This window comes from Alteromonas halophila (assembly GCF_014651815.1).
Classification (GTDB): domain Bacteria; phylum Pseudomonadota; class Gammaproteobacteria; order Enterobacterales; family Alteromonadaceae; genus Alteromonas; species Alteromonas halophila.
The window spans coordinates 1-57,671 of record NZ_BMXP01000008.1 but is presented as its reverse complement, the minus strand read 5'-3'; the positions used below and the strand labels follow the sequence as shown (position 1 = coordinate 57,671).

General features: G+C 49.1%; 52 protein-coding genes and 1 rRNA gene (1 of these 53 running past the window's edge). 33 read left to right on the top strand and 20 right to left on the bottom strand.

Features of this window, described 5'->3' with window-relative positions:
- Nucleotides 1-796 carry the 3' portion of an MBL fold metallo-hydrolase gene (locus tag IE054_RS14040; RefSeq protein ID WP_189407482.1) on the top strand. Its footprint begins 56 nt before the window's first position, so 796 of the gene's 852 nt are visible here — the last part of the coding sequence; its start codon lies beyond the left edge, outside the window; its stop codon occupies nt 794-796.
- A 15-nt stretch (nt 797-811) separates the two neighbouring features.
- Here the strand turns inward: IE054_RS14040 and IE054_RS14035 are convergent, their stop codons facing one another.
- The 4 genes from IE054_RS14035 to IE054_RS14020 all read right to left on the bottom strand — a co-directional run bounded on the left by IE054_RS14035 (nt 812) and on the right by IE054_RS14020 (nt 6,030).
- Nucleotides 812-994, bottom strand: coding sequence for a hypothetical protein (locus tag IE054_RS14035; RefSeq protein ID WP_189407480.1), 183 nt, complete (start codon nt 992-994; stop codon nt 812-814).
- Between the two features lie 3 nt (nt 995-997).
- A complete protein-coding gene (locus tag IE054_RS14030; RefSeq protein ID WP_373293903.1) occupies nt 998-2,665 on the bottom strand; it encodes an amidohydrolase in 1,668 nt (555 codons plus the stop codon).
- On the bottom strand, nt 2,662-3,675 hold the full coding sequence (locus tag IE054_RS14025; protein ID WP_189407478.1) for a serine/threonine dehydratase: 1,014 nt from the start codon (nt 3,673-3,675) through the stop codon (nt 2,662-2,664). Before IE054_RS14025 ends, IE054_RS14030 begins: the two co-directional genes overlap by 4 nt.
- Before the next feature lie 153 nt (nt 3,676-3,828).
- Entirely contained in the window at nt 3,829-6,030 is a 2,202-nt protein-coding gene (locus tag IE054_RS14020) for a S9 family peptidase (RefSeq protein WP_189407476.1), read from the bottom strand.
- A gap of 61 nt (nt 6,031-6,091) precedes the next feature.
- Between IE054_RS14020 and IE054_RS14015 the strand changes: the two genes are divergently transcribed.
- From IE054_RS14015 to IE054_RS14005, 3 genes are all read left to right on the top strand, one after another.
- On the top strand, nt 6,092-6,721 hold the full coding sequence (locus tag IE054_RS14015; RefSeq protein WP_189407474.1) for an NAD(P)H-binding protein: 630 nt from the start codon (nt 6,092-6,094) through the stop codon (nt 6,719-6,721).
- A gap of 59 nt (nt 6,722-6,780) precedes the next feature.
- On the top strand, nt 6,781-7,452 hold the full coding sequence (locus IE054_RS14010; protein ID WP_189407472.1) for a tRNA1(Val) (adenine(37)-N6)-methyltransferase: 672 nt from the start codon (nt 6,781-6,783) through the stop codon (nt 7,450-7,452).
- A 283-nt stretch (nt 7,453-7,735) separates the two neighbouring features.
- Nucleotides 7,736-8,236 (top strand): YgjV family protein, encoded by a 501-nt coding sequence (locus tag IE054_RS14005; protein WP_189407470.1) that lies wholly within the window; start codon nt 7,736-7,738, stop codon nt 8,234-8,236.
- Between the two features lie 380 nt (nt 8,237-8,616).
- Here the strand turns inward: IE054_RS14005 and IE054_RS14000 are convergent, their stop codons facing one another.
- The 3 genes from IE054_RS14000 to fldB (IE054_RS13990) form a co-directional block, all read right to left on the bottom strand.
- Nucleotides 8,617-9,027, bottom strand: coding sequence for an ExbD/TolR family protein (locus tag IE054_RS14000; protein ID WP_189407469.1), 411 nt, complete (start codon nt 9,025-9,027; stop codon nt 8,617-8,619).
- 138 nt (nt 9,028-9,165) lie between these two features.
- The gene (locus tag IE054_RS13995; RefSeq protein WP_189407467.1) at nt 9,166-9,948 is read right to left on the bottom strand and encodes a CLCA_X family protein; all 783 of its coding nucleotides are present in this window, start codon (nt 9,946-9,948) and stop codon (nt 9,166-9,168) included.
- Nucleotides 9,941-10,480 carry a flavodoxin FldB gene (gene fldB, locus IE054_RS13990; protein WP_189407465.1) on the bottom strand — a complete coding sequence of 180 codons (540 nt, stop codon included), beginning with the start codon at nt 10,478-10,480 and terminating at the stop codon, nt 9,941-9,943. The genes IE054_RS13995 and fldB (IE054_RS13990) overlap by 8 nt, the downstream gene beginning before the upstream one ends.
- Before the next feature lie 249 nt (nt 10,481-10,729).
- Between fldB (IE054_RS13990) and IE054_RS13985 the strand changes: the two genes are divergently transcribed.
- From IE054_RS13985 to wecB, 6 genes are all read left to right on the top strand, one after another.
- Entirely contained in the window at nt 10,730-12,616 is a 1,887-nt protein-coding gene (locus tag IE054_RS13985; RefSeq protein ID WP_189407463.1) for an HDOD domain-containing protein, read from the top strand.
- 159 nt (nt 12,617-12,775) lie between these two features.
- On the top strand, nt 12,776-13,585 hold the full coding sequence (locus IE054_RS13980; RefSeq protein WP_189407461.1) for a hypothetical protein: 810 nt from the start codon (nt 12,776-12,778) through the stop codon (nt 13,583-13,585).
- 86 nt (nt 13,586-13,671) lie between these two features.
- Nucleotides 13,672-15,882 (top strand): glycosyl transferase family protein, encoded by a 2,211-nt coding sequence (locus IE054_RS13975; protein ID WP_189407459.1) that lies wholly within the window; start codon nt 13,672-13,674, stop codon nt 15,880-15,882.
- Nucleotides 15,879-18,965, top strand: a complete 3,087-nt coding sequence (locus IE054_RS13970; RefSeq protein ID WP_189407458.1) for an NfrA family protein — start codon at nt 15,879-15,881, stop codon at nt 18,963-18,965. Before IE054_RS13975 ends, IE054_RS13970 begins: the two co-directional genes overlap by 4 nt.
- A complete protein-coding gene (locus IE054_RS13965; protein ID WP_189407456.1) occupies nt 18,919-19,806 on the top strand; it encodes a DUF4434 domain-containing protein in 888 nt (295 codons plus the stop codon). Before IE054_RS13970 ends, IE054_RS13965 begins: the two co-directional genes overlap by 47 nt.
- 3 nt (nt 19,807-19,809) lie before the next feature.
- Nucleotides 19,810-20,958, top strand: a complete 1,149-nt coding sequence (gene wecB / locus IE054_RS13960) for a non-hydrolyzing UDP-N-acetylglucosamine 2-epimerase (protein ID WP_189407454.1) — start codon at nt 19,810-19,812, stop codon at nt 20,956-20,958.
- 65 nt (nt 20,959-21,023) lie between these two features.
- Here the strand turns inward: wecB and fldB (IE054_RS13955) are convergent, their stop codons facing one another.
- Nucleotides 21,024-21,563: a flavodoxin FldB gene (fldB, locus tag IE054_RS13955; RefSeq protein ID WP_189407452.1), complete on the bottom strand. Its 540-nt coding sequence runs from the start codon at nt 21,561-21,563 to the stop codon at nt 21,024-21,026.
- A gap of 3 nt (nt 21,564-21,566) precedes the next feature.
- Nucleotides 21,567-23,444, bottom strand: a complete 1,878-nt coding sequence (locus IE054_RS13950) for a metallophosphoesterase family protein (protein WP_189407451.1) — start codon at nt 23,442-23,444, stop codon at nt 21,567-21,569.
- 212 nt (nt 23,445-23,656) lie between these two features.
- Between IE054_RS13950 and IE054_RS13945 the strand changes: the two genes are divergently transcribed.
- Nucleotides 23,657-24,820 (top strand): hypothetical protein, encoded by a 1,164-nt coding sequence (locus tag IE054_RS13945; RefSeq protein WP_189407449.1) that lies wholly within the window; start codon nt 23,657-23,659, stop codon nt 24,818-24,820.
- Here the strand turns inward: IE054_RS13945 and msrA are convergent, their stop codons facing one another.
- Nucleotides 24,821-25,360, bottom strand: a complete 540-nt coding sequence (gene msrA / locus IE054_RS13940; protein WP_189407447.1) for a peptide-methionine (S)-S-oxide reductase MsrA — start codon at nt 25,358-25,360, stop codon at nt 24,821-24,823. It lies immediately after the preceding gene.
- 119 nt (nt 25,361-25,479) lie between these two features.
- Here msrA and IE054_RS13935 point away from each other — a divergent pair, with 119 nt between their 5' ends.
- The 3 genes from IE054_RS13935 (at nt 25,480) to IE054_RS13925 (ending at nt 28,306) form a co-directional block, all read left to right on the top strand.
- Nucleotides 25,480-25,920 (top strand): thiol-disulfide oxidoreductase DCC family protein, encoded by a 441-nt coding sequence (locus IE054_RS13935; RefSeq protein ID WP_189407657.1) that lies wholly within the window; start codon nt 25,480-25,482, stop codon nt 25,918-25,920.
- Complete coding sequence (locus tag IE054_RS13930; protein WP_189407445.1) at nt 25,917-26,648, top strand: SDR family NAD(P)-dependent oxidoreductase; 732 nt, start codon at nt 25,917-25,919, stop codon at nt 26,646-26,648. The genes IE054_RS13935 and IE054_RS13930 overlap by 4 nt, the downstream gene beginning before the upstream one ends.
- 236 nt (nt 26,649-26,884) lie before the next feature.
- On the top strand, nt 26,885-28,306 hold the full coding sequence (locus tag IE054_RS13925) for a sodium-dependent transporter (protein ID WP_189407443.1): 1,422 nt from the start codon (nt 26,885-26,887) through the stop codon (nt 28,304-28,306).
- A 122-nt stretch (nt 28,307-28,428) separates the two neighbouring features.
- Here IE054_RS13925 and IE054_RS13920 read toward each other — a convergent pair whose 3' ends face one another.
- Nucleotides 28,429-29,247: an NAD-dependent epimerase/dehydratase family protein gene (locus IE054_RS13920; RefSeq protein WP_189407441.1), complete on the bottom strand. Its 819-nt coding sequence runs from the start codon at nt 29,245-29,247 to the stop codon at nt 28,429-28,431.
- Nucleotides 29,248-29,332: 85 nt separating this feature from the next.
- Nucleotides 29,333-30,133, bottom strand: coding sequence for a DUF2884 family protein (locus tag IE054_RS13915; protein WP_189407440.1), 801 nt, complete (start codon nt 30,131-30,133; stop codon nt 29,333-29,335).
- Between the two features lie 270 nt (nt 30,134-30,403).
- Here IE054_RS13915 and IE054_RS13910 point away from each other — a divergent pair, with 270 nt between their 5' ends.
- A complete protein-coding gene (locus IE054_RS13910) occupies nt 30,404-30,595 on the top strand; it encodes a hypothetical protein (RefSeq protein WP_189407438.1) in 192 nt (63 codons plus the stop codon).
- A gap of 60 nt (nt 30,596-30,655) precedes the next feature.
- Here the strand turns inward: IE054_RS13910 and IE054_RS13905 are convergent, their stop codons facing one another.
- From IE054_RS13905 to yihG (IE054_RS13895), 3 genes are read right to left on the bottom strand one after another with little or no spacing between them, the layout of a single operon-like run.
- Nucleotides 30,656-31,987 carry a mechanosensitive ion channel family protein gene (locus tag IE054_RS13905; RefSeq protein ID WP_229805171.1) on the bottom strand — a complete coding sequence of 444 codons (1,332 nt, stop codon included), beginning with the start codon at nt 31,985-31,987 and terminating at the stop codon, nt 30,656-30,658.
- A gap of 1 nt (nt 31,988) precedes the next feature.
- Nucleotides 31,989-32,879, bottom strand: a complete 891-nt coding sequence (gene yihG, locus IE054_RS13900) for a 1-acylglycerol-3-phosphate O-acyltransferase, YihG family (protein ID WP_189407436.1) — start codon at nt 32,877-32,879, stop codon at nt 31,989-31,991.
- On the bottom strand, nt 32,876-33,790 hold the full coding sequence (gene yihG / locus IE054_RS13895) for a 1-acylglycerol-3-phosphate O-acyltransferase, YihG family (protein WP_189407434.1): 915 nt from the start codon (nt 33,788-33,790) through the stop codon (nt 32,876-32,878). Before yihG (IE054_RS13895) ends, yihG (IE054_RS13900) begins: the two co-directional genes overlap by 4 nt.
- Before the next feature lie 105 nt (nt 33,791-33,895).
- On the opposite strand from yihG (IE054_RS13895), the gene IE054_RS13890 reads away from it, so the two are divergent.
- The 13 genes from IE054_RS13890 to IE054_RS13830 all read left to right on the top strand — a co-directional run bounded on the left by IE054_RS13890 (nt 33,896) and on the right by IE054_RS13830 (nt 46,443).
- Nucleotides 33,896-35,035, top strand: coding sequence for an S-(hydroxymethyl)glutathione dehydrogenase/class III alcohol dehydrogenase (locus tag IE054_RS13890; RefSeq protein WP_308428285.1), 1,140 nt, complete (start codon nt 33,896-33,898; stop codon nt 35,033-35,035).
- Nucleotides 35,035-35,877 carry an S-formylglutathione hydrolase gene (gene fghA, locus IE054_RS13885; RefSeq protein ID WP_189407432.1) on the top strand — a complete coding sequence of 281 codons (843 nt, stop codon included), beginning with the start codon at nt 35,035-35,037 and terminating at the stop codon, nt 35,875-35,877. The genes IE054_RS13890 and fghA overlap by 1 nt, the downstream gene beginning before the upstream one ends.
- A gap of 182 nt (nt 35,878-36,059) precedes the next feature.
- A complete protein-coding gene (locus tag IE054_RS13880) occupies nt 36,060-36,683 on the top strand; it encodes a trimeric intracellular cation channel family protein (protein ID WP_189407430.1) in 624 nt (207 codons plus the stop codon).
- Nucleotides 36,684-36,909: 226 nt separating this feature from the next.
- On the top strand, nt 36,910-37,956 hold the full coding sequence (gene dusA, locus IE054_RS13875; RefSeq protein WP_268245070.1) for a tRNA dihydrouridine(20/20a) synthase DusA: 1,047 nt from the start codon (nt 36,910-36,912) through the stop codon (nt 37,954-37,956).
- Between the two features lie 198 nt (nt 37,957-38,154).
- Nucleotides 38,155-38,433 carry a hypothetical protein gene (locus tag IE054_RS13870; protein ID WP_189407429.1) on the top strand — a complete coding sequence of 93 codons (279 nt, stop codon included), beginning with the start codon at nt 38,155-38,157 and terminating at the stop codon, nt 38,431-38,433.
- 496 nt (nt 38,434-38,929) lie between these two features.
- Entirely contained in the window at nt 38,930-39,604 is a 675-nt protein-coding gene (pspA, locus tag IE054_RS13865; RefSeq protein ID WP_189407427.1) for a phage shock protein PspA, read from the top strand.
- Between the two features lie 55 nt (nt 39,605-39,659).
- The gene (locus tag IE054_RS13860) at nt 39,660-39,863 is read left to right on the top strand and encodes a PspC domain-containing protein (RefSeq protein ID WP_189407425.1); all 204 of its coding nucleotides are present in this window, start codon (nt 39,660-39,662) and stop codon (nt 39,861-39,863) included.
- Nucleotides 39,860-40,189 carry a hypothetical protein gene (locus tag IE054_RS13855; RefSeq protein WP_189407423.1) on the top strand — a complete coding sequence of 110 codons (330 nt, stop codon included), beginning with the start codon at nt 39,860-39,862 and terminating at the stop codon, nt 40,187-40,189. The genes IE054_RS13860 and IE054_RS13855 overlap by 4 nt, the downstream gene beginning before the upstream one ends.
- Before the next feature lie 129 nt (nt 40,190-40,318).
- Nucleotides 40,319-41,293, top strand: coding sequence for a DUF2333 family protein (locus IE054_RS13850; RefSeq protein ID WP_373293901.1), 975 nt, complete (start codon nt 40,319-40,321; stop codon nt 41,291-41,293).
- Between the two features lie 3 nt (nt 41,294-41,296).
- Nucleotides 41,297-42,052 carry a TIGR04219 family outer membrane beta-barrel protein gene (locus IE054_RS13845; protein WP_189407420.1) on the top strand — a complete coding sequence of 252 codons (756 nt, stop codon included), beginning with the start codon at nt 41,297-41,299 and terminating at the stop codon, nt 42,050-42,052.
- Nucleotides 42,053-42,165: 113 nt separating this feature from the next.
- A complete protein-coding gene (locus IE054_RS13840) occupies nt 42,166-43,986 on the top strand; it encodes an assimilatory sulfite reductase (NADPH) flavoprotein subunit (RefSeq protein ID WP_189407418.1) in 1,821 nt (606 codons plus the stop codon).
- Nucleotides 43,986-45,704: an assimilatory sulfite reductase (NADPH) hemoprotein subunit gene (cysI, locus tag IE054_RS13835; protein WP_189407416.1), complete on the top strand. Its 1,719-nt coding sequence runs from the start codon at nt 43,986-43,988 to the stop codon at nt 45,702-45,704. The genes IE054_RS13840 and cysI overlap by 1 nt, the downstream gene beginning before the upstream one ends.
- Nucleotides 45,697-46,443, top strand: a complete 747-nt coding sequence (locus IE054_RS13830; protein WP_189407415.1) for a phosphoadenylyl-sulfate reductase — start codon at nt 45,697-45,699, stop codon at nt 46,441-46,443. Before cysI ends, IE054_RS13830 begins: the two co-directional genes overlap by 8 nt.
- 69 nt (nt 46,444-46,512) lie before the next feature.
- Here the strand turns inward: IE054_RS13830 and IE054_RS13825 are convergent, their stop codons facing one another.
- Nucleotides 46,513-47,412 (bottom strand): TIGR03899 family protein, encoded by a 900-nt coding sequence (locus IE054_RS13825; protein ID WP_189407413.1) that lies wholly within the window; start codon nt 47,410-47,412, stop codon nt 46,513-46,515.
- A gap of 190 nt (nt 47,413-47,602) precedes the next feature.
- On the opposite strand from IE054_RS13825, the gene IE054_RS13820 reads away from it, so the two are divergent.
- Together IE054_RS13820 and IE054_RS13815 are read left to right on the top strand one after the other, a co-directional pair.
- A complete protein-coding gene (locus tag IE054_RS13820) occupies nt 47,603-49,828 on the top strand; it encodes a bifunctional diguanylate cyclase/phosphodiesterase (RefSeq protein ID WP_189407411.1) in 2,226 nt (741 codons plus the stop codon).
- Between the two features lie 185 nt (nt 49,829-50,013).
- Entirely contained in the window at nt 50,014-50,331 is a 318-nt protein-coding gene (locus tag IE054_RS13815; protein ID WP_189407409.1) for a pyridine nucleotide transhydrogenase, read from the top strand.
- Between the two features lie 33 nt (nt 50,332-50,364).
- Here IE054_RS13815 and sthA read toward each other — a convergent pair whose 3' ends face one another.
- The gene (gene sthA / locus IE054_RS13810; RefSeq protein ID WP_189407407.1) at nt 50,365-51,792 is read right to left on the bottom strand and encodes a Si-specific NAD(P)(+) transhydrogenase; all 1,428 of its coding nucleotides are present in this window, start codon (nt 51,790-51,792) and stop codon (nt 50,365-50,367) included.
- 148 nt (nt 51,793-51,940) lie between these two features.
- Nucleotides 51,941-53,062 carry an acyl-CoA desaturase gene (locus IE054_RS13805; RefSeq protein ID WP_189407405.1) on the bottom strand — a complete coding sequence of 374 codons (1,122 nt, stop codon included), beginning with the start codon at nt 53,060-53,062 and terminating at the stop codon, nt 51,941-51,943.
- A 311-nt stretch (nt 53,063-53,373) separates the two neighbouring features.
- Between IE054_RS13805 and fabR the strand changes: the two genes are divergently transcribed.
- The gene (gene fabR / locus IE054_RS13800) at nt 53,374-53,985 is read left to right on the top strand and encodes an HTH-type transcriptional repressor FabR (protein ID WP_189407403.1); all 612 of its coding nucleotides are present in this window, start codon (nt 53,374-53,376) and stop codon (nt 53,983-53,985) included.
- A gap of 9 nt (nt 53,986-53,994) precedes the next feature.
- Here the strand turns inward: fabR and trmA are convergent, their stop codons facing one another.
- Nucleotides 53,995-55,086 (bottom strand): tRNA (uridine(54)-C5)-methyltransferase TrmA, encoded by a 1,092-nt coding sequence (trmA, locus tag IE054_RS13795; protein ID WP_189407401.1) that lies wholly within the window; start codon nt 55,084-55,086, stop codon nt 53,995-53,997.
- A gap of 179 nt (nt 55,087-55,265) precedes the next feature.
- Between trmA and IE054_RS13790 the strand changes: the two genes are divergently transcribed.
- Nucleotides 55,266-56,591 (top strand): DUF5610 domain-containing protein, encoded by a 1,326-nt coding sequence (locus IE054_RS13790; RefSeq protein ID WP_189407399.1) that lies wholly within the window; start codon nt 55,266-55,268, stop codon nt 56,589-56,591.
- On the opposite strand, the gene IE054_RS13785 is transcribed toward IE054_RS13790, so the two are convergent.
- The gene (locus IE054_RS13785) at nt 56,588-57,055 is read right to left on the bottom strand and encodes an RNA recognition motif domain-containing protein (protein WP_189407397.1); all 468 of its coding nucleotides are present in this window, start codon (nt 57,053-57,055) and stop codon (nt 56,588-56,590) included. The genes IE054_RS13790 and IE054_RS13785 overlap by 4 nt on opposite strands.
- 505 nt (nt 57,056-57,560) lie before the next feature.
- Between IE054_RS13785 and IE054_RS13780 the strand changes: the two genes are divergently transcribed.
- A 16S ribosomal RNA gene (locus IE054_RS13780) occupies nt 57,561-57,671 on the top strand; the annotation flags it as partial.

Sequence of the window (57,671 nt, the reverse complement as noted above, 5' to 3'; positions counted from 1 at the left end):
GGACCGATTTGCAGATGTCACCATCACAGATACGCCACTGAAAGGGTCGGTGCATATGTTGCAGGGTTCGGGCGGCAATATTGGCGTGTCTGCCGGTGACGACGGGATTTTGATCATCGATGACCAGTATGAACCGCTGGCGGAGCGCATTGCCGAAGCGCTTGGCGAACTGGGCAGTGATAAGCCTAAGTATATAATCAACACCCATTATCACGGCGATCACACAGGCTCGAATGCGTTTTTTCATGAACACAAAGGCGCCACAATTTTTGCCCACGAAAATGTTCGGATCCGTCTTGCCGGCGATGAAAAAGTCAGTGAATCAGCATTACCGGTCGTAACCTACAAAGATGGCATTAAGCTGCACTTTAATAATGAAACAATTCACGTTATGCACTTACCGGAAGGTCACACTGATGGCGACAGCGCCGTATGGTTCGAGGAGCCGGATGTGCTGCATACCGGCGATTTGTTTTTCAATGAGCGATTCCCTTACATTGATACTAAAGCGGGCGGCAGCGTGACTGGCTATATACAGTCGGTAGAAACGCTACTGGGCAAAGCAGACAATGATACGGTCATCATTCCGGGTCACGGACCTCTGGCCGACAAAGCCGCTTATGAAACGTTCCTGAGCATGATCAAAGCCACCTTTGATATTGTTAAGAAACACAAAGCGGATGGCATGTCGGAGGCGGAGATTATTGAGGCAGGTCTGGGCGAAGAGTGGGCGTCCTGGGGGTGGCAGTTCATCAGCGAAGAGCGCTGGATTAAAACGCTCTACCCTGAAGCGTGACAGAAAACGGCAGCCTCAGGCTGCCGTTTTACGGTGCATACAGCTTAAGAACCCAAAGCAACAGAAATAGCCAGGGCTGGCGGGCTCCAGCGTTTCAGCCATACGGGTGGGCAGCGCAAATATGCCTGCACCAATCAGCCCGTCTAAAACCAAAAACGAGGCCGCTGCAAAACCAATCCCGCGGGTGAGTGACGTCATGGATTAGTCTGCCTGGTACTGACTTTCCCCGGCGACATAGGTGGCCAGTACCTGGGTTTTCCACAAGTCCTGCGGTTCGATAGTAAAAATATCGCGATCAATAAGGATAAAGTCGGCCCACTTTCCGGGGGTAAGGGTGCCTACCTTGTCCTCCATATGCGCGGCGTACGCAGCATCCAGGGTAAACCCCTTTAGCGCCTGTTCGGTAGTCAGCGCTTCATGTGCGTACCACCCATCCACCGGATTGTTGTTGCGATCCTGCCGGGTGACGGCTGCGTGAATACCGTAAAACGGGTTTGCCAGTTCAACCGGAAAATCCGAGCCCAGTGGCACGGCAATCCCTGACTCAAGCAGGGTCTGCCAGGCGTAGGCGCCTTTCATGCGATCTTCACCAATGCGGTCCTCTGCCATGTTCATATCACTGGTGGCGTGGGTCGGCTGCATCGATGGCAGCACCTCAAGTTCAGCAAAGCGTGGTAAGTCACTGGGCGCGACCACTTGGGCGTGTTCAATGCGGTTGCGCAGGTCACGCCCTCCGCTTTCACCGAACACGCGGGCAAAGGCATCCAGCGCCAGACGGTTAGCTTTGTCCCCGATGGCATGGTAGTTAAGCTGAAAACCAGCGCCTAATACTTTGGTAAACAGGCTGTCCATATCATCCGGTTGTGTCAGCAGCAGTCCATGCTGATGCGGCGCATCTGAGTATGCCTCAAGCAGTGCAGCGCCACGGCTACCCAGGGCACCGTCACCGTAGGCTTTTACCGAGCGGATATGCAAAAAGTCGTCAGGCGAGGTGATGATCCCGTTATCCAGCATCATACTAAGCTTTGGATCGGTAGCTGCGAGCATGGCATAAACCCGCACGGGCATGCGCTGGTTCAGCGTCTGTGCCAGATAAAAGTCATAAACGCGGTGGCTGATGCCGGCGTCATGCATACCAGTAATGCCTTCTGACAAAAGGTGCGCACCCGCTGCGTTAAGCCGTGCGCTGAGCTGCTCACGGGTTTCTTCGGGCAATTGTGATTCTACCAGTGCCATGGCGTTATCAATCAGTACCCCGGTCGGTTTACCGCTGGCATCGCGCATGATTTGTCCGCCTTCCGGATCGGGAGTCTCTGCCGTTACCCCTGCCATGGCCAGCGCCTTGCTATTGGCCCAGCCCGCATGACCATCAACACGTACCAGCCATACCGGGCGAGCGCTGAGTTTGCTGTCAATCTGACTGGCCGTCGGGAATGCACGATCTGGCCATAGTTCCTGATTCCAGCCGCGGCCAATCAGCCATGGCTGATCTGTGTTGCCCATAGCATAGGCCGCAACGCGCTCAACCGCATCGCTGGCGCTGTCTGCTTCCCGTAAATCAACTTCCAGCAAGTTAGCTCCCAGCCCCATCAGATGGCCGTGAGCATCGATTAAGCCGGGCAACATGGTTTTGCCTTTGCCATCAATGACGTGGTCAAAGGCGTCAGCGCTCTTGTCCGTATTCAGTGTGGCGACTTTGCCTTCATCAATGACCAGCGAAGTAAATTGAATAAGGCTTCCCTCGTCATTGAAGGTATAGCCGTTCACATTATTTACCAGCGTGGTTGCGGCGCTTGCCTGAGTTATATTCAGCAGCAGTATCAGAGAGGCAAGCAGTGCCCGGCACGGCATTGCAGAAAGTGTGGTCATTCGCTGACTCCTTGTGAAGCAATAATAGGGGGCTGGCTAAGATAATCGACATCCCAGATGGTACGCATAGCAGACTGACTGATGTTGCCGCCAGAGAGCATCACCAGTGCGGTTTGTCCCGGCGCTGTATTAACCGCCCAGGCGGCCACTGCGGCCATGGTCATGGCGCAGGTGGGTTCGATATGCAGTTTAAGTAAATGATGCAGCCATTGTGTCCAGTAACAGATTTGCTGTTCATCAACTTCGTAAAAATCATCCAGTTGCTGAATAAACTCAAAGGTGTAGGGGCCGACGGAGGGGGTGGCCGCGCCATCAGCAAGGGTATCCGGCGGACCGTCCAGACGCACGATTTCCCCGCATTGCAGCGAACGGGATGCATCATTGGCTGCCTGAGGCTCGGCGCCGATAACACGGGCTTCCGGCATCTTTTCACGGGTTGCCAGCAAAGTGCCGCTTAACAGACCGCCGCCCCCGCAGGGTGCAAACACGGCATCGATCGGACCCGTTTGCTCAAACGCTTCCAGCGCTGCAGTTCCCTGACCGGCAATAATGTAAGGGTGATTATAGGGTGGGATCCAGACAACACCGTCTTCCTTCGCCGCTTCCTCTACAGCGGCATCGGCTTCTTCCCGGGTAGGCAACAGCACAAGGTCTGCCCCGTACGATTTTGTTGCGGCCGCTTTTATTGGCGAGATAGATTCGCTGGCATAGATAGTCGCAGGAATGCCAAATGCCTGAGCCGCTTTTGCCACCGCCTGTGCATGGTTGCCTGAGCTGTTCGCGACAACCTGTTGTGGCAAGGCGTCCTGTTCTTTCAGACTGGCCAGGAAGTTGGTTGCGCCACGCAGTTTAAAGGCGCCGGTGGTTTGCAGGCATTCGGCCTTGAACAGAATACGGTGACCAAACCAGGTGTTTAATAAAGCAGATTCCATGATCGGAGTGCGTTGTACCGATGAGCGTACACGCTCAAGGGCCGCAGCCACGTCTGCAAACGTAGGAGAAGACAGCATACTAAGCACTATTCACAAATAACCATCTGTCTACACTACCATTTTTTTCAATGGCTGGGACAGAGGAATAGGAGTAACATAAAAGTATTCAGGGGGAAACGAAATAGTAAAAGGTGTAGCGAAAAACTACACCTTTTACGCTATCTGAAGACGTTACGGCTTCAGGTGTTTATCGAAGAAGTTAGTAATGGTGTGGTATAAGTGAATACCCGTCTGTTTACCCCGGATACTGTGCTTTTTACCTGGATAGTCCATGGTTTCAAAGGGAATCGCCAGATCCTGAAGGTGCTTGTATAACATGGTGCTGTGGGTAAACAACACGTTGTCGTCTGCCATGCCATGGTAAATCAGCAGCGGGTTTTTAAGATCTTTTGCATAGGGAAATACAGACGATGCGGTGTAAGCCGCGTCATCGGTTTTGGGGTTGCCCATATAGCGTTCGGTATAATGTGTATCGTATAAACGCCAGTCGGTGACCGGTGCGCCCGCGACACCCGCCTGAAAGTAATCGCCGGCTTTAAACATGGTCATTAGCGTCATGTAGCCACCATAGCTGTGGCCATGCACACCAATGCGGTCGGCATCGACGTAGGGCAGGGTGCGCAAAAATTCAACGCCGCGGACCTGGTCTTCAACCTCAATGCTGCCCATCTGTTTGTAGATAGGATCTTCAAAGGCTTTACCACGGTAGTTAGAACCACGGTTATCCAGCGAAAATACCACATAGCCCTGATCCACCCAGTGTTGCATCAGCAAGCCACGGTTGCCGCCCCAGCTGTTGGTCACAACCTGTGCATGGGGGCCGCCGTACAGATAAACGATGACCGGATTTTTCTTTTTCATGTTCTCCGGCTTATATAACCGGTACATGAGCGTTGCTCCGTCCTTGGTGGTAAGCTCACCAAACTCCGGCTGAGTCCAGCTGTCTTTAAACGGTGCCAGCGGATGATCGGCATCAACGGCGTTTTGCTCAAGCCAGGTCAGTTGCTTGCCACTGGCCTGATGCAGGCTAACCTGAGGTGGGGTGTTCACGGTTGAGAAACGATCAATGTAGATTGATGCATCGCGGCTAAAGGTAATGTTGTGAAAGCCGTCGCGGCTTGTCACTTTATTAATGTTGCCACCATCCAGCGAGACACTGTACAAATGGCTTTCAAGCGGCGTATCTTTACGGCCGGAGAAGTAAAGGGTTGCGGCGTCGTTGTCAACGGCCTCCAGCGCATCGACTACCCAGTTTCCTGATGTTAACTGACGAAGTAGTTTGCCGTCATTATTGTACAGATAAAGGTGCTTAAAGCCGTCACGTTCTGATGCCCAGATAAACTGGTCGCGCCCAGCCAAAAAATGCAGGTCATCGTGCAGGTTCACCCAGGTTGGGCTGACTTCCTGAAGCAATACTGATTGTTTGTTGCTCGCCAGGTGATACGCGCGCAGCTCCAGCGTTTGCTGATTGCGGCTTTGCCACTGATAGGTAAAAGTTTCGCTATCCGGCATCCACTGACCCCGGGCCAGGTAGATGTCTTTATCTTTACCTAAATCAATCCACTGACGCTCACCGCTGTCCAGCGACTGGACGGCCAGTGTGATCTCGACATTGTCTGTTCCTGCCTTCGGGTACTTTTGTTCGATAAGCTTAATGTCGTTGGCATAGATTTCGGTACGGGTAATATTGTCTACCGGCGTTTCGTCCACTTTGGTAAAGGCAATGTGCGATTCATCAGGTGCCCACCAGTAGCCTGTCATGCGACTCATCTCTTCCTGCGCGACAAACTCGGCCATGCCGAACTTGATGTTGCCGCCGCCTTCGGTGGTAATGGCACGTTCTTCACCGGTTTTGATGTTTTTAACGTACAGGTTTTGTTCGCGAATATAAGAGATGAAATTACCTTTGGGCGATAACTTGATATCTGTCTCAAAGGCTTCGGTGTTAAGCAGGCGCTTGGCGTCGTCATCCCCCAGCCGGAAATAATAGACATCGCCGCCCAATGGAAAGAGTAGCGCCTCGCCGTCGTCAGACCACTGGTAACTGACAATCCCCGAACCTGACAAACGCATACGTTCACGCCGCGCTTTTTCTTCGTCTGACAGCGTTTCTTCACCGGTCAGCAAGCTTGCAGAGTCAAATAACATGCGGGTTTTGCCACTGTCGATGTGGTATTCCCACAAGTCCAGTTGCTCATAGTCGGATTGTTTACCGCGCAGGAAGGTAACGCGCTCACCGTCCGGCGATACTTTTAATTCGCGGGGGGCGTTGCCATCAAGAGAGGGAGAGGAGAAAATACGCTCTATATTGAGCGATTCTGCCTGACTGGCTGTATTCAGCATGAGAGCTCCGAGTAACAGGATTTTCTTCATTGTTATCTTCTTCAGTTTCTGTCGAAGGGTTGATTGTAGAGATTACACAGGATGATACAAGTTGAGCAGTTTTAAATCCGCCCTTGTACTTGGCGCAACCGGCCTGGTAGGGCAAAACCTGGTGCGCCGGCTACTGCGCGATCATCGCTATCAGCGTATCTGTTTGCTGGTTCGTAAACCACTGGCGTCGACCTTATTTGATGATCCCGACGGCAAACTTCAGCCGGTGGTCATTGATTTTGACGCCCTGCAGGATTACCAGGGCTACTTTATGGTCGACCACGTATATTGCTGTCTGGGCACCACGTTGAAGCAGGCCGGATCAAAGGCCGCGTTCAGGCGCGTGGATTTTGAATACATTCATGTGGCCGCGCAACTTGCACGCGCGCAGCGCTGCAGCAGTTTCGTGTGGATCTCATCAGTGGGTGCCGATGCCAGTAGCAGCAATTTCTACCTGAAGGTAAAAGGTGAACTGGAAAACGCCATTATGCGCATGCCGCAACTGGACAATGCATCAGCAGTGCGCCCGTCATTGCTGATTGGCGAGCGGCAGGAATCCCGTCCCATGGAAGCGCTGGGGCAAAAGCTGGCACCACTCTTTGCGCCCCTGCTAAAGGGGCGGCTGAAAAAATACCGTCCTGTCGACGCTAAAGAAGTAGCGGCCAGCATGGTGGCCCTTCAGCACTTCTAGCCATTGGCATGTCTGTTTTCCGTTGTAAGCAGTTTACGGTGCGCCAGCATAACTGCGCCATGAAGGTAAATACTGACAGTCTGATCCTGGGCAGTTGGGCGCAGGTGGGCGACGAACGTCGTATACTGGATGTCGGCACTGGCAGTGGCATTTTATCTTTGATGCTGATGCAGCGCGCCGCGCCTGATACCCGCATTGATGCCATCGATATTGATGCAAAGGCTGTCGCACAGGCCGCCGACAACTTTCGTCAATCGCCGTGGGCGGATAACTTGCGTGCTCTGCGGGCCGATCTGACAAGCTGGCAGCCACATCCCCGCTACTCGCTGATTATTTCCAACCCGCCATACTTCAGCGCCCCGTCCGCACATACCAATGCTTACAGGGAGCAGTCGCAACGCCGCCAGGATGCGAGGCAGTCGCGTACCCTAAGTCCTGCGTCGCTATTGCACTTTGCTGCCCGGTATTTAACAGATGGAGGGAGGCTGTATTGTCTCTACCCTTATCAGCAATCAGACGCTGTGGTCGCACAGGCCAAAGACGCGGGGCTTCGGCCAGGCCCACGCCTGGATATACGCCATAACCAGGTATCGCAGCCGTATGTGTCTGCGCTGTGCTTTACTGCCGCCCAAGATTGTAAGGAGCGTCAGATGTTAACCATCAGGGACAGAAAGGGGGCGTACACGGAGGAGTTCCGGTCACTGTGTCAGCCCTATTACCTTAACTTCTGAATCACGCTGACCACCAAGGGAAGATGCGAATAAGTCTATCATCACTCAGCGAGTCCTGAAGTGCGTAAGTGCGTAGTCGCAAGGCAGGTTTCGCAAGCAATGGCTAACCCCGTGGTAAGAAGGCTTTTCCCAAGCTGTGCTGGCACTTTGCATGCAGGATAAGTATGATGCGCCAGCGTATTACTGGCGGGACATGCGACACATCACCGATGAACGCGCATAAAGATAACGAAGCTAAAAAGTAAAAAGTAAAAAGTAAAAAGTAAAAAGGTAAACACTGACTATGGATATGCTTGCTGAAGGATTTGGTGCACTGGCGGTGGTACTGAATTTTATTGGCTATCGCCAGAATAAAGTCGAGAAATATTTGTTCGTGTCGTCGTTTGCACTGATGAGCGTCAGCATTCACTTCTTTATGCTGGATGCCATGGCAGCAGGCATTGGTACACTTCTGGCCAGTATCCGCAATATGGTTGCTCTGAAGTACCGGGGCAAATCAGTGCTGTTTTTCTTTGTCGCCGCTAACATTGGCTTTTTTATTTACGAGTGGTTTGGGCTTGACCACGGGCCGCTGATCATTGTGGCCTACACATCGTCACTTATCTTTACCGTTGGCTCTATTGTTATTCGCGATGCCATGCGCATTCGTCAGTGGTTTCTGGTGGCAGAGTCTCTGGGGTTGATTTACTCAGTATCGGTAGGCAGCATTTTCGGCACGGTATTTAACGTCAGCAACTTAAGCAGCATTATCAGTAAGCTGTATATGGAGCGTCGCCGTAACTAGCAGGCTGCTGATACAAAAAACGAATAGCGATTTCAATTACAGGCAGGATCTTTTCTTTGCATTGTCTGTGAACACAGCTGGACTGTGTTGTTTTTCTATCTGAATGTTACTCGTGAGACGTCTGACAATCTTGAAAGTCTGATAAAACTGCCGGGCAGTGTCAGAGATATGCCGCAGCGGCTGGCGTTACGTGGAGTCCTGACGAACGGGAAAACAAAACATTGTGTACTTCACTATTACTTCTGCGCTAAATACCCTTTGTTTATTGTGGTTAGGCTGTAAGCGGTTGGAGTTTGCACTAGAAATATCAGGCAGGTAGTTATGCGCACAAAAAAGCCGCCCCAGGGGGCGGCTTTCAAATTCTTTTAAAACCAGAACGGTCAGGATGAGCCTTTAACCAGCACCGATACCTTATCAATACCAGCAATCTTCACCTGGTTCATCACTTCAACCACCAGACCATGCTCTGCATTCTCATGCGCCTGTATTGCAGCCGTGTCTGTAACGTTTTCAGCCAGGTATGTTTGCGCGTTAGCAACCACCCGACGAACATCAACCTCACGGCCACCCATAACGATCGTACCATTCTCATCGATACGGATAGACAACGCCTGAGAAGGCTTGTTGGTCTGTGACTCATTGTCTTCGGGGCGATTTACATCCAACCCTTTCTCTTTCACGAACGAGGTCGTTACGATGAAGAAAATCAACATGATGAACACGATGTCCAACATGGGGGTCATGTCAATCTGGGCCTCATCTTCGGCCGAGGTATGCTTTTTTCTTTTCATCTCGTCTTCTTTCTTCTGCTACGTTCGAGCACGACAGTATACGGGTTGTCACAAAAAATTTCAGCTTTTTGCACAAAAAACGCCGCGCATTAACACTTGTTGATAAAAACCGGATTCGACGCCTGAAGTAATATTACCTCAGGATTTGTTCGTAAGGGCGATACCTAACTGATAAAAATATAACTTTAACGCATTGTTAAGTCTATGTCGCAAGGTATCACGAGGATAAATCCCAAGTCTAGCTTCCGTTGACATTTTTGTCCCCTGAACCAGAAATGCGTTTTTAATTTCTGCGTCCTGAATGCAGGCCTCAAACGCCCGGGCCGCCACTTCCTGTGGCATGGCATAGTAATACATATTTAACGCGCGATCAGCCTGAATAGATCGTTGTAAAAACTCGCTTGGGCTGTTGTCGCTGGCCAGAAACATGGATGCAAAACATTCACACAAGCGTTCATTGAGCGGGTGTGGATGCATGGTCGCGTTATCCAGCCACGCCTGTGACGCAAAGCTACCGGACTTTCGTATAGCAAAGACTTTGCCGGCTATGTAGTGATCGAAAGCATGAAACCACTCATGTGCAAGCGCGCCACCGCCAGCATTTTTAGCCAGCGCCAGCTGGCGCCGGGCACTGTTGTAGTGCGCGCTGCTGTGTTTCTGGCCGCCGCTGCCAAAGGCCAGCGACAGGCTGCCGTTGAGTGAAATCACCTGCTCATTGACGCCCAGAATCAGTTGCAGGTCGCAGAGCGCATCGAAAAAAAGATTCGCTGCAATCTGCTGCTCGTCAGGCCGCACCCAGCGCCCCACCGTGATGCTGGCAAAATTGAACAGTTTTTTGATGTCCTGAAAGCTGACATCTGCCCCATCCCGGTGGCTGGGGCCATTGCGATAAAATTCGCTGTGCAGCCGTCCTTTACTCACTCAGCTCCTCAATTAACTGCGTGCACCAGTCGCGGATCCGGTCATCGGTTTGTTCATACTGATTTTCGTCATCCAGCGACAAGCCGACAAAATGACTGCCATCTGCGTTCAGGCCCTTGGACTCGGCAAAGTCATAGCCCTGATTCGGCCAGGCACCGATGATTTTGCAACCCGAAGGGGCGATGGCTTCATGCAGCATACCCAGCGCATCCTGAAACCAGTCGGTATAGCCAATCTGGTCGCCAAGGCCGTACAGCGCCACAATTTTACCGGATAAATCTAACTGATGAACCTCATCCCAGTGTGACTCCCAGTCTTCCTGCAGTTCACCAAAGTCCCAGGTAGAAATACCAAAAATCAGAATGTCGTAATTGGCGGTATTGCTTAGCGCCACCTCCTCAATATTGTGGACGTCCACCACCTGGTCATCGAAAAGTTCGTTCAGCTGGGCCTGAATTTTCTCTGCTGCCATCTCGGTATAGCAGGTTGTGGACCCGTAAAAAAGGCCGATGGCGATTGCCGGCTCACTCATGCATTACCCTCTGAGTCGCGATTTACATGAAAACACGGGATTCTAACCTTTAATCGTTGCCATACAAAGCCAGGCAGGTCTGCCCGTTTATTGTTTGCTGATATGGAAGCGATGCCGGTTAACCTGAGCTATTGCTTTTTACTCGCTGAACGCGCGCAGTGGAAGTGCGATAAATGTTTGTTCTGTGTAGCCTTTATATTAGTCTACTATCAACAAACTGATTTACATTTCCCGATCACGACGAATATTATGACATCGCCTGGTACAGAGATTGTTGCCCCACCACTTAGCATCAGTTTATTAACGTCGCTATTTTCATTGATTGATAAGCCGATCGAAAAGCTGCGAGAAGAAGTGTTTCCGTTGGCAAAACGGGCACTGCCAAAAGATATCGACGACAGCGTGTTAATTGAGTTGCCGGAATTTGATGCCTGCTTCAGCTATTTAAAAAAGCATTATTTAGCGTCTGAACTTGCCACACATATTCCGAAGCAGTTGCATGTTAGTCAATACGGGCTGATTGGATTTCTCATCGCCACGGCTTCAGATGTAAAGCATATGTTTCAATTGATTGAAGAGTGCGGTGAAGACTTAGGCTACTTTCACCGTGCCAGAGTAAAGCGCCATGACAATAATGGGTTGCGCCTTACACTGTCACAACAAAAAAGCTGGCAGAATTTATCCCGGGACACGCAAAGCTATCTTGTTTCTTCTTGGTGTCGCCTGATTGAAGTAGGGTTGGGTCGGCATGGTCATAACAAGCAGTTGCAGTTAGCCGTGCCTGAGCATTGTGTGCAGACTATTCAGGCCGAGTACCCTGACGTATTCTATGTCCAGCGAAGCCATGCATCGTCTGTAGAAATCATCGCGCCAAAGGACTTTGTCCACTACCGGTTGCCTGGGGGGAATGAGCGGTTACACAAAGTTTTTCTCAGAGAGCTATCGGAAATTCAAACTGAACGAAATAGTCAGGACAGTCTGTCAGGTAAAATACTAAAATATTTAAAATCAATAGCGGATTACCGGGATGTATCGAGTACCAGCATGGCGTCTCACTTTGCGATCAGTGAGCGTACGTTAAACCGGAAACTGGCCTCCGAGCAGACTTCATTTAAACAGTTGTTTGTTACCGTGAGAAGTTTTAAAGCCCTGACGCTATTGTTAAAAGGTGAGTCTGTCGAGCTGGTGGCGGACAAGATGGGCTTCTCTGACAGAACAAGTTTTGAGCGCTCGTTCAAGAGCTGGCAAGGGGTTACTCCGGCTAAATTTCAGGGGAAATACGCTGCGCTATGCAGTGAAAAACCTGCCCAGGATATTCTTGACCCTCAGAATATTCCAAGTTTGCCCGACGTTGCAACAAAACTTCTCTCCGAGCTGAATAAACCCGAAGCAAATATGAATGCTGTAGCAGACATCGTGACCCACGATGCGATGTTATCTGCAAAGGTACTGTGGGTGGCGAACAGCAGTTACTACGGTAATCTGGAAATTAAAAGTGTTAAGCATGCCATTCTGAGTGTCTTTGGGACTAGTAAGCTCAAAGCACTGGTCATCAGTCTGTGCGCAGAAAACCTATTTCAAATTCCAGAGGACACGTTTAATTACGACGAGTATCACTTCTGTTCTTACCTCACAGCCAGGGCAGTAGAGCTGTTATACGACAAGTCTGGTACGGATAAGAAACTGGTGGCGGATCTTTATTTCGCAGGCTTACTACACAATATCGGTCATATTTTTATACGTTACTGCTTGCCGGAGAAATATGCGGAAATTTACGCAGAAACCCGCAAAGAAGCGTCCTGGGAAACAGTAAATAACGTGCAGTCATTACGGCTGAATATCAATGCGTCAGAGTGTTCGGCAATGCTGGCAATGGCATGGGAGTTACCGTTTGATATTAAGGGTGTGCTTAAAGAGCTGGCTTACCCCACTCGTCAGTCTGAGCATGTTGATGTGCTTCGTGCGTTAATTGAATTGATGCATCAAACCTATCGCGCGAAGGGAGATCAGGAAACCATTGATGCCATATTTGCATCAACGCACGCGTTTATAAGTAGCGTTGGAGCAAACGGGCTTTCTGTGACGGCGATGAGTCAGATAAGGGCAATGGTTGATGAGCACTCATATTTCGGCTGACTTGGATTCAGATAAACAAAAAAACACTCGTATATAAATGCATACTTTAAAGTCTGATTTTATCTATCAGTTGTCGGAAATTGTGGTTTTATTGTCGGCGATCAACATGTTGTAACTGTTCAAAAATTAGGTAATATTCCGTCATCGGAGGTTGTTGTTATGAAAAACAGAATATTTATCGCATTGTTAGCGGGCATGATTGCGTCAGGCAGTGCATCAGCGTCATTTATTGATTCGAAAGATTTTTCATCTAAGAATGAAAATAGTTACTGGACCAACCATGACCTTGGTCTGGATTTTCTCAGACTGGAGTGGGCGGACACGCTGGGCGCAGATGTCAAAAATGCCGCCAATCAGAAAACACTCGAAGATTTCAACACATTTGTTGAGACTAACGATGAAGGCTGGCGCTTTGCGACAATGGGTGAGTTTGATTCCTATATTAACTGGTTTGATTCAGATCCAAACATCGATGGCTGGTCGTTAGCGCAGAACGAAGGTGGAAACCTGTTTTTCGACTTGAATGGGCTTGGTGGTGGCTTTCAGGATCAATATGGTTTTGACCATGAAGGGTATACGTACTGGCAGGTCGGGACACTGAACCCCGATGCCCAGGCTGGTGAGAATCCGTTCCACTATGTTTGGTTTGCAGATTTTGGCGATCAGGACAGTCGGGTGACATGTGTTGAATGGTCGGTACTATGTCAGGCATCGTTCTTCCCAACATTTGAAGGTTATATGCCCGACTTTTCATCGTTTAATGCTATTTCTGCAACGTATCAAAAAGACGGATTTCACGACCAGTGGGCAGGTAATCCTCTTAATTACGCACCTTTGTTAGTAAGAGATGTGGGCGGTCCCTCGTCCTCGGTGACAACCAGCGTAAACGAGCCTGCAACAGGAGTATTAGCATCCCTCGCAATTTTGGGTATGATGATGCGTAGAAGGTTGGTAAGAAATCAACGTTAATTAGCAGGTTAAGGACAATCTGAATAATAGTGTAGCCCCCAATGGTTGTAGCTGGCAGTCGTTGGGGGTATTTTTGTGTTTAAAATATGTCTTTTGTTGAAGTATTTACTCATTATCTATTCGGTATACGCTACCTGGCACTTGTGCTAATGGTGTGCATGCTGATGTTTGCGCTGGATGATATTTTCGTAGATGTCTATTATTGGGCAAGACGATTCTGGCGACGTCTGACCGTTTATCGCAACCGCGATAAGTTTGATGAAAACGCGCTGTTCCAGAAAAAAGAGAAGCCGCTCGCGATAATGGTCCCCGCCTGGCAGGAAGTCGGTGTGGTGGCCAAAATGGCAGAATTAGCCGCTTCCGAACTTGATTATGAAAATTACCAGATTTTTGTCGGCACCTATCCGAATGATCCCGATACACAAAATGATGTCGATTCTGTGTGTCAACGGTTTCCGAACGTGCATAAAGTGGTGTGTGCTCGCCCAGGCCCGACAAGCAAGGCAGATTGCCTCAATAACGTCATTGCCTCAATTCTGGAATTCGAAAAACGAACCCGTGTAAAGTTTGAAGGTTTTATTCTGCACGACGCCGAGGATGTGGTGTCAGCCATGGAGTTGAGGCTTTTCAATTATCTACTCGACCGAAAAGATCTCATTCAGTTGCCAGTCTACCCCTTTTCAAGAAGCCCGTGGCGGTTTACAGCGGGGCACTACCTTGATGAGTTTTCAGAAATGCACGGCAAGGACATGGTTGTTCGTGAGGCCATGGTGGGGCAGGTACCCAGTGCAGGTGTTGGTACCTGCTTCAGTCGCCGGGCTATTTTGCGACTGACCGAAGAAGGTGATGGCCTGACGTTCGATATTCAGTCATTAACGGAAGACTATGACATCGGCTTTCGCATGAAGCAGTGGGGCATGGAAGAGATCTTCGTGCACTTTTCTGTTACTGACAAAAAATACGCTACCTTTGCTGAGCAATCACGAAGTCGAAGCTATAGCGGTGGTAATGTCGTTTGTGTTCGGGAGTACTTTCCTGAGTCTCTGAGTACAGCCGTAAGACAGAAAAGCCGCTGGATCGTGGGTATCGTGTTTCAGGGAATACAGGTGCATAAATGGTCGGAAGACTGGAAGCTGAACTATTTTTTGTGGCGTGACAGAAAGGGCGTTATCGCACACTTTCTGAGTTTTCTGGCCACCCTCGTTGCTATTCACGTCATTCTGCTTGGGTTATATGACTGGTTGTTTCCAGAGAGTTACCGCTTTTTATCAATCTTTACTAACGATGCGTTGAGCGTCGCATTGATCCAAATTAATTTCGCATTCTTTATTAACCGTATTTTTCAAAGGGCTATTTTTGTGCGGCGTTATTATGGGATCACGCAGGCACTGGTGAGCCCTATTCGCTTGTTCTGGGGAAATTTGATTAATTTTCTGGCCAATCTTCGTGCGATAAGACAGGTTATTGAACAAGGCGGGAACCCCAGGCGTGTCGCCTGGGATAAAACGGAGCATGAATACCCAACCGTCAGTGACAGAGCGTTAGGACAGTCTTTGGGAAGTATCCTTGTCGCAAAAGGCGTGTTGACCGAAGACAAAATCAACTTTGCCCTGGAAAACCGTCGCCCGTTTGAACGTTTAGGACAAGCACTTCAAAGAATGCAACTGGTTTCGGCTGACAACATTGGCAAGGCGCTTGCCGAGCAGGCAAAAGTTGAGTATCGCTATATCGACCCGTTTGCGATTGATGAGGCTCTGCTTGCCGACTTTAGTGACGCGCTGGCGCTAAAGTATCGTGTACTGCCTGTAGCAAAAAACGAAAAAGGGATAGAGGTTGCCAGTGAGAACCGTATCTCGCCGATTGCACTGGCATCACTGTCGAGGAAGTTAAATAAACAGGTAACCTGGGTCATGTGCCAGACCGGCGCCGTCACGTTGGGCATTCGATATCATTATCAGGGGGTAGAGTGTAATCCTGAACCTGAATTGAACAGAGCCGTCGAACAGGGCCTGTTTGATGCAGACGTTGCTAAAGATTTGAAAGAGTACTTCTACAGCTTGCAAATACAGTTTGGTGATGCGATTCAGCAAGCTGGCTTTATAGAAGCGCCTGTTTTCAATCAGATTATTCTGGATTTTGACTTTGCAGGTGATATGCGCCTTGGCGATTATCTTGTGCAGGAAGGTGTTGTATCACAGGACGTTGTCGATAGTGTTATCGAGCAACAGAAGCAGCGACAGTTAAGTATCGGTGAACTCATTGATGAATATCTCTTGAGACCAGGAGCAGTGCAATGAGAGTTATCTCGACGTTTTGGGTTATCGCCTCGTTTTCCAGCTTATTAATGACGAGCAACATCGCGTCAGCGCAGGAGCCGTTATCAGATTATCAACGCTTTGTGAGTTACCCGTATATAGAGAAGGCGTACCGTCTTCAGGAGCAGGGGAAATACACAGAAGCGTTAACGGAAGCAAAAAAAGCCCTCGAACATGCGCCTGAGTACAACCCGTACCGCGAGCTGGTTTTACAACTTACTCTGCAGTCAATGGATTTAGATGCAGCGTTAACCATGCTTGCAGGGGACGATAACAATGCAGATATGTTGGCGCAGTGGGAGGAATTTGTACTCACCCTGGACGACGCTGAGCGTCAAATGGCGCTGTCTCAGCGTTTGCTTGGCAGCCCTGGCTTTACCATTGCACACAAAAGGGATTTTAAACAAAAGCTGATAAACCGGCTTATTGGTATAAAGGCATTCGACAGGGCCACTGCGTTTTTTGAAATGTCGCGGGACGCGGAGGTGCTCTCTGAAGAAATGGTTGAGAGGATAATGTTTGCCTATATAGCTACGGATGAACATCAAAAAGCGATAGACCATTTCATTGAATATCAGTCATTGTCAACTGACGCTATGGAGGCTGGCTTTATCCAGTCGGTACTGCGTTACAGTAAAGAGAGCGATAAGTTCGCTATTTTTACAAGACTGTCAAACAGGTCAGCAGCCAGCAAAGGAGTGGAAGCCTGGGTTCAGCAACAGATAGCAAGTGAAAACACAGAGCGCGCACTGCAAGGCTTTCGCTGGTTAATAGACAATGATGCACTCAATTCACTGTCACTGTCCCAATATGCCTTACTGCTGGCACAAAATAATGATCCACAAGCGCTGGCGCTGTTAGCGCGAAGTGAGCTGGGATGTCGTGCGCAAACGGAGATCCAACTGAAGTTTGAGGCCCGGCGTGAGGCCGCAGCAACGCTGTATCAATGCCTGTTAGACGGACAAAGTTTCGTTGGCTGGGAAGCGTATGCGTCTCAGTTGCTCAGCGCCACGCAATTAAAGGCGTTACTCTCATCTGAACTGGCAGAAAAGAAATCGCTGCAAGCCACACTACAGTCACTGGTGTTACAAAAAGATATCGTCGGAAAGGATTACCAAAGCCTGATAAATACGTTGCCTGCCGATAGCAGTGATCCAGACATACTGGCCACGCTTTTTATCAGTTACGAAGCACTCCAGCAGTGGCAAAAAGCCAGTGACGTTGCCGCTAAACTCTATCGCATAAAGCCCACTGCACAAAACCTTGACAGGTTATCGTTTGCACTGGTCCAGTCCAAAGAAACGAATAAAGCGAAAAATATGCTAACCCAGGCCTTTATCAGGGAGCAGGCATTAACGGATGGCGCTTTGCAACGACTGTTAGGATTGCTCAGTGCTGATGACGTAAAAGCGAACTCGGCTTTAGCTCAGAGATTGGCGAACTGGCAGGGGACTGGCAGGTTAAATAGTGCTGTAGCCGAACTATTGCGCGTAGCAGGCAACTGTGACGCTGCCATTGAACGACTTGAAAGCGCGTCAGAAAAAGGTTATTCAGCGCTGATGACGCTGGCGATGTGTAAAGAATCACTGGGGCAGTTTAAACAGGCATCAGCGTACTTTATGCAAGCGCATCAACAGCAGCCTTCAAAACAAACACGCGATGCACTGATTAACCTTGCGATAAAGCAAAACAACACAGAACAGGCTATGGAACTGTTGGAAGCGGCGCCAGCAGATCAAAAAGGGCGCCTGTGGCAGCAGCAGCTCGCACAGCTATATTACCAGTCTGAACGTTATAACGACGCGATACGGCTACTGTCCCAACAAGCAGAGGCACCTGCTGGTCTCTCTGGAGACATGTACGATGTGTATATAGAGTCCCTTATTGCTACGGACAACGTCGAACAGGCGCTTGGCGTGGCTCAACAGCAATTTGAATCGCAGTCTTTTTTCTCACCGGCCCAATGGCGTCGTCAGGCGAATATGAACCTTGCTCTGGGGCGTAAACCTGAAGCTATTCGGGCATTGAAAGCGGCGCTATCAGAAAAACCTGAAGACAGTGCTACAAGACTGATGCTGGCTTTCGCGCTGATTGACGAGAGACCTTCGGAGGCTCTGAGACAGTTTCAGCGTCTGGAAGCCAATGATGAAACTTTTGATCCTGTTCACTATGAACAAATGGCCTACCTGTCCAATACGTTGGGTGATCAAACGCAGGCAGCACAATACCTCAAGCGACGTTTCAGCCAAACAAATCAGCCAGTACTGGAACACACCGATCATTATTGGGGATTGCGTCGCTTCTATGGTGATCTGACGCAACAGGTACGCCTTTCGGCTATCGCGTCTCATGGCACGGGGGCAATACTGGGGGACGTATTCTATGATGAAAGCGGTAGCGTCAGTGACAACTTGCCGACCAATAACCTGACCGTGCGGGCGGAGTACTTTTTCGGCTCGCTTAATTCAGGCACCACGGCCTATGCGCAGTTATCGGGCAATGGCAGTAACGACGATATTTTTGCCAATGTCAGTCAGGAAGTCGGACTGACTTACCGCCCGTTCGACAAGATTAACCTGCGGGTTTCTACCGGCTTCCAACGCTATGTGAATGCAGGGTTCTCCTGGGAAGGTTTCGTCAGAGTTAATGGAGATGCGCTCAATCAGAATGAGTACCGCCGGGACTGGCGTGCGTCAGAAGGCTGGTGGGAACGTAACTTTTACTATGACTACATGTATTTTTATGAGTCTGATCAGGTATTTGGACAGGTCCTGTTTAATTATGGGTATGGTTTCAGCATGTCAGATACGATGTTTCAGACAATGCTATTTTACGGGCTGAGCCGGTATGACTATCGGCGTGCGTCGGCTGAATTCGAAGGCCAGCATGCCTTTGAAGAACTGGCAGTGGGGCTTGGCGTGCGCTTTGACCATTATTTTGTTGATGAGCCCATCGAAGACCGACTGGACAGGCTACGCTTATCGCTGGAATGGCGGGTAAATGTAGCAGGAGATCTCAGTGAAGATACCCACGGCTTATTCTTCATCGCGGGCTATGAATTTTAATCGGCGGAGGCTATCTGCTGGTTGGGCGGCGTGGATTTTTGCGCTGGCGCTGTGCGTATTGCCGTGTGCAAGTAGTGCAAAATCACTTTTTTACCAGCCGCAAACTACCGATGAGTCACTGACGGTCCAAGACTGGGAAAAACAACTCAGTGCGGCCAGAGAGGCTGGCTACACGGCGATTATCCTGCAGTGGATGCAATACGGCGACGTTACCTTCTACAATTCAGAGATTGTAAAACGTATCAGCCAGGCACCATCGTCAAAGTCCTTTGACTTCTGGGTTGGGCTGTTTATGCCCGATGATTATTACAATGTGATGGAGGACCAGGAGCAGGCAAAATATTACTATATCGATAAGGTGCTCAACCGCAGCACATCTTTACTGGCCATTATAGATCTCTACGGGCTCAATCAGCAGTTTCGTATTAAAGGCTGGTACCTGCCATTAGAGATATCCTCCAGCTATCTGCGGGCCGAAGAGCGAATGCAGATTTTAGCTCGGCTAAAAGAGTGGCGGGAAAGCGTCGCTAAGCCTGTGGGGCTAAGTTACTTTGTGGGCTATCAGAATAATCTGGCGCAAAGTGAGCGAGATGTTGCTGACTTGAGTGCGCATGGGTTTACTACTTTTTTTCAGCGAAGTAATGGGATCATACAAAAAAATGACGCAGAAACCCTGTTTCCGGACCTGGACTGCAACACCTTCGTTGTCACAGAAGCGTTTGAAGAAATTCAGGCAGGACAGTTTATTGCGTCTAATCATTTGCCGGTGATGAACAGCTGTCATAATCAGGCAGTGTTTTCATTACGATACCTCCCCTTTTCCCGCTTTCAGCAGAGATAGGCTATGACAGCGAAAAAAATTCTTATCGTATTCGGTACCAGGCCGGAAGCAATAAAAATGGCCCCGGTGGTGATGGCATTGTCTGATGATGAGCAACTGGATACCAGAGTTTGTGTCACGGGGCAGCATCGGGAAATGTTAGATCAAGTGTTATCACTATTCGACATTACGCCGGACTATGACCTGAATATCATGAAGCCTAATCAAAGCCTTAATGATGTTACGATAAATATTTTGTCAGGACTTAAACCCGTATTGGAGGACTTTGGTCCGGATGCCATACTGGTGCATGGCGATACGACGACCACCATGGCGGCCACTATTGCGGCGTTCTATCAGAAGATCCCGGTAGGTCATGTGGAAGCAGGATTGCGAACGGGCAACCTCTATTCCCCTTGGCCTGAGGAGGCAAACAGAAAGGTTACAGGTAGCTTGGCCACCTTGCATTTCGCACCTACCGCCAGATCTCAGCAAAACCTGCTTGCCGAAAATGTACCCGCAGACTCGATCACCGTCACAGGCAACACAGTTATCGATGCATTGTTAAATGTTGTTGATAAGATCAAGTCCAGTGATGAGTTATCAGCAACCTTAGACGCACAATTTTCTTTTTTAGATACCAATAAGAAAATCATCCTGGTCACCGGCCACAGGCGAGAAAGCTTTGGTGGCGGGTTTGAAAATATATGTGCGTCACTAAAAGCCATTGCGCAGAATAACGCAGATGTTGAGATTATTTACCCTATGCATTTAAACCCGAAAGTACGGGAGCCGGCCAATCGAATTTTGAAAGGGGTATCGAATGTTCATCTTATTGAGCCCCTAGATTATTTGCCTTTTGTCTACCTTATGGATCTCAGCCATATAATCATTACCGATTCCGGGGGCGTGCAAGAAGAGGCGCCAGGTTTGGGTAAGCCTGTACTGGTTATGCGAAATACGACGGAACGTCCGGAAGCCTTAGATGCAGGGACTGTGCTTTTAGTGGGGACGGATAAGGACGCGATTATAAGTCAGGCGGAAACCCTGTTAAATAATCAAAGCGTGTACGAACGAATGAGCCATGCGCACAACCCGTATGGGGATGGAAAAGCCGCAGCAAGAATTAAGCGTACGCTAAAAGCTTATTTAGCGTCGATAAATCAACACTGAAACAGAAAAATCCCGGACAGTGGTGAAATGTTCATTTGTTACAGGCGTATCAGGTGCAGCCGCCTTTACTCACTCAGCTCCTCAATTAACTGCGTGCACCAGTCGCGGATCCGGTCATCGGTCTGTTCATACTGATTTTCGTCATCCAGCGACAAGCCGACAAAATGACTGCCATCTGCGTTCAGGCCCTTGGACTCGGCAAAGTCATAGCCCTGATTCGGCCAGGCACCGATGATTTTGCAGCCCGAAGGCGCGATGGCTTCATGCAGCATACCCAGCGCATCCTGAAACCAGTCGGTATAGCCAATTTGGTCGCCAAGGCCGTACAGCGCCACAATTTTACCGGATAAATCTAACTGATGAACCTCATCCCAGTGTGACTCCCAGTCTTCCTGCAGTTCACCAAAGTCCCAGGTAGAAATACCAAAAATCAGAATGTCGTAATTGGCGGTATTGCTTAGCGCCACATCCTCAATATTGTGGACGTCTACCACCTGATCATCGAAAAGTTCATTCAGCTGGGCCTGAATTTTCTCTGCTGCCATCTCGGTATAGCAGGTTGTCGAGCCATAAAAAAGGCCGATGGCGATTGCCGGTTCACTCATGCATTACCCTCTGTGTCGTTTTCGTTCAGAGGGGAAGTCTACCGTGTCTCCGTTGCTACATAAAATGCGACAGGCAACCTCTTTGCCTTCTTCATCGAGTATTAACTGGCCCAGCGCACTGCCATTATGCAGTTCACCACCGGAGGTGGGCTGACGTGGCGAAACGGTCATATCACGACGCCGTGTAAAGACGTTTAACGGTGAGTGAGGCGAATATAGCCAGCGATTACCGCGATCAAGCCAGCGGATAAGGCGTGCCGGAAAGGTATTTTTTATGCCTGAACAGGTAAACTGCAGGATCTGCGGGCTGCGTTTTCGGAAGCGAAGCTTTACGTCATACACAAAGGAGTAATGGACATCACCCGATAAAATAATGAAAAAGGGCGGTGTACGGTAGTGTCTGAAAATGTTCAGTATGACATTGGCTGTGCCTTTGTGCGCCATCCAGTTCTCAGCATCAACGGTCAGCGCTTTACCAAAAAACGTAAAGACTTTCTGGATGGCCTCGATGAACTTCACCCCAAAAATAGGGGCAGGGGCCACAACGATCACCTTATCCTGTTTAAGAATTGAGTTCTGAAATTCGCACAGCGCTTCCCAGTCCATCAGGCCGGAGGGTTTATTGGCGTCTGACTCTGACCGCCAGCGACGGGTACGGGTATCAAGCACCCGTACTGGGGGCGAGGTATCAAGCTGATAATCCCAGCTCTCAAACTCAAATAAAGTATCGATAAGGTCACTCTGGTTTTGCAAAGCATCTTCGGCGAACGTATTTGGGAGCGTCTTTACCAGTGAGGACAGGCGCGCCGGACAGTTTCCCCAGCCCTGACAAAGCAGGTAACCGACAAGTGCGTTGCCCACCATACGCCGGGACAATGGATGCGAGTATACTTCTTCTTCCCAGCCCCGGGTCAGATTCCAGTCATCGGTCACATCATGATCATCAAACATCATATAGGTAGCAATGTTAGCCATAGCGCGTTGTACAGCCGGCAGTGCGTCAATAAAAGATGTCAGTGCGTCTTGTTCGCAGGCAAACTGCTGCCGATAGTCGTCGGGAACCTCAGACTCATCAAACTCAACGTCCCGCCACAGTACCGGCGACCAGCACAGCAGGTACATGGCGAGTACCTCGCTTAACGTAATCAGATGGTTTTTAGCGTTCACTGAGGTAAAGACTGGCTTTCTTTTGGCGCGAAAGAACAGTTTTGCCAGCGCTGAGTTATCGTCTGTTTTAGGTAACAGTTGATCCCGCTGATAATAATTAAAGGGATGGGACTCCAGCGCTTCGCTGTGATCGACAACGGCACCCTCCAGTGACTCGCTGTGCAGTCCCAGTCGTTCAATCACCTGGCCAACCGCCTGCAACGTTGGGCCGGCCACGTCATCGGCATAGATTTGATCGCCGGTTAACAGCAAAATATCGGGTGGTGGCGTCTCATTCTTGCCGCTGTTGCTCAATAGCTCATCAAGGCGCACTAAGGCGTCTTCGCCCTCTGAATGGGGGCGACGGCAGGAGCCGTGCAGCACATTGCGCAAGACAGGTGTCCACCTGAAAAACGGTGCATCATGCCCGTCATAGCAAAGCGCCGATACTTCTTTTTGCCACTGCTGTTGAAGTGCGTTATCCGCAAAAGTAAACGAATAACTGACGGGCTCATTAGCAATAAACGGTGAGGCGGAGGTAACACTGATGAGCTGAATAAACGCCTGTGTGCCGATTGGAATACATTCAATGCTGGTGTCACAGGTAAGCGTCTGATCACATTGATGGAGTGTCACAGTAATAGGGGAACGCGCCCGGGTAACCAGCCAAAAATGACATGCCGTATCGGTGACACGACGAACTATGGGGCCAGCAAGCACAGCAGGTAGCGACATACGTGGCGTTCTTTTCAGTTTAAATCCCAGACATTAGCAGAGAACGGCCGGATCCGGAAGGTTAGCTAAGCGCGGGACCGACCGGTTTTATGCTTAAAATCAGTAACAAAAGAGCATTGCGGGGAGATATGCCAGCTAGATATACTCCCATGCAGCATTTTAACCGTGGCGGTGCCGGAATACCGGTAGCCGGTGCAAAGAGGGATAGCGACATGAATTATAAAAGTGGTATTACGCTTTTAATGCTTGTTCTGACGGGGTGTAGTGAGCCACAGCCCGCAGCGCCTGAAAATATTGAACAAGCGTCTTCTGTGCTAACGGCCACCGGACAGTGGGTGCAGACTGCCGGCAAAGAGGTGATGAGCGACCCTCAAACTTCAGGCCTTACGGTAGTCGATGGTAAGCTTGTTACTGTGTCGGATGGCAGTGCAGATGCCGCGCAACAACGAAAGTTGCACGTGATTGATCCTGCAACGGCAACACTGGGAGTTGAGCAGCGTTCGTTTTCCATGGCGTCCCGTGTGCGGCGCAGCTGCTTTTATCAGTACCTGTCTGATGCCCCTGATCTTGAAGCGCTGGTGGTCGATCCCAATGACAGCGATGTGTTTTATACAGTGACTGAAGATGCAACGCGTACTGGAGCGTTGTCAGTAAAGTGTCAGCGCCGCTATAAAGATACCGGTTCAACGGATTATCCGACATTGTTGGTGCGCCTGGAGCGCATGAATAATGACCGGATGATGATGACCCATGTAAGGCCTGTACAATTTGCGCTTAGGGACGACGTGGGGGATTTTCCTAATGACGGGATCGAAGGCATGGCGTTGTCAGACAACAACACACTGTACCTGGGACTGGAAAAGGATAGTCAGGGTCAGCCACGCATATTTAGTGTGATTATGGATGAGGCATTCTGGGAAACGGATGAATTCGCGAGGGTTATCGACTCACAATTGTCGTTGCCGGTGTTTACCAGAGGTAATCACCCCATCAACGGGTTAACCTGGTATCGTCATCCGCAAAGTCAGGTTGCTTATTTACTGGCCGCTGCCCGCAATGACAATGAACTGTGGGTAGTGCGTGCGGATGGCGAAGGCACGACCCTGCGGGTACCCATGCAGTTTACTGCGCCAACGGATGGTGCCTCTGCTGACTGTAGTGAGAGCCACGAGGTCATGGATAATGCGTCCATAGAAGGCGTGGCAATTATCGACTCGACACTGTGGCTCATCAATGATCCATGGAAGAAAAATTATCTGAAAAATGTACAGTGCGAAGCGCTAAGGCCTCATTACGAGGCCATGGCGCCGCTGATATTTTCCGTGCCGTTACAAGATGAGTGGTTCAGCATCGAGGCTGAAAATCCAGCCTCTTAATCAGTCCTGCAGGCGCTCGGCAAAGGTCTTCTTAAACTTGGCCAGTTTGGGCGCCAGCACCATCTGACAGTACTGGTTTTGCGGATTATTTTTGAAGTACTGCTGGTGGTAAGCTTCGGCCTCGTGGTAGTTGTTAATGGGCACAACTTCGGTCACCACAGGATCCGGCCAGATTTGCTCATCTTCAATTTCTTTAATAATGGCATGTGCGGCAGCGCGTTGTTCGTCATTATGATAGAAAATGGCGCTGCGGTATTGCGTCCCCACGTCGTTCCCCTGCCTGTTGAGTTGCGTCGGATCGTGCAGGGCAAAGAAAATCTCAAGAATGTCACGGTACGAGATTTGTCCAGGGTCAAAGGTAACCTGGACCACTTCCGCATGACCGGTATTGCCGCCGCATACGGCCTCGTAGGACGGGTCACTGGTATCGCCCCCGGCGTACCCTGAAACAGCACTTTCAACGCCTCTAACACTGTTATACGCAGATTCAATACACCAAAAGCAACCGCCGCCAAGCGTTGCAGTTTGTAACGTTGTCATAATTCCTACCTTATTTCTTAACTAACGGAAGTGTGGGTATAAGCATTGTCGACTTCAAGTCATCCACTCCTGTTTTTTTAGCGTAAAAGTGCATGTCTTATGATCTTATCGAGGTAACTATGATCATCTTTTATGACGGACACTGTCCGTTGTGTCGTAACGAAATGCATCATCTGCAGCGATACGATCACCAGCGACGGATTGAAATGGTGGATATCCAGTCTCAAACCTTCGCGCACAATTATCCCCATCTTGACTGGGACGCGCTCAATAACCGCATCCACGTACAGCTCGACGACGGCACCATGATCAGTGGCCTGGATGCCACACACAAAGCCTGGCAGGCGGTGGGCAAGGGCTGGCTTTATGCGCCACTACGCTGGCGAATTGTCCGGCCTGTCGCTGACTGGTGCTATTCAAAATTCGCGCGCTACCGCTATACCATCTCGTTTCTACTGACTGGTAAACGGCGTGGTTGTGAAGAGTGTATTGATGACGTACAGGCGCATACCGTACCGGTTAAGCACAGCAAAGCAAAAGCAGCAAGGGTAAGAAAATGAGTCAGGTATCGGTGGTTATCGGCGCCAGTGGCGGCATCGGTCAGGCAGTCGTCACACAGCTCTCAGATCAGGGAGAATCGGTTTACGCCCTGTCCCGTGCAGGTACAGCCTTATCTGTTTGGGGAGACAACGTTGAAACTCAGGCACTCGACAGCAATGATGAGGCTGCCATCGCGGCGTTTATACAATCGCTTAAAGATAAGGGGGAAGTCGTCAGGCTCGCGATTTGTACCATCGGAATGCTTCACGATGACAATGCCAGCCCTGCTATCTCACCAGAGAAAAAACTGGAGGATCTGGATACTGCGCAGCTCACGGCTTATTTCTCGGTCAATACTATTTTACCGGCGTTATGGCTAAAGCACCTGGTCGGCGTAGTGGACAAGGAGCAGGCAACTGTTGTTTGTCTGAGTGCCCGAGTCGGCAGTATCAGTGATAATCGTCTGGGTGGCTGGTACGGATACCGGGCGTCGAAAGCGGCACTCAATATGCTGCTTAAAACCGCTGCGATTGAATATAACAGAAGAACCAAAACAACCACGCTGGTGAGTTATCATCCCGGAACGGTGGATACCGGCTTATCACAACCGTTTCAGGCCAATGTGAAGCCTGAAAAGCTTTTCGAACCTGAGTTTACAGCGAAGCAACTACTTACTCACATAAAGGAGCTGGACCTTAAGGACAGCCCTCACTTCATTGACTGGGACGGTAAGCCTGTCAGCTGGTGATTCGTCCGAACCATTGCGTGGCGCGGCCAACGCCAAGACATTTTGTTAACCGGCTGTTACTATGCTCGCTCAATGGAGGGCGCGGGCTGCGTGTGCCCCTTCCATTTAGTGGCAAGGTTTGTGTGCGGCGTTGCGACAAAACGTTGGCTGGTTTTCGTCGACAACGGCATTTTTTTTTGCACATAATCGCCAATCTAATAATAACAAAGTACTAAAACAACAAGAGGAAGTGGGATATGAGCGGGGCCAGAGAACAGTTTGGATCGCGCATCGGGTTTATCCTGGCGGCTGCCGGTTCGGCAGTGGGAATAGGAAACCTGGTTGGCTTTCCGGTCGGAGCAGCGAAAAACGGTGGTGGCGCGTTTTTACTGATGTATGCAATTTTCGTTTTCGCGATCTGTCTACCGGTAATGATGGCGGAAATGTCGGTGGGCCGGCACGCAGGAAAAGATCCGCTCGGCGCCTACAAAGCCATCGGCAAAAATGCACCGCACTGGAATCTCGCTGGCTGGCTGTCTATTATTACGCCGTTTATGATTGCCGTTTTTTACATGGTGATCACGGTTTGGATCTTCGGGTATTTAAGTGCCGCAGTGACAGGCGATCTTGCAGAGCTGGCGAAACCCGATACCTTTTCGACTTTTATTAATTCACCTACCTTGTTTATCTACATGGCGGTCGTGGTAGGCATTGTTTACCTTATCCTGCAGGGCGGCGTAAAAGAAGGCATTGAGAAAGCCGCGAAACTGCTCATGCCGTCGTTGTTTGTCATGCTGATTGGTCTGGTGATCTTCGTACTAACGCAGGACAACGCCATGGCTGGTGTTGAATTTTATCTGATTCCTGATTTTTCCAAGATAACCGCACCCGTTATCAACGGCGCATTGTCACAGGCGTTTTTCTCGTTGTCACTGGGTATGGGCATATTGCTGACCTATGGCAGTTATATTGATAAACGTGCCGATGTACCGAATTCTGCAAAGCTGGTTGCACTAACCGATACCGCCGTTGCGTTTACTGCTGGACTGATGATCCTGCCGGCAATTTTCTCCTTTAACCCGGATACCAATCCGTCAGAGCTGAGCGAATCCTCAATCAGTATGATCTTCACGTATCTGCCAGAAATATTCCTGGCGCTGCAAAGCTCAATTGGCTACCTGGGTGCCTCAGCGGTCGCAAGCCTGTTCTTCTTACTGGTCTTTTTTGCGGCGATAACTTCCCTGGTTTCTATTTTTGAAGTGCCAGTGGCGGCCCTGATGGATGAAAAGGATATGTCGCGTAAGTCGGCACTGTTCACGCTGGGTGTGCTGATGATTGTCATGGCCGTGTTGTGCGCGTTGTCATTTGGCTATGTGGATGCGCTAACGTCTTTTGTCAGTTATGCCGGGCAGCCGAAATCATTTTTCGATATTGTTTATGATGTGTTTTACGAAACCATTCTGCCGCTCAACGGCTTCCTCATCTGTATTTTTGTGATGTACCGCTGGAAAAAGGCAAACTTTAATGCGGCTCTCGAACAGGGCGCCGAAAGCTACAAAGGCACCTGGCTTGAAAAGTATGTGGATGTGTCGGTCAGTACCTTTATACCCGCTATTTTGCTGGTTATTTTTGTCAACACCGTAGCGGTGAAATATTTTGGTGTGAGTCTGTTTGGATAATACGCCGGGCGTCGGGCACCCGCCCGGCGCGCCCTGTTATAGTTTATCTCTTTAGCGTCGCTTTACCGTCGAATAAGCAATGCCCGCTTCAACGCGCTGCAACCAGCGTATCCGCACTTTCTCTAACACATGTTGAAAGGGTCGGGGACCTTGAGCTCCAGGCCAAGCAATGCAAGCGACAGGGACGCATCCACCTCTTTACCTGTTGCGGGAGCATCAGTACCGCTAAACGTGGGCGCCGGTAGGAGTAATTTTTCAGCGCACGCCGTATAATACTCGCCCCGTTTGGGATGCTGCGTGCAACTCAAGTGAAGAACCCGGTTCATCGGCCCTTTTCTTATCAGTACATTGATTGCTGCGACTACATCGGTGCTGTGAATGAGATTAATTTTCTTATTGCCCTTATCCAGTGATTTGCCAGCCAGCATATGCACAGGATGGCGATCAGGGCCAGTCAGGCCCGCCAGTCGGAGAATACTGTAGCGCTTTGGCATCTTTCGCTGAAGGTGCGCTTCAATAACTGCATTTGCATGTGCCGACGTAGTGTCGGGCGCTGGTGGCGTATCCTCTGTCACAATACTGCTGGTCGTGTCCCCATACACGGATGTAGTACTGGTAAATATGAGATGGCTGAGCGCCGTATCAGCAAGTGTATCGATAAGTTCGCACATGTGCTGTTGATAGGCACTGAGGTCCTGCTGACGCCGTCCCGCAGGTATGTTCAGTACCAGTGTTGCTTCATCGGCAATTTCTGTCAGCGGGGCAGGGTCATCACCAAGCGTAAAAACAAAGGCATTGATGCCTTTGGCGCGCAAGGATTTGGCTTTTTCGGAGGCACGAGTAGTTGCACTCAGTCTTAAAGACTGGCTTGCTTGCCGGGAAATGTGACTGCCTAACCAGCCGTGCCCGCAGAGAATTAGATGATTGGATAATAACGTCATGCTAGTCTGTTATACCCGTCCACAAGCGTAACAGATCAGTTACATGTGGACGAGTGATATACTGCGGGCCAGGCATAACGCCATGTTACATTTTATCCGCGTGGCCGTGATAGCTGACATCCATCAGGTTCAGCCCGTCCAGTCCGGGAATATGGCGTTGCATTTGCGTTTCAGCCTCATCAGCATCGGCCAGCACCTGGCAAAGCTGATCGGCTTTTTTCTCAAGCTTGAGGGCCTGACGCTCGACGCGCGTTTCAATTGACTCTCCAAAACGATCCATTTTTGCTTCAAATGCCTCCATATCACCCCCTTCCCACATCAGCTGTGTACCCAGGGCAACCAGGATTTTTCCCATCGACTGAGCGATGGCTTCTTCCACCCGATCTTCGAACTCATTCTCCCAGCCACCTTCCATCCATTCTTTCTGGCGCATCTCGCGGGAGTTAATACGGATCGCGCCGTTTTCGTCATAAAAGGTGTCGTCGAGTTCCGCTGACATATCCGCGAACATCGTATTAAACTCTGTGACTACGTCGTTGTCAGCGCCAAATAACTCTCCGAAAACTTCATCTACAGCGGTGGTTGCCAGCGCAAGGCCATCGGCCGCTATGCTTACGGACATAGGAATGGCGGTATCGATATGTGTGTAGTAGTCACTTACCCATCGCTGCTGCTGACTATCCAGCCCAATCGCTTCACCATTCACTGTCAGGTTGTGATCAGGCGTAATCGTCATGGTACTGCCATTGTCCATATCAACCGTGAGTACGCCACGTTCGTACAGAATGTTGCCGTCAAGCTCAACGTTGCAGTTGTCGTCATGGGCCAGTGCGGGCGTTGAAAGACCTAATGATACCAGTGCGCTAAGGGTGATGATCCGATTCATAATTTCCTCAATTATTCAGTGAGTGCGTCGGGGATATCGACAGCAAAGCCTGGGCCAACATTTATAATTCATACTTATCAATAGGTTAAGATGTTTAGGCGACATAATGCTTTTACTAACAGTCTGAACCTTAGCGCTTTTAAGTGAAAAGTGGTGAAATTGACTAAGATCAACGACACCGCGAATCTACCGATTATTGTGTAGCAGGTGCTGTGCAAGTTACTTTGTTTTAGGCATAATACGCGCAGCAGAAATTAGGGGTAAAATAGAATGACTGACTGGATAAATGCAATCATGTTCGGTGTCGCGCTTATAGCCTTTGTTCTGGGGCTGAGCAGTGTCATCATGGGGTTTATGACCTCAACAACCGGCGAAAAAGGCATGCAGGAAAAAATCGAATACGGTTTCTTTGGCGTGTCTGGTCTGGTTGTCTGCCTGCTGATGGGATACGCATTAAGCTAACCGGCTATCGTTGACGGCACGTAAATAAAAAGGCGCCAGTGATTTCACTGGCGCCTTTTTTCATTCTGATGATTCTTTATCAGGCCGCTCCTCCTGACCACTGGTCTGCGCCGACGATGACTGCGACAGCATTGATGACAGATGGCCATCACGCTGATAGGCGCTCAGTTCAAACTGATCAAGCATGGCCATAATATGATCAAAAATATCTGCCTGTACCTGCTCATACTGAACCCATTGCTGCTCGGTGCTGAAGCAATATACTTCGAGTGGCAGGCCAAGTTCCGTAGGTGGCAACTGACGAACCATATGTGTCATTGACTGGTTCACCTTTGGATGCTTGCTGATATAAGCAGTCAGATAAGCTCTGAAGGTACCGATATTAGTGAGTTTTCTGTTGTTTAACAGATCTCGCTCTTCAATGGCGTTGTCTTTGTGAAATGTCTGTAGTTCAGATACTTTATCTTCAATGTATTTTGAGATGTAGCGTATATTCGAAAATTTCTCCAGCATCTCAGGTGTGCAGAGTTTAACGCTGTGTATATTGATATAGATGGCCCGTTTTATCCGCCGGCCGCCTGACTCCTCCATTCCACGCCAGTTCTTCACTGCCTCATTGGTCAGGCTGTAGGTCGGCAGGGTGGAAATGGTCATATCCCAGTTCTGCACTTTCACATTAGTCAGGCCGATTTCAATAATAACGCCATCGACCTCATATTTCGGCATCTGGATCCAGTCGCCGGTGTTGAACATGCGGTTTGCGGCAATCTGGATCCCGGCGACAAAACCTAGAATGGTATCCCTGAAAATAAGCAGTAGTACCGCAGCGATGGCCGTCAGGCCGGAGACCAGAATAAGCGGACTGCGATCAATAACCAGTGAAATACTCAGCAGCACCACTATAATGGCAAAAACCAGCTTTGTTACCTGAATAAAGCCGGTGATGGGGGCGCGTCGCGTTGTGCCAGAGCTGTTATAGACATCCTCTAAGGTACTGAGTAGGGCAAACACTGCCAGCATGCCACTGAACAGCATGTAGAGCATGGCCAGCTTGACCATAAAGCCGCTTAACAAAGAGGTGTGCTCAATCAGTGACGGGATGATCAGGGTAATGCACAGCGCCGGCAGTAAATGCAACAGACGCCGAAAGAACCCGTGTTTTAACAGGCCATTATCCCACTGTGCGTCAGAACGCTTTACCCATGTTGCAATCTGCGGGCGAATGACAATACGGGCGAAAAGGTATACGACCGCCGCGAATGCCAGCGTCGCGCTGATCGCAATCACATTGTATAGCACCGTGTCTGCGCTGATTCCGGGCAGAAGCAGCTCCAGTAGTTCAAGAAAATGTGTTCGCAAAGACGATGAAATTTGTTCCGTTTCCATCTCCATCTTATCGCTCCAGTAACCGTTTTATGTGATTATCTTTTGACCCCCACAGCTGGTTCAGCCAGTCGTGAAAATAATGACGGGCATCGCTGTCAGCATCCGTGGGCACAATTTTCTGGTCAGGTACGTCCAGCACTTTGACGTCAATAATAATTCGCGTCATTTTGCCGCATAGCATGGCCATCATTGGGTGCCGTGTATTCTCAGGGTAGACCAGTGATACATCCAGCACATTCGTAAATAATTGCCCCATTGCAGCGAGAGTAAATGCGACACCGCCCGCTTTAGGTGGCAGTAAGTGCTGGTAGGGACTGGCTTTACTCTGATGCTTTCTGGTTGTAAAGCGGGTGCCTTCAACGAAGTTAATGACGGTGGTAGGCGTAGTGCGAAACTTGTCGCAATAAGCACGGGTTGTAGCCAGATCTTTCCCCTTTTTTTCAGGATGCTTTGCCAGATAAGCCCGGCTGTAACGGCGCATAAACGGCATATCCAGTGCCCAGGCTCCAAGCCCCACAAAAGGCAGCCAGATAAGCTCCTGCTTAAGGAAAAACTTTGGTGCGGGTATCCGGCCTGCCGCAAACTCAATCAATAAGATAATATCCAGGTAACTCAGGTGATTGGCTACGATCAGATACCAGCTTTGCTTTGACAGGCTGCCGTCGATATTGACATCGATGGTAACCGGGTTGAACAGGCGGATAAAAAACACGCTGCATTTACCAAAGGCAAACATCAGCAGGTGCATAACAGACAACATAGCACCGCGAAGTACCTGCAACGGCAATATAAGTTTAACCAGACCCAGAATGATGATTAGTCCACCCCACAGGGCCAGATTGAGTACCTGCAAACAAAAGTGAATGACAAAAATAAAGGGGGCAAGTAGCGCTCTCATGCTGTTGGTTCCGTTGCGCGCATACTGGCGATAAGCGCGTCTTTTTCTGTCCAGCGTTCATTAAGCCACGCCTGGAAGCGCGCTTTTGCTTCCGGATTGGTAAAATAGTCGTCGGTAAAAAAACCTGACTGTACAATCTCCTTAATTGGCGTGACCATAACATTCACATTGATATTTTTAACTTTACCGCTGACAAAGTCCCAAAATGACGGAACACCTTCGGGGTAGTCAATGGTGACATCAATCAGCTTGTGTAGCTGGTTGCCCATAGCCGACAATACAAAGGCCACACCGCCTGCCCGTGGCTTAAGCAGGTAGCGGTAAGGTGAGTTCTGTTCATCATGTTTTTGTTGTGAAAAGCGTGTGCCTTCAACAAAATTCATGATTGATACAGGTTTGAACCGGAATTTTTCACACGCACGACGCGTGGTTTCCATATCTTTTCCCTGCATATGTGGATGCTTAGCCAGAAACGCCTTGCTGTAACGGCGCATAAACGGGAAATCGAGTGCCCACCAGGCGAGTCCCAGAACCGGCACCCAAATCAGCTGTTGTTTCAGGAAAAACTTTAAAAACGGGATTTGTCGGTTAAATACGCGCTGAAGGACCAGAATATCAACCCAGGACTGATGATTCGCGATCACCAGATACCAGTCTTTTTGAGTGAGCTGGCTGAGGCCCTTAACCTGCCAATGTGTATTGCTGGTCATGCGCTGATTAAGGTTATTGCAGGTGATCCAGGCCGTTGCGCAGGCATCCAGTAAATAGGAAATAAAACGGCGCCAGGGCGCAAAGGGAATTAGCTTAAAAATGGAAAGAATAAATACCGGCGTAGTCCATAATATTGTGTTAAGAAAATACAGGGTGACTGAAAAAGCCCCCACTAAATGATGAAAAATACGTCTTATCATCGAGCTCACCTCAAAAATTAGACAGTTAGTGTAAACCATGTTGATCTAAAATCCGATAGAGCCTTTACTGAACGCTAATCCAACGCCCTGAGAAAGGAGAAGAATATGCAAGGTGAAACCATATCCTGTAAGGCTGCTGTGGCATGGGGAGCAGGTAAGCCCCTGTCAATTGAGACAGTTGAGGTTGCACCACCCAAAGCGGGTGAAGTACGAATCAAAATCCTCGCCACAGGTGTGTGTCATACAGATGCATTTACATTGTCCGGTGATGATCCTGAGGGAATATTTCCCAGCATTCTGGGTCACGAAGGCGGCGGCATTGTCGAGTCCGTGGGCGAGGGCGTGACCAGTGTCAGTGTGGGTGATCATGTGATCCCGTTGTATACGCCTGAGTGTGGCGAATGTAAATTTTGTAAGTCAGGTAAAACTAATCTGTGCGGAAAAATTCGTGAGACACAAGGCAAAGGGCTAATGCCTGATGGCACTACCCGGTTTAGCAAAGACGGCGAAACCCTGTACCACTATATGGGAACATCAACCTTCTCCGAATACACCGTATTGCCCGAGATTTCACTGGCAAAAGTAAATAAAGAGGCGCCGCTTGAAGAAGTGTGTCTGCTTGGGTGTGGCGTTACCACTGGTATGGGGGCCGTACTAAATACCGCGAAGGTGGAAGAGGGCGCTACGGTCGCAGTTTTCGGTCTGGGTGGTATTGGTTTATCCGCCATTATCGGTGCTCAGATGGCGAAAGCCGGGCGTATTATTGCCATTGATATCAACGAAGATAAGTTTGAACTTGCCAGACAGCTAGGGGCCACCGATGTGGTGAACCCGAAAAACTATGACAAACCTATTCAGGAAGTCATTGTGGATCTCACCGACGGTGGCGTTGACTATTCCTTCGAATGTATCGGTAACGTCGACGTGATGCGCTCTGCACTGGAATGCTGTCATAAAGGCTGGGGCGAGTCTGTGATCATTGGTGTGGCGGGCGCCGGTCAGGAAATTTCGACCCGGCCGTTCCAGCTGGTTACCGGGCGCGTATGGCGCGGCACGGCATTTGGTGGGGTTAAAGGGCGTTCAGAGTTGCCAGGTATTGTTGAGCAGTACCTCAATGGCGAAATTCCGTTAAAGACCTTTATTACGCACAAGATGCCGCTTCAGGATATAAACGAAGCGTTCGACCTGATGCATGAAGGAAAAAGTATACGTAGTGTCGTGCTGTTTGATGAGGCTGAAGCGTAATGGATATTATCAGTGAAAACCGGGCATTCGGCGGACGACACATTCGCTACAGCCACGCATCGAAGGTCACCAACTGCACGATGACGTTTGCGGTCTTCCTGCCCCCTTTTGCCTCAAAAGATAATCCGGTGCCAGTACTGTACTGGCTCTCAGGGCTGACCTGTACCGATGAGAACTTTATGCAAAAGGCCGGGGCAATGAAACTGGCGGCGCAACTGGGCATGGCCATTGTGGCGCCGGACACCAGTCCGCGCGGCGATGATGTTGCCGATGCCCCAGACGGTGCCTACGATTTGGGTCTTGGTGCAGGCTTTTACGTGGATGCCACGCAAGCGCCCTACGCGAAGCACTATCAGATGTACAGCTACATCACACAAGAGCTACCGGAACTAATAGAAAGCAACCTGCCGGTTACCCGGGAACGTGCTATCAGCGGTCACTCAATGGGTGGCCACGGGGCCATCATGATTGGGCTTCGTAACCCAAGGCGGTATACGTCTGTGTCAGCGTTTAGCCCAGTCAGTAACCCCACTGATTGTCCCTGGGGACACAAAGCGTTTGGCGCGTATCTGGGGGAAGATAAAAGCACCTGGCAGACTTATGACTCTGCTGAGCTTTTAAGAAGTGAAAAGCATGAGGTTCCCTTGCTGGTTGAACAGGGCAACGATGATCAGTTTCTGCAGGAGCAGTTAAAGCCTGAGGCGCTGGTGAATGCAGCGCAACAATCTGACAGCCAGCTAACCCTGAACATGCACGATGGCTATGACCATAGTTACTTCTTCATTGCCAGCTTTATTGATGAGCATCTGGAGTTTCATGCCTCGCATTTGGGGCTGATTTAAACGTTCTCAGTAACGTGTTTCTAACAAGGGCCGCTAAGGCCCTATTTTATTTTCGTTCCGCCACGCACCTCTGTACTTGGGGAGTCGTTTCGGTATTTTTAGTTCATTGTGCTGAACTAGGGCTGTCGAACATTACGTATATGTAATCCAGGTTAACGTAACAGAAAAATGGGCCGCGTGCGGTGAGCAGTGATTACTTCCTTTTCTTAAATTTAGTAGGTGTAGCTTTCTTTGCCGTTTCAGGGACCCTGATGGGCTACGACAAAGAGGTCGATGGTATTGGCGTGATCGTTTTGGCTTCTGTCACCGCTCTGGGGGGCGGAACCTTGAGAGACATCTTGCTTGATGAGCCAATCTTTTGGATCGATCAGGTTTACTATCTGTATTCGACGTATATTGCCATCCTTCTTACTATTCTCTCTATTCGGCATGTATCCAGATTGTCGCAAAATTACTTATTGTTTTTCGATGCAGTAGGGCTGGGGCTGTTTAATATTATTGGTATCGAAAAGTCGCTCATTAACGAAACTGGCATGGTTGTCGCCATCACCATGGGGGTTACCACCGGTGTATTTGGTGGCCTTATCCGCGACGTTATCTGTAAGGAGATTCCATTGGTGATGCGTGGCGAGTTATATGCCACGGCCTGTATTGCCGGCGGGCTTGTGTACGCTGCCTTGTTGTATGCTGGCGCGCCATATGCTTGGTGCATACTGGGTGCGTTGTTTACCACCGTCTTTTTGCGACTTGGTGCCATTCACTGGGGATGGCAGCCAAAATTATACCGTAAGAAAAATCCTGGATAACAGGCGAATCAGCAGGGGATTTTTTGGCAAACCAGCCTTTGAAACTTTTGTCGAGGTCGACGAAAGTAAATGCCGATAGTACAAATATTTCCCCTGGCGGCTAACACCTGCAATTAATGTGCATGCTGTCCTGTGTTAAACTCTCACCTAACGTGTTTTGACCTGGGGCGTTATGTATTCACTACTATTGCAACGCTCCTTTAACCCAAGCAGAGAGAGCAGGTAAGTGGCTGAAGTATTCAAACCGGCTGACAATAGCACAACTAACAATATCGACAGACGCTTCTCCGTCGCGCCAATGCTGGATTGGACAGATCGCCACTGTCGCTATTTTATGCGGCTTTTAACAAAGCGGGCTGTGTTATATACCGAAATGGTCACCACGGGCGCGCTGATTTTCGGTAAGGGCGACTACCTTGCGTTCAATGAAGAGGAGCACCCAGTGGCGCTGCAGCTTGGCGGCAGCGATCCTGATGATATGGCGCGCTGCGCAGTAATGGCGCAGGAGCGTGGTTATGATGAAGTAAACATCAATGTAGGCTGTCCATCTGACCGGGTAAAAAATGGTAGCTTTGGTGCCTGCCTGATGGCGCAGCCTGAGACAGTAGCGAGAAGTATCAAAGCCATGCAGGCTGTGGTCGATATTCCGGTCACCGTAAAGTGTCGCATTGGCATTGATGATATGGACGAATACAAAGACTTCGCACACTTTGTGGATGTGGTGGCGTCAAGCGGCTGTGATACCTTTATTATTCATGCGCGCAAAGCCTGGCTTCAGGGGTTAAGCCCTAAGGAAAATCGTGAGGTGCCGCCACTAAACTACCCCAGAGTTCATGCGCTTAAACAGGCACACCCCAATTTGTCTGTTAGCATCAACGGCGGTATCAAGACGCTTGAGGAAGCAAAGCTTCAGCTTCAGCATGTAGACGGTGTGATGGTAGGCAGAGAAGCGTACGCCAATCCCTATCTGCTGGCAGAGGTTGATTCGGCTGTGTTCGGTGATGTGTCAGCGGCCCCTTCACGTAAAGAAGTCGTTTTGGCTATGAATGAGTATATACAACGCCAGAATGACCCCTACTTTAAACCCTGGCACGTTGCCCGTCATATGCTTGGGTTGTTTCAGGGCCAGGCTGGCGGCCGTGTCTGGCGCCGATATCTGAGCCAGAATGGCACCGGTAAAAACCCCGATCCAAATTTATTGCTTAATGGTCTGGCTGCACTGGAAGAGGCCCAGTCCAATGTTAAAGCGTTTAAGGATGCCAAAGTTGGTTAATTTCACCAAGTCTATGGTTAATTATACTAAAGTTTGAACTGGCACGTGCTGAACTCATTGCTGATTTGGGTGAGCGTATTTTAAAGTTCTTAAAAATCAGTGTATTAGAGTAGCTCTTCAGATTGGCACAGCTCTCGCTATACCTTCTATGTGAGGGTCACATGGTGTGACCCGCTACTAAACATCGAGGGTACACACATGAAAGCGTCAACACTTATTATTGCATCCGTACTGACAGTCGGCACCTTTAGTGGTCAGGCTCAGGCAAATGAATCTGGTCTTGATCGGTTTGTAAGTCATCTGGTTGCACAGACTGTTTCTATGACCACCAATGAACTGGAAAACAGTGCCAGACAGCTGGTAGCAAACGCGTCACATATGTTCGAACTAGACGCCGCAACGGTATCGACTCGTGTAAGCGTGACCGATCTGGCGGCAGAAAAGCCCGAAAAAGAGACGCAGGACACGGGTGAGTAAAGCCATGACCGGGCAGCTCGGTCTGTTCATCATTTTATTGGTGCCGGTAGTTTCTTTTTTAGTTGGCGGGCTGCTGTTCTCACGTTATTCAGTGAAAGATCGCCCACGCAATGTCACGCATAGACCGGCACAATCTGTTCCCCTGCACCATTCCTAGCAGATAATTGTCTTCGCAATTATCTGCTTTTTTATTCCCATCTTCCCTAATTGTACCTGTGCACGCATAAACAAATATCGTCGGACATATATGCGTTGCCTCCCTGGCTGAGTGTCGGCTCAGCGCTACGAGATTTAGGTTAATAGTGGGTATGGTTAATTTAACCACTACCTATGGCGATATTGACTAAAAAATAATAAGCGATAGCTGCAGAACAGCGATTGAAAAAGTCGCATTAAATAAAAGTAAATAAAAACAATATCTTAAAACTTGGCATGGTGATTGAAAAGAATTAAAAGAGCAACTCGCAAACCGCTTACAAATGTTGAGGAGAAGAACATGGGTATGTTTTCAAGAATGAGCGACATCGTACAGGCCAATATCAATGCCATGCTGGATAAAGCAGAAGATCCTGAAAAAGTGATTCGACTGATCATCCAGGAAATGGAAGAAACCCTGGTCGAAATTCGGACTCAGGCAGCGACTTACATTGCTGAGCAAAAGCACCTAGATCGCAAACTGGAACGGCTGCAAAAAGACAGTAAAAGCTGGCAGCAAAAAGCTGAGCTGGCTATGGACAAAGATAAAGAGTCTCTGGCCCGAGCGGCACTGCTGGAGAAGCAAAAATGTGAAGCTGCCCGCAGTGAAGTGTCCGGGCACTATCAGCAACTGACAGAAATGCTGGAGAAAATACAGGATGACACCGGGCGTTTGCAGAGCAAGCTGGCCGAAGCGAAAGCAAAACAGAAGTCGCTGGTGGCACGCAAAAATACAGCCGCTGTGCGACTTAAAGCACGAAACGTCGATCACAGTGACAAAATTCAGAATGCCATGTCACGGTTCGAACAGTACGAGCAGCGTATTGATTACCTGGAGGCGCAAGTGGACTCCTATGATGTGGTATCCACAACAAATGCGGATCCTCAGTCACTGAATGCGCAGTTTGCAGCGCTCACGTCAGACGATGACGTGGAAAAAGAACTGGAAGCGATGCGTAAAAAGCGGGTGGCATAAGCCATCCCGCTCGATACGAACCTACACTATTTAACGACCATTGGTGGAGATGATTATGAAAATGCCAGGTAACAAACGAATTTATCGTGATACAAATGACGCAGTTATCGCTGGCGTATGTGCAGGCACTGCGCGGTATCTGGGCGTGGATTCCGTTTGGGTACGCGCCGGGGCCGTCATAGCTGCATTTATGCTGCCGGGAATTACATTGCTGGCATACCTCGCTGCGGTGTTTCTGTTACCACGGTGGTCGTCATGAAAAAGATCCTGATAGCGATTGTTCTCGCCGTCGTAATAGTGAACTGTTTCAGCGCGCTTGCTGATAGCATGACCGGAATAAATATAGTGATGGCTGATGAATTACTCTCACCGTTAGAAGGCATTTTGGTCATTTCTGTTCTGGCTGCCGTATTTGCTGTTGTTGGATTTGTAGTAGCAGTAAGTTTGTTCGGAGCGCTATTGATTGCTGGCGTCGCAGGAATACTTGCTCTGGTCGTTGCCGGCGTCAGCGTATTCTGGCCTGTTTTGCTGGTGGCAGGCGCGTTGTTGTTAATAAAAAGAACGCAGCAAAGTCCTGCAAACTAAGCGCTAAAAGAGGCGAGTTGCTGTAAAGTTCGTTATGCTACAGTTGACGTGTTAACTTACCGGCGCCAGTGCGCCGGTTTTGATTTTAGACGCAGAAAGGTTGCCGAGATGACAGGAAAATCAATAAATATGAAATGGGTAGGGCTGGGTATTGCCATACTGGTCTTTGTTTTTTGGCTGATTGGTGTTTTCTGGAGTGATGAGCCTGATACGTTTGATGTCAGAGAGAGGGCAATGGCTGCCGCTGGTAGTGAACGGGACGCCAGCGTTGCAGGGTTCACCATCACTACGGCAATGATAGAAGTGTCACGAACCCTGCTGGAAAAACCAGGCGGTTACTTAGCTAACGATGTAACCCCTCCCAGTGTTTTGTTAGATAACATTCCTGCATGGGAATTTGGGGTGCTTGAGATGGTACGCGACCTGTCACTGTCGATGCGCAAGGACTTCAGTCGTTCCCAGTCACAGTCAATGGAAAACCCTTTTCTTACCAAGGCGCACCCGCAATTTAATATGAACCATCGCAGCTGGCTGTTTCCCTCCGCCGAATCCTATTATAAAGAAGGCATCGATTATCTGCGGGAATATCGCTCTCATCTGGTCGATGGCCAGGACAGTGACAGTCAGTTTTATACCCGGGCGGATAATCTTCGGGAATGGCTTAAGCAGGTGGAGAAACGGCTTGGCAGCTATTCGCAGCGCCTTAGTGCCAGTGTCAGTTCCGAGCGCATTAATACCGACTTAGCCGGCGATAGCCGCGCCCGGCAGTCAACACCGAGTGCCCGACAGCGCGTAGTAAAAACCAGTTGGTGGAAACTGGATGACAACTTCTATGGAGCGCGGGGGGCAACCTGGGCATTGCTTCATTTTCTTAAAGCGGTAGAAGTGGAATTCGCTGATGTCCTGGAAGACAAGAATGCCACGGTCAGTCTTGAACAGATTATCCGCGAGCTGGAGGCCACTCAGCAGACTGTCTATAGTCCTATGATCCTTAATGGTGGCGGCTTTGGTATGCTAGCTAATCACTCGTTAGTGATGGCGAACTATATTTCACGTGCCAACGCTGCTCTAATAGAGCTGTCAGAGCTGTTAAACCAAGGATAATTAATGAATAAACTGACTATTGCTGCGCTGTTTTTGGGTAGTGGTCTTTCTTTTAGCGCCTGCGCTGATACCTTCGCCGGTGTCTATGTGGGCGCTCAAGGCTGGCATACCGGCGTAACAGGTGGCTATGCGGATAGCGAAAATACCGCCGCATTTAATTTTGACGACAAAACCAATAGCTCGTTTTATGTCGCCTTTGAGCATTTTGTCCCTTTCGTCCCGAATGCCAAGGTAAGTCGTACGACCATGGATTCGGCAGGGACGACTAATCTGACAACGGATTTCACGTTTGAAGGCAATACCTATACGGCGAATACCAATGTGGTTACTGATTCGCAGATGACGTCAACAGACCTTATTCTGTATTACGAGTTATTTGATAATGATCTGGTCAGTTTCGATTTGGGAGTAAATGGAAAGTATATTGACGGAACCTTCTCCGTTGAAGATACACAGAGTGCGACCTCTGGGGTGAAGGATTTTTCCGGTATCGTGCCGACGTTGTATTCACGTTTCGGGGTGGGACTGCCGTTTACTGGTTTGGCAGCCTATGCTGAAGGCAGTTATCTGTCGTTTGATGATCACACTCTAAGCGATTACCAGCTCGCCGTCACGTATAGCTTTATCGAGAGCCTGGCAGTGGATATGACGGTGCAACTGGGTTACCGGAATGTCAGCGTCGACATTGAAGATCTGGATGGTGCCTATGCCGACTTAGAATATGATGGGGTCTTCGCAGGGCTGGAACTACATTTCTAATCGTGCCGCATCTTTCCTATAAGCACTGAAAGTAATAAAAAAGTGTTATTTATTCTTTTCTCTTCACCATGAAACTCGTTAGCCTTTACACATCGTTGTAAGGCTAATGAGTTATGACACAGAATCCATCAAATACAATATCACCCGGCGGTATACTGAATGAAACCCAGTGGAATGCGGTTACACGCGCGCTGTCGGGCCTTGACCACACTCAGCTGACCTGGGTCAGCGGCTACGCTGCCGGACTTGCTGCCGGACAAGGCGCAGCTGCGATGCCTGTCGCGGGCGCAGATGGTGCGGCATCCTCTTCGTCCACGCTGACAGTGCTGTATGGCTCACAAACGGGCAATGCCAAAGAACTCGCGACGCAATTTCAGGCAAAAGCGGAAGAAGCCGGTATTACCAGTAAGCTGGTAAGTATGGCTGACTACAAGCCACGCCAGCTGAAAAATGAGACACATGTGGTGGTCTTTGTCAGTACACATGGCGAGGGTGATGCGCCAGATGATGCCATCGAATTTCACGAGTTTCTGGGCGGTAAGAAAGCGCCTAAACTCAGCAGCCTGAAATACGCTGTGCTGGGGCTGGGAGACTCAAGTTATGAGTTTTTCTGTCAGACCGGCAAAGATATCGACTCGCGATTATCTGCACTGGGCGCCTCGTCGGTGGTTGGCAGAGCAGACTGTGATGTCGACTATGAAAGTCAGGCCGGGCAATGGTCAGAGTCGGTGATTAACGCCGTGAAGGACGATTTTGCAGATGGAAGCACTGGCGCCGTGGCTGTACAGACAGGCGCAGCAATTCCGCAGGCTGGCGCGCAAACGTATTCGAAGAAAGCACCGTTTAAAGCGACCTTGCTGGAGTCACAAAAAATAACCGGACGCGACTCGGTTAAAGACATCCGCCACATTGAAATTAGTCTCGAGGATTCGGGGATTACCTATCAGCCTGGGGATGCACTGGGTGTCTGGTTTAAGAATGCGCCGGCACTGGTGAACAAATTCATTGAGCAGCTGTCTCTGGATGGTGAGGCCGAGGTCACCGTGGCGGATGAAGTGATGTCGCTTCGCGATGCACTGACCAATAAGCTTGAGCTGACCTTGAGCTATCCGGCGTTTCTGAAAGCCTATCAGGCGGCCACGCAATCCGAGACACTGGCGGAGCTAATGGCAGATAAAGCGACATTGCGCACCTATCTTGCTGAGCGACAATTGATTGATGTGGTCGTCGATCATCCTGGTTCGATCACTGAACAGCAACTGGTTGATGCCTGCCGACCGCTGACGCCGCGACTTTATTCTATTGCATCAAGTCAGGCCGAAGTGGACGATGAAGTCCATCTGACGGTAGCTCATGTTGATTATGAAGCCTTTGGTTATCGTCATCAGGGCGGTGCGTCTGGCTATGTATGCGAGCACCTGGAAGAGGGCGGCGAAGTGGAAGTGTATGTTGAGAGTAACAACAACTTCCGGCTGCCAGAAGATCCCAATACACCTGTGATTATGGTGGGGCCAGGCACAGGTATCGCGCCGTTTCGGGCGTTTATGCAGGAACGTGAAAGTCAGGATGCAGAAGGCAAAAACTGGCTGTTTTTCGGTAACCCACATTTCACCCAGGACTTTCTGTATCAGGTAGAGTGGCAAAGCTATGTGAAAAGCGGCATTTTGAACAACATCACGTTGGCTTTTTCACGCGATCAGCAAGACAAAATATATGTTCAGCATCGCCTGACAGAGCATGGCAAAGAGGTATTCGACTGGCTTGAGCAAGGCGCACACTTCTATGTGTGTGGTGATGCAATGCATATGGCAAAAGATGTGGAACAGGCCTTATTGACGCTTATCGCCGAACACGGCAATAAGTCTGAGGAAGAAGCCAAGCAATATTTGGTCGGACTACGCAAGGCAAAACGTTATCAGAAGGATGTCTATTAATGAGTAACGAGAAATCGCCCTTCATTGTTGAAGGCAAGCTGTCTGACAACGAAAGGTTAAAAAACGAAAGTCGCCACCTGCGCGGTACCATTGAAGAGGATCTGAAAGATGGTCTGACCGGAGGCTTCAACGGGGATAATTTTCAGTTGATTCGCTTTCACGGCATGTATCAGCAGGATGACCGTGACATTCGCGCCGAGCGCAGCAAGCAAAAATTAGAGCCCCTGCATAATGTTATGCTGCGGGCCCGTCTGCCTGGCGGTGTCATTACGCCGCAGCAATGGCTGGTGATCGATAAATTTGCCGAGGATCATTCTCTCTACGGTAGCATCCGGCTCACCACACGGCAGACATTTCAGTTTCACGGCGTGTTAAAGCCTGATGTAAAGCTCATGCATCAAACGCTCAATAAAGCGGGCATTGACTCTATTGCCACCGCTGGTGACGTCAACCGAAATGTACTTTGTACCTCAAACCCGGTGGAGTCAGAGCTGCATCTGGAAGCCTGGGAATGGGCGAAGAAAATCAGTGAGCACCTGTTGCCTAAGACGCGCGCCTACGCAGAAATATGGCTCGATGGTGAAAAAGTTGAAAGCACGGAAGACAACGTCGAGCCGATACTGGGCGATACCTATCTGCCCAGAAAGTTTAAGACCACCGTGGTTATTCCACCGCAAAATGATGTGGATGTGCATGCCAATGATCTGAACTTTGTCGCGATTGCTGAAAACGGCAAACTGGTTGGCTTTAATGTGCTGGTTGGCGGTGGTCTGGCGATGACCCATGGCGATACCTCAACGTACCCCCGCAAAGCGTCTGAATTTGGCTTTGTAGCGCTTAAAGATACCCTTGCTGTGGCGGAAGCAGTAGTCACCACGCAGCGTGACTGGGGTAACCGGGTTAACCGTAAGAATGCCAAGACTAAATATACGCTGGAACGGGTTGGTGTGGACAACTTTAAGGCCGAAGTTGAGAAACGTGCTGGCATTCAGTTTGCCGAAACGCGCCCCTATACCTTCACGAGCCGCGGCGATCGCTTTGGCTGGGTGGAAGGCATTGATGGCAAGCTGCACCTGACCCTGTTTATTGAGAACGGCCGCATTCTGGATTATCCCGGAAAGCCGCTTAAAACTGGCTGTGCCGAAATAGCAAAAGTGCATCAGGGCGATTTTCGCCTGACGGCCAATCAGAACCTTATTATCGCCGGGGTACCGGCTGATCAGAAAGAAACCATCGATAAACTGGCACGTGAGTACGGACTGATCGCGCCGTCCGTGTCTAACCAGCGCCTGGATTCCATGGCGTGTGTGTCACTCCCGACCTGTCCACTGGCGATGGCGGAAGCCGAGCGGTATCTGCCTGACACGGTAACTGAGCTTGAAGGTCTGCTCAAAAAGCACGGTGTTGAAAGTGACAGTATTATTTTTAGGGTGACTGGCTGCCCAAATGGGTGTGGGCGCGCCATGCTGGCGGAGGTTGGCCTGGTCGGGAAAGGACCTGGTAAATACAACCTGCACCTGGGGGGAAATCGCGAAGGGACGCGTATTCCCAGAATGTACCGAGAAAATATCAGCCACGAGGAGATCATGACCATTCTGGATGAGCTTATCGGTCAATGGTCTGCAAAGCGGGACACTGATGAAGGATTTGGTGACTTCCTGATCCGGACAGAAGTGATAAAGCCGGTGGTTGATTCGGCAAGAGATTTTTATGACTAGCACAGCGCAAGAAATGTCGACAACACTGTCTCTGGTCATTAGTTCAGGTAAGCTCGACGAGATCAATGCTGAACTTGAAACAATGGATGCGCCAGAGCGCATTCAATGGGCGCTTGCCCATTTGCCAGGCAATCACATTCTGTCATCAAGCTTTGGTGCGCAGTCTGCTGTAATGCTGCATATGGTCAATCAGGCCCAGCCGAATGTGCCGGTAGTACTCACCGACACAGGGTACCTGTTCCCGGAAACCTACCAGTTTATCGACGAGCTTGTAGATAAACTGCAGCTAAACCTGCACGTCTATCATGCTGCCTTGTCTCCTGCCTGGCAGGAAGCAAGATTTGGCCGGCTGTGGGAGCAGGGACTGGAGGGTATTGAAAAATACAACCAGATGAATAAAGTCGAACCCATGCAACGGGCATTGAAGGAGTTGCAAGCCGGTACCTGGTTTGCGGGGCTGCGACGCAGTCAGTCTGACAGCCGGGAAAAGCTGCCCGTGCTGCAAAAAGTGGGAGATCAGTTTAAGTTTTACCCCATAATCGACTGGACCAACAAAGACTTGCATTATTATCTCAAAGAGCATGGGCTGTCATATCATCCCTTATGGGATAAAGGCTATGTGTCGATTGGCGACTGGCACACCACATCATCGCTGGCCGAGGGGATGGAAGAACAGGATACTCGCTTCTTTGGCCTTAAGCGCGAATGTGGTTTGCACGAATTCGGTGACGGAATCTAATTGAGACGTTGAGAAAATTCAATAGAAACAGTCGTCATTAGTGAATGGGAGCAGGTAACGCTCCCGTTTTTATTGGACAATAAATACACGCCCCAGAATCTGTCGCAGTGCAGCCATGTAGGCCTGATTATCCTGTCTGCCTACCAGGCGGAAAAGTTCTGCACCGACCGACGTGAATTTGTAGTAGACCAGTGCGACACCAGCCCGGCGACTGGTTAGTTCAAAAGTTTCTGGCCCGCATCGCCACTGAGTATGATGTCCTTCCGCAAATTCCCCGCTTTCAATTTCACTGGCATACAGTAATTTCATATCCTGCAATGCTAACAGGTCGGGATACGACAGACCGAATGATGAAATGTTAAGCTGCTCTGGAACCGGGCGTCGAATCAAAGACAGTAGTCCCTTTCGAACATGATAGCCAACCAGTACACGAGGCACACTGTCGCCGGCTCGTCGGCTTGCGATACTGACGGCTCTGCTGAAAATGACGGCATCACGGTGAGTGAGCGATTCCAGCGTCTGCAGACTTCGTCTTGAAAAGCTGCCCGGATGACTGACCTCAACTGCAAAAATTTTCCCCCATAGCTCCTGCATTGCCGGCGAATGTATATTTTCTGCCAGCGAACAAAACGAAAAAAACCAGTCAGGATCGACGTTATCTGCCTCCTTGTCACCGACACTGACATTAAGTGCTATATTTAGGATGGCCTGCAGATTGTCTATCTTCTGCATTTCACGGATTTGGCGTCGACGTTCAAGAATATGGAGGCGTTGTGATGCGTCATTGGTAGACATGGACGGTGAGATACCGACCCGGGCAAAAAGCGACAACATCTTATCCTGTATCTTTGACTCTGATTGAGCGCGAGGGGACGATGTCGGCAGTGGTGTAGACTTCTCTTCGACATTCCTGGTGTCTTTACTGACCTTGCTAATGTCGCTTGTTGTAGTGCCTGGGGTTACTTTCATAGTGCAGCTTATGGGTAATAAGGTTTACGACAGCGGCGTCGAGTATAAACTTTCATTTAGACTTTTGAAGTAGACTTAACAGATGTTCGCTGGTACAACTGAGTTAGGAAAGACTATTGCACTGTAGCGAACACTTTGCAATTCCCCATCGTCGCTGGCGATGCAACAGGTAGTGAGGGTTTATTGAAGTATGTCGGGGACGGATTACGAAAACGACGAGCTCGTCTTTCTCGATGAAGGTAGTGGCGAACTAGATACAAAGAGTTATAAAGCGTGGAATATTCTTATTGTTGATGACGATGAGGAAATTCATACAGTTACCAGACTGGCGCTGACAGATCTCATCGTAAATGATCGAAAATTGAATTTCCTTCATGCCTATTCTGGTGGGCAGGCAAAAGAAATACTTCACGAATATGGCAACCGGATTGCGATCATCCTGCTGGATGTTGTCATGGAAACCGACGACGCGGGCTTTGATGTTGTGCACTATATTCGTGAAGATATGCGGCTGCCTGAACCGCGCATAATTCTTCGTACCGGCCAGCCAGGCTACGCACCTGAAGAAGAAGTCATTAAAAATTACGACATTAATGACTATAAAACGAAGACCGAGCTCACCCGGGGGCGATTGCTAACAACCGTTATTTCGTCAATACGATCATACCTTCAAATTCTTACCATCAACCAAAACCGTTTTGGTCTGGAGAAGATCATTGCCTCTTCCGCCAACCTGTTTGAAGAGCATTCAGTGAAAGGGTTTTGTGAAGGTGTCGTGACTCAAATAAGCTCACTTATTGGTCTGGACGCGGAAGGGCTTTTGTGTGCCCGTGCCGGATCAGTGCTGGACCGTGATGATGATGGTGTATATGTCCTCGGTGCCGCGGGCGGCTTTGCGCAGTTTATTAACGAACCTATCGAAACCGTACAAAGTGATGAAATTGTTGAACAGGTGAATCGGTGCCTGCGCCAGAAACGTCATATCTTTGAGACTGATTCGTCGGTGCTATACATCAACCGTGCAGGCTTTGAAGCGGCCGTTTATGTCAACATGGTGAAAGACATTAATGAACTGGATAAAAGCTTGCTGGAAGTTTTTCTGTCCAGTATTTCAGTGGGTTATGAAAACGTAAACCTGTTTCATGAATTACGAAACGCAGCCTTCAGAGACTGGCTGACACGACTGCCTAATCGCAACGAATTTATCAATATGCTGGACAAGCCACATATGTATGGCTCCGACAATGCAAATGTTGCGCTGATTGATATTAATCACTTTTCTGACATTAATGATGGATTAGGTCAGGAAGCGGGGAACGAATTGTTGCGGGCTGTGAGCAACCGGCTTGAAAGCCACTTTTCTTCGGCTGTGCGAAAAGGCCGGATAGGCTCGGATGTATTCGGGCTGATTGGGTCGGAGGAAGAGGTCTGTCCGGACAACATTAATAAAATGTTCCAGTCTTCTTTTCAGGTCGGTGACCATACTTTGCCCGTTAATGTGAGAATAGGGCTGTGCAAGCTTGATAACACCAGAAAAATTGGTATTGAGCTGCTTAAACGCACCAACATCGCTCTTAACCGGGCGAAGAAAAATATCACCGACAACTTCAAGTATTTCGCTAAAGACATAGAAGACAAAACCACCTGGCGACTCAATATGATCCGTCGACTGCGAAATGATTTTGCAGATCGTAAGTTACAGTTGTGGTTTCAGCCTCAGGTTGATCTGGTCAGCGAAGAGGTGGTTGGCATGGAAGGTCTGTTGCGCTGGCCCGACGGTGAAGGCGGGTATATTTCGCCGGCTGTTTTTGTGCCGCTTGCCGAATACTCAGGTCTCATCGTTGATATTGGTCAATGGGTACTTGAAGAGTCCTGTCGACGTATTGAGCAACTGAAGGACCAGGGGTATGGTCACCTTCGCGTAGCGGTGAATATATCCATTCCGCAGTTTCGCGATCGCTGTTTTGTGAGACGGGTGACTGACGCGCTGTCAGCGCATGACTGCGACCCCAGCCGGCTCGAGCTTGAGATCACGGAAAGTGTTGTAATGGATGAGCCACAGATTGTCGTTGATGCTCTTCGTTCCCTGAAAAAACATGGCGTTGCCATTGCGATTGACGATTTTGGTACCGGCTTTTCTTCGATGAGCTATTTACAGCAGTTACCGCTTGATCGGCTTAAAGTTGATCGGTCTTTCGTCAGTGATATCAAGCCTGGCCAAACGGCTGTGCTGGCAGAAACAATCGTGACACTGGGGAATAAGCTGGGGCTACAAACCATTGCTGAGGGCGTCGAGAAGCGCGAACAGGCCAGTTTCATGATAGAGCTGGGATGCGATGAAGCGCAGGGATATTTATTCGCACGCCCAATGCCGTTTGATGATCTGATGGCATTTCTTGGTGCTAAGCAATCGTAATGAGTTGTTGGAGTAGCGTGGAAAGCCTGACAGCAATTTTGCGTGGGTAGCTAACAATTTTAAAATATTTCACTGTGTCATATTAGTGTCACATAGCTATGATCCAGATTTGACTTACTTCTGTAATCACCGTATATTGATGTTAACAGTATATTAATTCTTACTGTGATTAGAGGAGAAAAGACATGCGTAAAGTGGTACTTGGATTAGCAATGCTAACCTGTTTTGGTGTTGCGCATGCGGAATCTGGTAATAATCAGCTTTTCGACTGTATGGACGCAGCAACGTTCGAAATGAATGATCAATGTATGGCTGATACTATAAGCAGCAACGTTGGTTACCGTAATGCACAAAATGAGATTTTCTCAGGCGCTAGCGAGAGTCAGGGTGACTACGCTATCGCAACGCTGACCTTCGATCAGACAAAAATGCAGATTGATGTTGTCGCTCACAAAGACGCATTAAGTGCAATGAACGCAATGGTCACGCCACAATCCAAATAAAGAAAAAACCGGCAGTTGCCGGTTTTTTTATGTTCAGAATATTCTGTTTAAGCCATTTATAGCAGCGACCCGATAGGCTTCTGCCATAGTCGGATAATTGAATGTGGTGTTCACAAAATACTCAATGGTATTTCCCTTACCCTGTTGCTGCATAATTGCCTGCCCGATATGAACAATTTCAGATGCCCGTTCTCCGAAGCAATGAATACCTAATACTTCCAGGGTCTCACGGTGGAACAGAATTTTAAGGCTTCCCACTTCAGTAGACGCAATTTGCGCTCTGGCAAGGTGCTTGAACTGTGCTCTGCCTACCTCGTAGGGCACTTTGGCTTCCGTTAGCTCCTGCTCTGTCTTACCGACTGAGCTAATTTCAGGGATGGTATAGATACCTGATGGAATATCCTGAACCAGCGCGGACTGGGCCTGCCCCTCAAGCATTGCCTGTGCGGCAAAGCGGCCCTGATTATATGCGGCGGATGCCAGGCTGGGATAACCAATCACATCGCCAACCGCATAGACGTTCTCTACCTCTGTTCTGTAATCCGCATTTACGCTGAGTTGTCCTCGGCCATCAGCTTTAAGCCCGATATTTTCCAGATTTAACTTATCTGTATTGCCGGTCCGGCCATTTGCAAAAAGCAGGCAGTCAGCGCGCATACGTTTGCCAGACTTAAGGTTCAGAATAACGCAGTCATCTCTGCCCTCTACGGATTCATATGTCTCATTATGGCGAATGAGGGCGCCGTTGTTCCAGAGGTGATAACTAAGCGCATCAGAAATTTCCGTATCAAGAAACGACAGCAGACGATCCCGCATATTGACCAGATCGACTTTTACCTTCATACCTCTAAAAATACTGGCATACTCAGAGCCAATCACACCGGCCCCATAAATAATGACTGACTTGGGATCATGATCCAGCGACAAAATGGTGTCAGAGTTGTAGATGCGGGGATGCGAGAAGTCGATGTCATCCGGACAATACGGGCGAGATCCTGTTGCCAGTGCGACCTGTTTAGTGGTTATTACATCTTTGGAGCCGTCCTGACGCACAACCTGTAATGTATGCGCGTCAATAAAGCTGGCTTCACCATAGTGCATGGTTACCCGATTTCTGTCATAGAACGAGGCGCGTAGCTGTGTTTGCTTGCGGATCACGCCACTGGCGTGCTTCATCATCTCAGCAAAGGTCAGGTTTCTGCTGATATGGCTGTCGGCAAACAGGGGGGAGTTATTATACTCAATCAGGCGACTCACAGAATGCCTGAGCGCTTTAGATGGGATTGTCCCCCAGTGAGTACAGCCACCGCCGACTGCCTCGTAGCGTTCTATTACCGCAACATTTTTGCCTGATTTGGCCAGTTGCATGGCCACACCTTCACCACCTGGGCCGGTACCAATGACCACGGCATCGTACTGAAAACTCTCTTCGTCTTGCTTTGTTTTTTTCTGTTTAGCCATGCCTGCTCACTATTTGAATACAATTTGTTTAAACAACAATACGTTAGTTTAACAGTCTGAGTTTAGCAGGATGGTCTTAGAATGACAGGGAGTATTTATCAGGTAGGAAATACCTGACCCTGGAGCACAGGATCAGGTGTGAGAGGCATTACGCGAACTGAAACTTTTGAAGCTGTAACCACTTTTCGCGTTGTACAGCCAAAGCGTGTTTGAGTTCCTTATATTTGAAATCCAGCTCGAAACTTTCCAGAGACTGTTTTAGTGATTGCTGACGCAGTTTTACCAGGCGCTTTTTGGTCGCATAGTATTCTGACATTTTTGACATCAGCAGCTCATATTCATCCTGAACAAGCGCAAGAATTTCATCTGCATTGGGCAGGTGCAACGCTCTTTCATTCGCTTGTTTAAGCTGCATCGCAAGACGCGCTTTTTCAATACGCTCTTCAGGGCAACGGCGAAGGTTTCGGGTCAAGCGCAGGTAAGAGAGGCCGCGAATCAACCATTTTGTAGGATCGTACTGCCACCAACGAATACCGTTGCGATAGTCGTACTCAAAAATATGATGGAAATTGTGATACCCCTCACCAAAGGTGAACAATGCCAGTATGCCGTTATCCCGAGCAGTATTCCCATCGGTATAAGGCTGACGTCCCCAGAAATGGGCCAGCGAGTTAATGAAGAACGTCACATGGTGAACCATTACCAGTCGCAGCACGCCGGCGATGAGGACCATACCCAGCACATCACCATTCAGCCAGCCGAGCGCTGCGGTGATACCAAAGTTTGATGCCAGTACGATAGGCAGGTAATACTTATGCTGCCACATTACCACTGCATCCTTTTGCAAATCGCGGCAGTTTTTATAGTCGGCATAGCGTGTTGCCTGATATTCACGCAGCATCCAGCCTATATGTGCAAACCACAGTCCGCGCTTTGCCGAGTAGGGGTCTTTGTCATTGTCATCAACATGGCGGTGGTGAACACGGTGATCGGATGACCAGTGTAGAATACTGTTTTGCACTGCCATGGCACCGCCAATGGCAAGAATGGTTCTTACCACCGGGTGCGCATCATACGATTTATGCGACCACAGACGGTGATAGCCTGCAGTAATAGACATGCCAGTAAAAAAGAACAGAAAAATGGCAACGCCGATTTCTACCCAGTCTATTCCGGCCGCAGCGACCCACAGCGGGACACCGATAAATGCGATTAATGCACTCAGTACAAATACCAGTACATTGGTCAGAATAATTGGTGGTTTTTTCATAACTTCATATTTCAGCTTACAACTGTGCGCTAAGATAACCTTTTTGCAGAATTCAGGCAACTTAAACGGTGAGAAGACAGAAAGTTTAATGTTAGAAGCCGTTAGATTGGACAAGGTAAGCACAGTAAGATGGCTGGGCTCGTCCTTCGGGGCTTACAGCCGGGCACCTACCTCTGCGTTGGCCTTTTTGACTTAACCCGTTAGGCCTGCAAAAGACCGCCTTGACCAGGCACTTGGCTGTGAGCCTGAGTGGCGATAGACTTGTTCGCACCTTCCCTGGTATACCATCACTTTTTCAGGAGCAGCAGATTGTGAGTCGACAGGAACAAAAGCTCAAAACCCGGCAGAAACTGATCGACGCAGCGTTTACGCTGCTCGACGAAAACCGCAGTCTGTCAGCCATTAGCTTACGGGAGGTGGCACGGGAAGCGGGCATTGCCCCCACATCGTTTTATCGGCACTTTAAAGACATGGATGAACTGGGCCTGACGCTGGTGGATGAAGCCGGACTCGCGTTGCGGCAGTTAATGCGTCAGGCGAGGCGTCGCATTGCTACTGGTGGTGGGGTCATTCATACGTCAGTAGAAACGTTTCTGGAATTTATTGAGGCCAATAAAAACGTGTTCCGGGTGTTGTTACGGGAGCATACCGGCACATCAGCAGCGTACCGGTTGGCCGTTCTGCGTGAAATTCAGCATTTCATTAAGGAGCTGACGGACTACATTGTTGAGCAACAGAAAGTTGATTATGTGATTGCCACGAACCAGGCGGATGCCATGGTACGCCTGGTGTTTAGTGCAGGGGCTGAGGCGCTTGAAGCGGATGCAAAAATGCGCCTGGAAATTGCACAGCGTGTCAAACTTCAGTTGCGTTATATTCAGCTTGGATCAGCAGCTGCCCACGGTAGTTCTGACGATCAATAGTGCTTCTGTCTATTTTCTTTTCAGGCGGACGCCGGCCTCAATGTGGTGTGTAAATGGAAACTGGTCAAACAACGCACAGTTTTCGATGCTGTGAGTCTGACACAACACCGAGAGATTGTCGTGAAGCGTATCAGGGTTACATGAGATATAGATGATATTATCGTAGTGTTGAATCATTTTGAGTGAGTCCAGGTCGAGCCCTGCGCGAGGCGGGTCAACCAGCACTGTCGAAAAGTCATAGTCACTCAGATCCATATCACCAAGACGCTTAAAGGTTCTGCCATGGACCAATGCTTCGGTAAATTCTTCTGCGGACAGACGAACAATTTCAACATTATTCAATGCATTCGCCACAATGTTGTACTGCGCAGCCTGCACCGAAGGTTTCGCGATTTCCGTGCCAACCACCCGGTTGAAATGGGTCGCTAGCGGCAATGAAAAATTACCGGCACCGCAATATAACTCGAGCAGGTCGCCGGATAATTGCTGGCTGACATCCAGAGTCCACGCAATCATGTCGCAGTTTACGATAGCATTAGGCTGGGTAAAGCTGTTTTCGATATGTTTGAAAATATACTCACGCCCGTTAACGGGTAATCGCTCAATGACAAAGTCATGACCAACGATACGCTTTTGCTTTCTTGCTCTGCCAATGATGCTGACAGGGTGTTCATCGCTTAGTTGCGCCTGCAGCCGGACTGCTTCCTGTTCCCATTCATCATCAAGTGGTTTGTGGTAGAGCAAACTAATAACCATCTCTCCCGACAATGCGGTTAAGTAGTCGACCTGAAAAAGTTTGGTACGCAGCAACGGGTTGTCTCTCAACGCATCAAGTAGGCGATGCATCATCGTATTGATATTTTCTGCTGCAGCAGGGAGTGCGTCGACGCGATACTTTTCCTTCGTCTTCTGATCGAACATTATGTGGTACAGGTCATCACCATCATGCCAGACCCGGAATTCGGCCCGCATTCGATAGTGCGTTTCCGGTGAAGGATAGACACACAGAGCAGGGGCATTGTGCTTGTCCAGCAAAGTCTGAAGACGCGTAACTTTTTCCTCCAGTTGTTGTGTATAAGACGTGGATTGTGCCAAAGTCATTGTCTTCCCCCTGTTTGCATCACTAGCGATAAGGCTGCGAATTGTAGAGTGATTTTTAATAAGTGCAACTGCCACACCTTCCTGTCCGGTGAGTATCCAGAAAGATTAAATTTGCATTATTATTAAACAATTTCATTTTTTTGCCGATACACTCATTGAGGATAGTGAGGGCAAAAATTATGAACGTAGGTCAAATCAAGGCATTTCTTGGTGACCAGAATTCTTCTGTGAACCCGAGTACGGCAATTAAAAAGCAGTTGCAGGAAGAAGGACTGAAGCAGGCGGCAGAAATGATGAATCGCCAGGCAACCTCGGTCAGCATGTCAGCATCGCAAACATCCATTGGGTTACGCATTTTTAGTGGGGCTATGTCCAATAGCGTCAATGTGGACGGTAAGAATCCGTCACCCGAATCACTTGAGAAGCGGGAAAAAGGCGATAATCAGCCTGCTTCCTTATTCGATTTTGAGAAGGTTGCGAAAAACGTAATGCGTTTTGTTGGGGGGGTCATTGAAGGTGCCGCAAAAAGTGGTGCTGATGAATCGCGCTTAAACTCCCTGTTTGGTCAGGCTCGCTCAGGCGTCGCCAAAGGGATCGCAATGGCTGAGAAAGATATTGGTAGGTTTATGAATGAAGATATCAGAAATGGGATATCGCGCAGTCGTGAACTTATTGGTAATGAAATCGATTCTCTTGAGTCGCGCTTACTTTCAAGAGGGGAAGAAACCAGCCAGGTTTCTCAACTTGCTATGAGCGCATTGAACTCAAATACGGGATCATTGCTGATTCGAACCCGGGATGGTGATGAGCTTACGTTGCGTTTTGAGAACGTCCAGCAATTTACCTACAACCAGCAGACTCGTTTTACCTCGTCACAGGATACAAATACTGATGTCGGTAGCAATGGCCAGCAAGGTCAGACTACCCGAGTTTCCGCATCGGAATCTGTTCTGTATCAGTTCTTTCAGCGAAGTGGAGTTAGTTTCTCGCTGGAAGGGGAGCTGGACGAGGACGAGCTTAAATCAATCGCTGATTTAGTCGGTCGTGCGAACGATTTGGCCGACACCTTTTTCGCCGGCGATCTGGATAAGGCGTTTGAAGATGCTCTTAATCTTGGTTTTGATGACAAAGAACTGGTTGGCTATGCTCTGCAATTAAATAGCAATAATCAGGCGGAGGTTGTACAAACATACGAAAGTATTAAGCATTACAGCGATGAGCAGCCAGATGCAAACAAATATGGTAATGCCGTTAGTCCTGTCTCGCAGTACATTGATAAAATGCTTAACACGATGGATGCTGCTGGCAAGCAGCTGGAAAGCGGTGAACAGTACAACACCATGATCAATGGATTGATTGGTGAGATGAAGGACGTTCAGGTTCCGGATTTGATATCAGCGATTAATCGCTTCCATATGTTTAACAGGCAATTGTTAGATGCGATGCCTGCGACGGCTGCTGAGCAAACGGACAAACCGGATACTCAGCAACAGCCCGACGCTTAATTGTTGTCGTTTTTATCCTTGGCGGGGCGGACCTTGAGGGTTCGCTCCTGAAAGGTGGTGTCATTTAACTGGTCTATAGCCGAGTCCACGTCATCGGTAACAACTTCAATAAAGCCATACCCCTTTCGTTTACCGGTTTTTCTATCCTTCATTAGCCTGACAGACTGAACAGCAATAAAATCGCTAAAGAATGCTTTAACGGCATCTTCATTAGCGCGATACGGGAGGTTACCAACATACAGTGTTGAGACGTCGGCGGAGGACACATCTGATTGTTGGTTAGTCGTCCGTTCCCGACTGCTGATAAGTGATGCCAGAATTGGCGTGATAATACCGCTCACTAATAGCGACAAAGAAACCGTTAAGGGAAGATTTGAATTAATGTTTGCCGAAGCAAAGATTAAATATCCAAGAATTGCCAGAACCGCGCTAATAATTACGCATTGAATCATACCTACTTTCATATACCTTCCTTTCTATTTGTTATTGATGATAATGGGAGGCTCTGTGTAGTTTACTCATTTGTAACAAAATGAACAATAAGTTGTGAAAAACAGCCTGAGAGAGCCGTTATAGGTAGCTATAACCTGACAAAATGGCTGCTACAGGTCAATACGTGAGCGAACAGTAAAAAAAGATAAAATTTCTATTGATCTTTAAAATCCGGTGCGTACAATGCGCACCACGTTCTGAGGGGGCTCAGCCACATCAGGACCGGATGCGAAAAGCGGTTTTAAAAAATTGAAACAAACTTGAAAAAGGCGCTTGACACTGGCATTAAGCAATGTAAAATGCGCATCCCGCTTCGGGGTAAGACCTAAAGCAAGACGCTCGAAAGATTAATCTTAAAAGCGTGCCAATCGGCAAAGCCGGTTGTCAAAATGTTCTTTAAAAATTTAGGCAAGACAATCTGTGTGGGCACTCGTTAAGAGTGTCAACCGACGATTCATAAAGGTTTTTCGATATATTTAATTGAAGAGTTTGATCATGGCTCAGATTGAACGCTGGCGGCAGGCCTAACACATGCAAGTCGAACGGTAACAGGAAGTGCTTGCACTTCGCTGACGAGTGGCGGACGGG

What these genes read in the sequence shown, in the direction of transcription:
- IE054_RS13790 (WP_189407399.1), top strand. Translation starts at nt 55,266, where the DNA reads ATGAACGTAGGTCAAATCAAGGCATTTCTTGGTGACCAGAATTCTTCT.
- msrA (WP_189407447.1), bottom strand. Translation starts at nt 25,360, where the DNA reads ATGACAACGTTACAAACTGCAACGCTTGGCGGCGGTTGCTTTTGGTGT.
- wecB (WP_189407454.1), top strand. Translation starts at nt 19,810, where the DNA reads ATGACAGCGAAAAAAATTCTTATCGTATTCGGTACCAGGCCGGAAGCA.
- IE054_RS14025 (WP_189407478.1), bottom strand. Translation starts at nt 3,675, where the DNA reads ATGCTGTCTTCTCCTACGTTTGCAGACGTGGCTGCGGCCCTTGAGCGT.
- IE054_RS14035 (WP_189407480.1), bottom strand. Translation starts at nt 994, where the DNA reads ATGACGTCACTCACCCGCGGGATTGGTTTTGCAGCGGCCTCGTTTTTG.
- IE054_RS14005 (WP_189407470.1), top strand. Translation starts at nt 7,736, where the DNA reads ATGGATATGCTTGCTGAAGGATTTGGTGCACTGGCGGTGGTACTGAAT.
- IE054_RS13820 (WP_189407411.1), top strand. Translation starts at nt 47,603, where the DNA reads ATGTCGGGGACGGATTACGAAAACGACGAGCTCGTCTTTCTCGATGAA.
- IE054_RS14010 (WP_189407472.1), top strand. Translation starts at nt 6,781, where the DNA reads ATGAAGGTAAATACTGACAGTCTGATCCTGGGCAGTTGGGCGCAGGTG.
- IE054_RS13920 (WP_189407441.1), bottom strand. Translation starts at nt 29,247, where the DNA reads ATGACGTTATTATCCAATCATCTAATTCTCTGCGGGCACGGCTGGTTA.
- fldB (WP_189407452.1), bottom strand. Translation starts at nt 21,563, where the DNA reads ATGAGTGAACCGGCAATCGCCATCGGCCTTTTTTATGGCTCGACAACC.
- IE054_RS13905 (WP_229805171.1), bottom strand. Translation starts at nt 31,987, where the DNA reads ATGGAGATGGAAACGGAACAAATTTCATCGTCTTTGCGAACACATTTT.
- IE054_RS13910 (WP_189407438.1), top strand. Translation starts at nt 30,404, where the DNA reads ATGACTGACTGGATAAATGCAATCATGTTCGGTGTCGCGCTTATAGCC.
- IE054_RS13915 (WP_189407440.1), bottom strand. Translation starts at nt 30,133, where the DNA reads ATGAATCGGATCATCACCCTTAGCGCACTGGTATCATTAGGTCTTTCA.
- IE054_RS14000 (WP_189407469.1), bottom strand. Translation starts at nt 9,027, where the DNA reads ATGAAAAGAAAAAAGCATACCTCGGCCGAAGATGAGGCCCAGATTGAC.
- IE054_RS13860 (WP_189407425.1), top strand. Translation starts at nt 39,660, where the DNA reads ATGAAAATGCCAGGTAACAAACGAATTTATCGTGATACAAATGACGCA.
- yihG (WP_189407434.1), bottom strand. Translation starts at nt 33,790, where the DNA reads ATGATAAGACGTATTTTTCATCATTTAGTGGGGGCTTTTTCAGTCACC.
- IE054_RS13935 (WP_189407657.1), top strand. Translation starts at nt 25,480, where the DNA reads ATGATCATCTTTTATGACGGACACTGTCCGTTGTGTCGTAACGAAATG.
- IE054_RS13970 (WP_189407458.1), top strand. Translation starts at nt 15,879, where the DNA reads ATGAGAGTTATCTCGACGTTTTGGGTTATCGCCTCGTTTTCCAGCTTA.
- IE054_RS13840 (WP_189407418.1), top strand. Translation starts at nt 42,166, where the DNA reads ATGACACAGAATCCATCAAATACAATATCACCCGGCGGTATACTGAAT.
- yihG (WP_189407436.1), bottom strand. Translation starts at nt 32,879, where the DNA reads ATGAGAGCGCTACTTGCCCCCTTTATTTTTGTCATTCACTTTTGTTTG.
- IE054_RS13870 (WP_189407429.1), top strand. Translation starts at nt 38,155, where the DNA reads ATGAAAGCGTCAACACTTATTATTGCATCCGTACTGACAGTCGGCACC.
- pspA (WP_189407427.1), top strand. Translation starts at nt 38,930, where the DNA reads ATGGGTATGTTTTCAAGAATGAGCGACATCGTACAGGCCAATATCAAT.
- IE054_RS13975 (WP_189407459.1), top strand. Translation starts at nt 13,672, where the DNA reads ATGTCTTTTGTTGAAGTATTTACTCATTATCTATTCGGTATACGCTAC.
- IE054_RS13855 (WP_189407423.1), top strand. Translation starts at nt 39,860, where the DNA reads ATGAAAAAGATCCTGATAGCGATTGTTCTCGCCGTCGTAATAGTGAAC.
- IE054_RS13930 (WP_189407445.1), top strand. Translation starts at nt 25,917, where the DNA reads ATGAGTCAGGTATCGGTGGTTATCGGCGCCAGTGGCGGCATCGGTCAG.
- IE054_RS13825 (WP_189407413.1), bottom strand. Translation starts at nt 47,412, where the DNA reads ATGAAAGTAACCCCAGGCACTACAACAAGCGACATTAGCAAGGTCAGT.
- cysI (WP_189407416.1), top strand. Translation starts at nt 43,986, where the DNA reads ATGAGTAACGAGAAATCGCCCTTCATTGTTGAAGGCAAGCTGTCTGAC.
- sthA (WP_189407407.1), bottom strand. Translation starts at nt 51,792, where the DNA reads ATGGCTAAACAGAAAAAAACAAAGCAAGACGAAGAGAGTTTTCAGTAC.
- IE054_RS13945 (WP_189407449.1), top strand. Translation starts at nt 23,657, where the DNA reads ATGAATTATAAAAGTGGTATTACGCTTTTAATGCTTGTTCTGACGGGG.
- IE054_RS13815 (WP_189407409.1), top strand. Translation starts at nt 50,014, where the DNA reads ATGCGTAAAGTGGTACTTGGATTAGCAATGCTAACCTGTTTTGGTGTT.
- IE054_RS14020 (WP_189407476.1), bottom strand. Translation starts at nt 6,030, where the DNA reads ATGAAGAAAATCCTGTTACTCGGAGCTCTCATGCTGAATACAGCCAGT.
- trmA (WP_189407401.1), bottom strand. Translation starts at nt 55,086, where the DNA reads ATGACTTTGGCACAATCCACGTCTTATACACAACAACTGGAGGAAAAA.
- IE054_RS13845 (WP_189407420.1), top strand. Translation starts at nt 41,297, where the DNA reads ATGAATAAACTGACTATTGCTGCGCTGTTTTTGGGTAGTGGTCTTTCT.
- IE054_RS14030 (WP_373293903.1), bottom strand. Translation starts at nt 2,665, where the DNA reads ATGACCACACTTTCTGCAATGCCGTGCCGGGCACTGCTTGCCTCTCTG.
- IE054_RS13850 (WP_373293901.1), top strand. Translation starts at nt 40,319, where the DNA reads ATGAAATGGGTAGGGCTGGGTATTGCCATACTGGTCTTTGTTTTTTGG.
- IE054_RS13805 (WP_189407405.1), bottom strand. Translation starts at nt 53,062, where the DNA reads ATGAAAAAACCACCAATTATTCTGACCAATGTACTGGTATTTGTACTG.
- IE054_RS13830 (WP_189407415.1), top strand. Translation starts at nt 45,697, where the DNA reads ATGACTAGCACAGCGCAAGAAATGTCGACAACACTGTCTCTGGTCATT.
- fldB (WP_189407465.1), bottom strand. Translation starts at nt 10,480, where the DNA reads ATGAGTGAGCCGGCAATCGCCATCGGCCTTTTTTACGGGTCCACAACC.
- IE054_RS13950 (WP_189407451.1), bottom strand. Translation starts at nt 23,444, where the DNA reads ATGTCGCTACCTGCTGTGCTTGCTGGCCCCATAGTTCGTCGTGTCACC.
- IE054_RS13980 (WP_189407461.1), top strand. Translation starts at nt 12,776, where the DNA reads ATGAAAAACAGAATATTTATCGCATTGTTAGCGGGCATGATTGCGTCA.
- IE054_RS13925 (WP_189407443.1), top strand. Translation starts at nt 26,885, where the DNA reads ATGAGCGGGGCCAGAGAACAGTTTGGATCGCGCATCGGGTTTATCCTG.
- IE054_RS13890 (WP_308428285.1), top strand. Translation starts at nt 33,896, where the DNA reads ATGCAAGGTGAAACCATATCCTGTAAGGCTGCTGTGGCATGGGGAGCA.
- IE054_RS13785 (WP_189407397.1), bottom strand. Translation starts at nt 57,055, where the DNA reads ATGAAAGTAGGTATGATTCAATGCGTAATTATTAGCGCGGTTCTGGCA.
- IE054_RS13985 (WP_189407463.1), top strand. Translation starts at nt 10,730, where the DNA reads ATGACATCGCCTGGTACAGAGATTGTTGCCCCACCACTTAGCATCAGT.
- fghA (WP_189407432.1), top strand. Translation starts at nt 35,035, where the DNA reads ATGGATATTATCAGTGAAAACCGGGCATTCGGCGGACGACACATTCGC.